60 protein-coding genes and 4 tRNA genes (1 of these 64 only partly in view) are annotated in these 55,335 nt (G+C 70.6%); 28 read left to right on the forward strand and 36 right to left on the reverse strand.

The window, feature by feature from the left end; all coding sequences use genetic code 11:
- Positions 1–727: hypothetical protein (locus ACN6LM_RS16705; RefSeq protein WP_445066151.1), on the forward strand; the 727-nt coding region annotated here is incomplete at its 5' end.
- Complete coding sequence (locus tag ACN6LM_RS16710; protein ID WP_445066152.1) at positions 724–972, forward strand: hypothetical protein; 249 nt, start codon at positions 724–726, stop codon at positions 970–972. The genes ACN6LM_RS16705 and ACN6LM_RS16710, both read left to right, overlap by 4 nt.
- Positions 973–1,253: 281 nt before the next feature.
- On the opposite strand, the gene ACN6LM_RS16715 is transcribed toward ACN6LM_RS16710, so the two are convergent.
- The gene (locus tag ACN6LM_RS16715; RefSeq protein WP_164398862.1) at positions 1,254–1,505 is read right to left on the reverse strand and encodes a hypothetical protein; all 252 of its coding nucleotides are present in this window, start codon (positions 1,503–1,505) and stop codon (positions 1,254–1,256) included.
- Positions 1,506–1,902: 397 nt separating this feature from the next.
- On the opposite strand from ACN6LM_RS16715, the gene ACN6LM_RS16720 reads away from it, so the two are divergent.
- From ACN6LM_RS16720 to ACN6LM_RS16735, 4 genes are all read left to right on the forward strand, one after another.
- Positions 1,903–2,313: a hypothetical protein gene (locus ACN6LM_RS16720; protein ID WP_445066153.1), complete on the forward strand. Its 411-nt coding sequence runs from the start codon at positions 1,903–1,905 to the stop codon at positions 2,311–2,313.
- A 130-nt stretch (positions 2,314–2,443) separates the two neighbouring features.
- On the forward strand, positions 2,444–3,040 hold the full coding sequence (locus ACN6LM_RS16725; protein ID WP_445066154.1) for a phage tail tube protein: 597 nt from the start codon (positions 2,444–2,446) through the stop codon (positions 3,038–3,040).
- Between the two features lie 182 nt (positions 3,041–3,222).
- Positions 3,223–3,513 carry a hypothetical protein gene (locus ACN6LM_RS16730; protein ID WP_445066155.1) on the forward strand — a complete coding sequence of 97 codons (291 nt, stop codon included), beginning with the start codon at positions 3,223–3,225 and terminating at the stop codon, positions 3,511–3,513.
- A 65-nt stretch (positions 3,514–3,578) separates the two neighbouring features.
- Complete coding sequence (locus ACN6LM_RS16735; protein WP_445066156.1) at positions 3,579–3,926, forward strand: hypothetical protein; 348 nt, start codon at positions 3,579–3,581, stop codon at positions 3,924–3,926.
- A gap of 55 nt (positions 3,927–3,981) precedes the next feature.
- On the opposite strand, the gene ACN6LM_RS16740 is transcribed toward ACN6LM_RS16735, so the two are convergent.
- Positions 3,982–4,377 (reverse strand): hypothetical protein, encoded by a 396-nt coding sequence (locus ACN6LM_RS16740; protein WP_445066157.1) that lies wholly within the window; start codon positions 4,375–4,377, stop codon positions 3,982–3,984.
- 186 nt (positions 4,378–4,563) lie between these two features.
- Between ACN6LM_RS16740 and ACN6LM_RS16745 the strand changes: the two genes are divergently transcribed.
- The 13 genes from ACN6LM_RS16745 to ACN6LM_RS16805 all read left to right on the forward strand — a co-directional run bounded on the left by ACN6LM_RS16745 (position 4,564) and on the right by ACN6LM_RS16805 (position 16,033).
- Positions 4,564–5,139: a hypothetical protein gene (locus tag ACN6LM_RS16745; protein WP_445066158.1), complete on the forward strand. Its 576-nt coding sequence runs from the start codon at positions 4,564–4,566 to the stop codon at positions 5,137–5,139.
- A gap of 80 nt (positions 5,140–5,219) precedes the next feature.
- Entirely contained in the window at positions 5,220–6,413 is a 1,194-nt protein-coding gene (locus ACN6LM_RS16750; RefSeq protein ID WP_445066159.1) for a phage tail protein, read from the forward strand.
- A complete protein-coding gene (locus ACN6LM_RS16755; protein WP_445066160.1) occupies positions 6,410–7,096 on the forward strand; it encodes a hypothetical protein in 687 nt (228 codons plus the stop codon). The genes ACN6LM_RS16750 and ACN6LM_RS16755 overlap by 4 nt, the downstream gene beginning before the upstream one ends.
- Positions 6,991–7,692, forward strand: coding sequence for a hypothetical protein (locus ACN6LM_RS16760; RefSeq protein ID WP_445066161.1), 702 nt, complete (start codon positions 6,991–6,993; stop codon positions 7,690–7,692). The genes ACN6LM_RS16755 and ACN6LM_RS16760 overlap by 106 nt, the downstream gene beginning before the upstream one ends.
- Before the next feature lie 94 nt (positions 7,693–7,786).
- Positions 7,787–8,734: a phage distal tail protein gene (locus ACN6LM_RS16765; RefSeq protein WP_445066162.1), complete on the forward strand. Its 948-nt coding sequence runs from the start codon at positions 7,787–7,789 to the stop codon at positions 8,732–8,734.
- A 76-nt stretch (positions 8,735–8,810) separates the two neighbouring features.
- Complete coding sequence (locus ACN6LM_RS16770; protein ID WP_445066163.1) at positions 8,811–10,016, forward strand: hypothetical protein; 1,206 nt, start codon at positions 8,811–8,813, stop codon at positions 10,014–10,016.
- A gap of 10 nt (positions 10,017–10,026) precedes the next feature.
- Positions 10,027–11,151, forward strand: a complete 1,125-nt coding sequence (locus ACN6LM_RS16775) for a hypothetical protein (RefSeq protein ID WP_445066164.1) — start codon at positions 10,027–10,029, stop codon at positions 11,149–11,151.
- Between the two features lie 3 nt (positions 11,152–11,154).
- Positions 11,155–11,901 (forward strand): hypothetical protein, encoded by a 747-nt coding sequence (locus ACN6LM_RS16780; RefSeq protein ID WP_445066165.1) that lies wholly within the window; start codon positions 11,155–11,157, stop codon positions 11,899–11,901.
- A gap of 178 nt (positions 11,902–12,079) precedes the next feature.
- A complete protein-coding gene (locus ACN6LM_RS16785; protein WP_445066166.1) occupies positions 12,080–13,528 on the forward strand; it encodes a phage tail protein in 1,449 nt (482 codons plus the stop codon).
- An 80-nt stretch (positions 13,529–13,608) separates the two neighbouring features.
- Positions 13,609–14,472, forward strand: a complete 864-nt coding sequence (locus ACN6LM_RS16790; protein WP_445066167.1) for a peptidoglycan-binding protein — start codon at positions 13,609–13,611, stop codon at positions 14,470–14,472.
- 131 nt (positions 14,473–14,603) lie between these two features.
- A complete protein-coding gene (locus ACN6LM_RS16795) occupies positions 14,604–15,521 on the forward strand; it encodes a peptidoglycan-binding protein (protein WP_445066168.1) in 918 nt (305 codons plus the stop codon).
- 13 nt (positions 15,522–15,534) lie between these two features.
- Positions 15,535–15,786: a hypothetical protein gene (locus tag ACN6LM_RS16800; protein ID WP_445066169.1), complete on the forward strand. Its 252-nt coding sequence runs from the start codon at positions 15,535–15,537 to the stop codon at positions 15,784–15,786.
- Positions 15,773–16,033, forward strand: coding sequence for a hypothetical protein (locus ACN6LM_RS16805; RefSeq protein ID WP_445066170.1), 261 nt, complete (start codon positions 15,773–15,775; stop codon positions 16,031–16,033). Before ACN6LM_RS16800 ends, ACN6LM_RS16805 begins: the two co-directional genes overlap by 14 nt.
- A gap of 85 nt (positions 16,034–16,118) precedes the next feature.
- On the opposite strand, the gene ACN6LM_RS16810 is transcribed toward ACN6LM_RS16805, so the two are convergent.
- The 10 genes from ACN6LM_RS16810 to ACN6LM_RS16855 all read right to left on the reverse strand — a co-directional run bounded on the left by ACN6LM_RS16810 (position 16,119) and on the right by ACN6LM_RS16855 (position 29,465).
- Positions 16,119–20,018: a DNA-directed RNA polymerase subunit beta' gene (locus tag ACN6LM_RS16810; protein ID WP_164398880.1), complete on the reverse strand. Its 3,900-nt coding sequence runs from the start codon at positions 20,016–20,018 to the stop codon at positions 16,119–16,121.
- Positions 20,019–20,148: 130 nt separating this feature from the next.
- Positions 20,149–23,634 carry a DNA-directed RNA polymerase subunit beta gene (gene rpoB / locus ACN6LM_RS16815; protein ID WP_018101256.1) on the reverse strand — a complete coding sequence of 1,162 codons (3,486 nt, stop codon included), beginning with the start codon at positions 23,632–23,634 and terminating at the stop codon, positions 20,149–20,151.
- 584 nt (positions 23,635–24,218) lie between these two features.
- Positions 24,219–24,602, reverse strand: coding sequence for a 50S ribosomal protein L7/L12 (rplL, locus tag ACN6LM_RS16820; protein WP_164640338.1), 384 nt, complete (start codon positions 24,600–24,602; stop codon positions 24,219–24,221).
- 84 nt (positions 24,603–24,686) lie between these two features.
- Positions 24,687–25,244 (reverse strand): 50S ribosomal protein L10, encoded by a 558-nt coding sequence (rplJ, locus tag ACN6LM_RS16825; protein ID WP_018101258.1) that lies wholly within the window; start codon positions 25,242–25,244, stop codon positions 24,687–24,689.
- Between the two features lie 351 nt (positions 25,245–25,595).
- Complete coding sequence (locus ACN6LM_RS16830) at positions 25,596–26,516, reverse strand: hypothetical protein (RefSeq protein WP_445066171.1); 921 nt, start codon at positions 26,514–26,516, stop codon at positions 25,596–25,598.
- Between the two features lie 158 nt (positions 26,517–26,674).
- Positions 26,675–27,397 (reverse strand): 50S ribosomal protein L1, encoded by a 723-nt coding sequence (gene rplA, locus ACN6LM_RS16835; protein WP_445066172.1) that lies wholly within the window; start codon positions 27,395–27,397, stop codon positions 26,675–26,677.
- A gap of 80 nt (positions 27,398–27,477) precedes the next feature.
- The gene (gene rplK, locus ACN6LM_RS16840; RefSeq protein ID WP_386888069.1) at positions 27,478–27,912 is read right to left on the reverse strand and encodes a 50S ribosomal protein L11; all 435 of its coding nucleotides are present in this window, start codon (positions 27,910–27,912) and stop codon (positions 27,478–27,480) included.
- Between the two features lie 175 nt (positions 27,913–28,087).
- Positions 28,088–28,930, reverse strand: coding sequence for a transcription termination/antitermination protein NusG (nusG, locus tag ACN6LM_RS16845; RefSeq protein ID WP_445066173.1), 843 nt, complete (start codon positions 28,928–28,930; stop codon positions 28,088–28,090).
- A 71-nt stretch (positions 28,931–29,001) separates the two neighbouring features.
- Positions 29,002–29,286, reverse strand: a complete 285-nt coding sequence (secE, locus tag ACN6LM_RS16850; RefSeq protein WP_164398884.1) for a preprotein translocase subunit SecE — start codon at positions 29,284–29,286, stop codon at positions 29,002–29,004.
- 106 nt (positions 29,287–29,392) lie between these two features.
- Positions 29,393–29,465 (reverse strand) — tRNA-Trp (locus ACN6LM_RS16855).
- Positions 29,466–29,690: 225 nt separating this feature from the next.
- On the opposite strand from ACN6LM_RS16855, the gene ACN6LM_RS16860 reads away from it, so the two are divergent.
- Together ACN6LM_RS16860 and ACN6LM_RS16865 are read left to right on the forward strand one after the other, a co-directional pair.
- Positions 29,691–30,917 (forward strand): pyridoxal phosphate-dependent aminotransferase, encoded by a 1,227-nt coding sequence (locus ACN6LM_RS16860; RefSeq protein WP_143621119.1) that lies wholly within the window; start codon positions 29,691–29,693, stop codon positions 30,915–30,917.
- A 126-nt stretch (positions 30,918–31,043) separates the two neighbouring features.
- Positions 31,044–32,066 (forward strand): adenosine deaminase, encoded by a 1,023-nt coding sequence (locus ACN6LM_RS16865; RefSeq protein ID WP_445066174.1) that lies wholly within the window; start codon positions 31,044–31,046, stop codon positions 32,064–32,066.
- Positions 32,067–32,069: 3 nt separating this feature from the next.
- On the opposite strand, the gene ACN6LM_RS16870 is transcribed toward ACN6LM_RS16865, so the two are convergent.
- Positions 32,070–32,669: a TetR/AcrR family transcriptional regulator gene (locus ACN6LM_RS16870; protein ID WP_445066175.1), complete on the reverse strand. Its 600-nt coding sequence runs from the start codon at positions 32,667–32,669 to the stop codon at positions 32,070–32,072.
- 87 nt (positions 32,670–32,756) lie between these two features.
- Here ACN6LM_RS16870 and ACN6LM_RS16875 point away from each other — a divergent pair, with 87 nt between their 5' ends.
- Positions 32,757–33,392, forward strand: coding sequence for an NAD(P)-dependent oxidoreductase (locus ACN6LM_RS16875; protein ID WP_445066176.1), 636 nt, complete (start codon positions 32,757–32,759; stop codon positions 33,390–33,392).
- A gap of 22 nt (positions 33,393–33,414) precedes the next feature.
- Here ACN6LM_RS16875 and ACN6LM_RS16880 read toward each other — a convergent pair whose 3' ends face one another.
- The 8 genes from ACN6LM_RS16880 to ACN6LM_RS16915 form a co-directional block, all read right to left on the reverse strand.
- On the reverse strand, positions 33,415–34,470 hold the full coding sequence (locus tag ACN6LM_RS16880) for a UDP-N-acetylmuramate dehydrogenase (protein WP_445066177.1): 1,056 nt from the start codon (positions 34,468–34,470) through the stop codon (positions 33,415–33,417).
- A 73-nt stretch (positions 34,471–34,543) separates the two neighbouring features.
- Complete coding sequence (locus ACN6LM_RS16885) at positions 34,544–36,004, reverse strand: MFS transporter (RefSeq protein ID WP_445066178.1); 1,461 nt, start codon at positions 36,002–36,004, stop codon at positions 34,544–34,546.
- 77 nt (positions 36,005–36,081) lie between these two features.
- Positions 36,082–36,630 carry a TetR/AcrR family transcriptional regulator gene (locus ACN6LM_RS16890; protein ID WP_445066179.1) on the reverse strand — a complete coding sequence of 183 codons (549 nt, stop codon included), beginning with the start codon at positions 36,628–36,630 and terminating at the stop codon, positions 36,082–36,084.
- A gap of 133 nt (positions 36,631–36,763) precedes the next feature.
- Positions 36,764–37,192, reverse strand: a complete 429-nt coding sequence (locus tag ACN6LM_RS16895; RefSeq protein WP_445066180.1) for a MaoC family dehydratase — start codon at positions 37,190–37,192, stop codon at positions 36,764–36,766.
- A complete protein-coding gene (locus tag ACN6LM_RS16900) occupies positions 37,192–37,644 on the reverse strand; it encodes an FAS1-like dehydratase domain-containing protein (RefSeq protein ID WP_383297943.1) in 453 nt (150 codons plus the stop codon). The genes ACN6LM_RS16895 and ACN6LM_RS16900 overlap by 1 nt, the downstream gene beginning before the upstream one ends.
- 133 nt (positions 37,645–37,777) lie before the next feature.
- On the reverse strand, positions 37,778–37,942 hold the full coding sequence (gene rpmG, locus ACN6LM_RS16905) for a 50S ribosomal protein L33 (RefSeq protein ID WP_003956487.1): 165 nt from the start codon (positions 37,940–37,942) through the stop codon (positions 37,778–37,780).
- An 88-nt stretch (positions 37,943–38,030) separates the two neighbouring features.
- Positions 38,031–38,103 (reverse strand) — tRNA-Met (locus ACN6LM_RS16910).
- Positions 38,104–38,147: 44 nt separating this feature from the next.
- Positions 38,148–38,220, reverse strand: a tRNA-Thr gene (locus ACN6LM_RS16915).
- A 214-nt stretch (positions 38,221–38,434) separates the two neighbouring features.
- On the opposite strand from ACN6LM_RS16915, the gene ACN6LM_RS16920 reads away from it, so the two are divergent.
- Both ACN6LM_RS16920 and ACN6LM_RS16925 read left to right on the forward strand, forming a co-directional pair.
- Positions 38,435–39,670, forward strand: coding sequence for an amidohydrolase family protein (locus ACN6LM_RS16920; RefSeq protein WP_445066181.1), 1,236 nt, complete (start codon positions 38,435–38,437; stop codon positions 39,668–39,670).
- A gap of 34 nt (positions 39,671–39,704) precedes the next feature.
- A complete protein-coding gene (locus tag ACN6LM_RS16925; protein ID WP_445066182.1) occupies positions 39,705–40,361 on the forward strand; it encodes an SDR family oxidoreductase in 657 nt (218 codons plus the stop codon).
- Positions 40,362–40,410: 49 nt separating this feature from the next.
- Here the strand turns inward: ACN6LM_RS16925 and ACN6LM_RS16930 are convergent.
- A tRNA-Tyr gene (locus tag ACN6LM_RS16930) sits at positions 40,411–40,492 on the reverse strand.
- A 192-nt stretch (positions 40,493–40,684) separates the two neighbouring features.
- Between ACN6LM_RS16930 and ACN6LM_RS16935 the strand changes: the two genes are divergently transcribed.
- The 3 genes from ACN6LM_RS16935 to ACN6LM_RS16945 all read left to right on the forward strand — a co-directional run bounded on the left by ACN6LM_RS16935 (position 40,685) and on the right by ACN6LM_RS16945 (position 42,498).
- Positions 40,685–41,173 (forward strand): YajQ family cyclic di-GMP-binding protein, encoded by a 489-nt coding sequence (locus ACN6LM_RS16935; RefSeq protein ID WP_018519335.1) that lies wholly within the window; start codon positions 40,685–40,687, stop codon positions 41,171–41,173.
- 145 nt (positions 41,174–41,318) lie between these two features.
- Positions 41,319–41,825: a methylated-DNA--[protein]-cysteine S-methyltransferase gene (locus ACN6LM_RS16940; protein ID WP_445066183.1), complete on the forward strand. Its 507-nt coding sequence runs from the start codon at positions 41,319–41,321 to the stop codon at positions 41,823–41,825.
- Positions 41,826–41,838: 13 nt separating this feature from the next.
- On the forward strand, positions 41,839–42,498 hold the full coding sequence (locus tag ACN6LM_RS16945) for an alpha-ketoglutarate-dependent dioxygenase AlkB family protein (protein ID WP_445066184.1): 660 nt from the start codon (positions 41,839–41,841) through the stop codon (positions 42,496–42,498).
- A gap of 2 nt (positions 42,499–42,500) precedes the next feature.
- Here ACN6LM_RS16945 and ACN6LM_RS16950 read toward each other — a convergent pair whose 3' ends face one another.
- The 14 genes from ACN6LM_RS16950 to ACN6LM_RS17015 form a co-directional block, all read right to left on the reverse strand.
- Positions 42,501–42,773: a GlsB/YeaQ/YmgE family stress response membrane protein gene (locus tag ACN6LM_RS16950; protein ID WP_143626001.1), complete on the reverse strand. Its 273-nt coding sequence runs from the start codon at positions 42,771–42,773 to the stop codon at positions 42,501–42,503.
- Positions 42,774–42,862: 89 nt separating this feature from the next.
- Positions 42,863–43,255 carry a YccF domain-containing protein gene (locus tag ACN6LM_RS16955; protein ID WP_445066185.1) on the reverse strand — a complete coding sequence of 131 codons (393 nt, stop codon included), beginning with the start codon at positions 43,253–43,255 and terminating at the stop codon, positions 42,863–42,865.
- A complete protein-coding gene (gene htpX / locus ACN6LM_RS16960) occupies positions 43,252–44,115 on the reverse strand; it encodes a zinc metalloprotease HtpX (protein ID WP_445066186.1) in 864 nt (287 codons plus the stop codon). The genes ACN6LM_RS16955 and htpX overlap by 4 nt, the downstream gene beginning before the upstream one ends.
- 198 nt (positions 44,116–44,313) lie before the next feature.
- Positions 44,314–44,778 (reverse strand): large conductance mechanosensitive channel protein MscL, encoded by a 465-nt coding sequence (locus ACN6LM_RS16965; protein ID WP_445066187.1) that lies wholly within the window; start codon positions 44,776–44,778, stop codon positions 44,314–44,316.
- Between the two features lie 117 nt (positions 44,779–44,895).
- Positions 44,896–46,413 carry an NADH-quinone oxidoreductase subunit N gene (locus tag ACN6LM_RS16970; RefSeq protein ID WP_445066188.1) on the reverse strand — a complete coding sequence of 506 codons (1,518 nt, stop codon included), beginning with the start codon at positions 46,411–46,413 and terminating at the stop codon, positions 44,896–44,898.
- Positions 46,410–47,960, reverse strand: coding sequence for a complex I subunit 4 family protein (locus ACN6LM_RS16975; RefSeq protein ID WP_445066200.1), 1,551 nt, complete (start codon positions 47,958–47,960; stop codon positions 46,410–46,412). Before ACN6LM_RS16975 ends, ACN6LM_RS16970 begins: the two co-directional genes overlap by 4 nt.
- A gap of 27 nt (positions 47,961–47,987) precedes the next feature.
- Entirely contained in the window at positions 47,988–49,988 is a 2,001-nt protein-coding gene (locus ACN6LM_RS16980) for an NADH-quinone oxidoreductase subunit 5 family protein (RefSeq protein WP_445066189.1), read from the reverse strand.
- Positions 49,985–50,410, reverse strand: coding sequence for an NADH-quinone oxidoreductase subunit NuoK (gene nuoK, locus ACN6LM_RS16985; protein WP_445066190.1), 426 nt, complete (start codon positions 50,408–50,410; stop codon positions 49,985–49,987). The genes ACN6LM_RS16980 and nuoK overlap by 4 nt, the downstream gene beginning before the upstream one ends.
- A complete protein-coding gene (locus tag ACN6LM_RS16990; protein ID WP_445066191.1) occupies positions 50,410–51,006 on the reverse strand; it encodes an NADH-quinone oxidoreductase subunit J family protein in 597 nt (198 codons plus the stop codon). The genes nuoK and ACN6LM_RS16990 overlap by 1 nt, the downstream gene beginning before the upstream one ends.
- Complete coding sequence (locus tag ACN6LM_RS16995) at positions 51,003–51,683, reverse strand: NuoI/complex I 23 kDa subunit family protein (RefSeq protein WP_445066192.1); 681 nt, start codon at positions 51,681–51,683, stop codon at positions 51,003–51,005. Before ACN6LM_RS16995 ends, ACN6LM_RS16990 begins: the two co-directional genes overlap by 4 nt.
- Positions 51,683–52,651 carry a complex I subunit 1/NuoH family protein gene (locus tag ACN6LM_RS17000; RefSeq protein WP_445066193.1) on the reverse strand — a complete coding sequence of 323 codons (969 nt, stop codon included), beginning with the start codon at positions 52,649–52,651 and terminating at the stop codon, positions 51,683–51,685. The genes ACN6LM_RS16995 and ACN6LM_RS17000 overlap by 1 nt, the downstream gene beginning before the upstream one ends.
- On the reverse strand, positions 52,648–53,463 hold the full coding sequence (locus ACN6LM_RS17005) for an NADH-quinone oxidoreductase subunit C (RefSeq protein ID WP_445066194.1): 816 nt from the start codon (positions 53,461–53,463) through the stop codon (positions 52,648–52,650). Before ACN6LM_RS17005 ends, ACN6LM_RS17000 begins: the two co-directional genes overlap by 4 nt.
- Positions 53,460–54,080, reverse strand: coding sequence for an NADH-quinone oxidoreductase subunit B (locus ACN6LM_RS17010; RefSeq protein ID WP_445066195.1), 621 nt, complete (start codon positions 54,078–54,080; stop codon positions 53,460–53,462). The genes ACN6LM_RS17005 and ACN6LM_RS17010 overlap by 4 nt, the downstream gene beginning before the upstream one ends.
- Complete coding sequence (locus ACN6LM_RS17015; RefSeq protein ID WP_343242290.1) at positions 54,071–54,493, reverse strand: NADH-quinone oxidoreductase subunit A; 423 nt, start codon at positions 54,491–54,493, stop codon at positions 54,071–54,073. Before ACN6LM_RS17015 ends, ACN6LM_RS17010 begins: the two co-directional genes overlap by 10 nt.
- A 202-nt stretch (positions 54,494–54,695) precedes the next feature.
- Here ACN6LM_RS17015 and ACN6LM_RS17020 point away from each other — a divergent pair, with 202 nt between their 5' ends.
- Positions 54,696–55,335: the 5' portion of a sensor histidine kinase gene (locus ACN6LM_RS17020; RefSeq protein WP_445066196.1), read on the forward strand. 560 nt of this gene lie beyond the right edge of the window; the window shows 640 of its 1,200 coding nt (coding positions 1–640); the start codon lies at positions 54,696–54,698; its stop codon lies beyond the right edge, outside the window.

The following is a 55,335-nucleotide window of genomic DNA, read 5'->3' on the forward strand; positions in this document are numbered from 1 at the left end:
GGGCGGCACCGGTGCCCCCCGGGACGCGGCACTCTGGGCCGCGGCCCTGGCCCGCCACTTCCCGGACCTGCTGGAGGAGTTGGCGCCCTCCGCGGGCAGCCGCCCGTCCACCGTCCGGCACGTCCCCGGAGCCGCCGAACGGGCGGCACGCGCCGCCCTCAGCCGTGCGGAACGCGAGGAGGCGCTGCGCAACGAGCAGCGCGGACTCGCCGTTCCCGGCCACTCGGCGGCGCCTGTGCGGCTCCACGTGTCGGACGCGCTGCGCGACATCAGCGACGGCGTCGTGGAACTGGAGGAGGCGCTTCTCGGCAGGATCGGGTCCGGCCGTCCGCGCCGCGCCCCGGTGCCGGAAAGGCTCTCCCGGATCACCGCACTCCTGGCGCACACCGCGGCGGACCCGACGCTCGCCCGGCACGCCCGCGACGAACTGCGCCGGATGGCCCGGCGATGCGCCCGGGCGCTGGGCGAGACGGAGACGATGGTCCGGCTGCCCGGGCGCTGCCCCTGGTGCGACTCCGTCTCCCTGCGCGCCTTCCCCGACCGCGACGCCGTGCTCTGCGTGAACCCGGGGTGCCGCTGCGGCGACGAGGCGTGCGACTGCACGACGGATCCGGCCTTCCGCCACCTCTGGGAGCGGGACGCCTGGCCGGCCCCGACGGCCGGCCGTGCGGCGGTCGCGGGACCGGCCTCCGCCCACCGGGCCGGAAACGGGGTCGAGGCTCAGTGACCTCCGTTCGGCACCCGTACGACACGCTCACCGGTGCCACCCTGCTGACCGGCGCCCTGGCCGCCCAGGAGGCGGGGGTGGTGCCCGCGACGATCAGGAAGTGGGTGCAGCTCGGCCATCTGCGGCCCGCCGGGCGGCAGGGCAGGAGCCACCTGTACCGGCTGGAGGACGTGTTCGCCGCCGAACGCGCCACCCGCCGCCGTACCGCCCCCGCGTCCGGGGCCGTCTCGGCACCGCACGGCTGACCGGGGGCCCGCACACCCGCTCACCGCTGCCGTACGCATCCGCGCCCCCGGTTCCCGCACAGGAAACCGGGGGCGCACGCATGTCCGGAGCCGTGCCGGGCACTCGCCCGCCCGCCGTGCTCGCGTACGGCGCGCGGGGCGCGCCCGTGGGCGCGGCGTGCGGGGCGTACCGAACGGCCGGCGCGGCGGGCGCGGACCCTCACCACTGCCTCGGCGCGGCGGGCACGGGCCGTACACGGCCGTGCGCGGCGGGGTCCGGGCAGCCGGGGCGGGGCCGAGCCTCAGGCGTGGGCCCGGGCGGCCCGGAGAGGCCGCACTCCGGCGGGTCTCACCGCCATCGCCTCCTGCCAGCCGCTGGAGAAACCGCGCAGTTCGGCCTCTCCGACGATCCGGGCTCCCACCTCTCCCACGACCGCGGCCAGGGTTCTGCCCACCTCTCCGGTATAACGGCCGGCTTCCGCCGACTCCACGGCCACCGTGACGGCGGCGGCCATGACGTCGGCAAGCCGCTCTCCCGGCTCCCCGGTCACCACGACTGCTCACCGCCGGAGACCGGCCTCCATCCGCTGTTCGTCGTCACGACTCACACCGTCCTCACGCCTGCGTCGGCCCATGCCATGTTCGATTCGATCGAATCTCTGTTCGAATCGGTTTTTCAGGGTAGCGCAGAACCGGGCACGGATGACTGGCATATGACGCCGCCCCGCACGTCCCCACCCCTCCCCGGCGCCTCGGCGTTCGAACGATCGAACGGGCCGCGGCCGACAAAGTTGGTTGCGCGCACGCAATCCATGGATCACTATGAGTGCAGCGGCGGAGCTGTGCCCACCTCCCTCCGGGGGCACGGCTCCGCCGCCGTCGTGTCCGGCGTGCGTACGGGCCGTACGCACGGACGTCCGTCCTCGGTCCGTACAGAGAAGGAGTGACACCATGCCCTCATCCGCGCCAGGGACGTTCCCGGACGTCCAGGCGATCGTCCGGGACCTGCTCAGGACCCGCCCGGAGCTGACGGACGCGTACGTCGACGACGCGCCACCGGCGGGTTTCGACGGGACGCAGAAGGCCGTACTGATCTCCCGCATGGGCGGCGCCTGGGTCGACGACCTGCACGTGGACCGCCCGCTGATCCAGCTCGAGGTCTACGGGCCGGAGAAGTCGGTGGCCCACACCCTGGCCAACGCGGCCCGCGCCGCCCTGCTGGCCGCGACCGGCACCGTCTTCGGCACCTCGTTCGTCAGCGAGGTGGCCGAGGAGGACGGCCCGCGCTGGCTGCCCGACTACATCTACGCGGGCGCCAACCGGTACATCTGCGTCCTCCGCTTCACCGTCCGCACGGACTGACGGCCCCGCGCCGCGCGACACCCCACGAACCAGGCCCCGCCGAACCGACTCGGCGGGGCCTTCGCCGTACCCGCCCCGGATACGGCGGCCCCCGATCGGGGGCACCACCCCTGGAAAGGAAGCCACCTTCATGGCTGGTAACAACTCGTCCGAGATCCGCATCGCCGGCACGGGCCGCATCCTCGTGGCGGCGGCCGGCACCCCGGCGCCGACCGCCTTCTCCAACGACCCGGCGGCCGACTGGGACAGCGCGGTGTGGCGCGACCTCGGCTACACGTCCACCGACGGCGTGACCTTCTCCAAGAAGGACAAGCTCGACCCGGTCGAGACGTGGCAGGCGGTCAGCCCGGCCCGCTTCATCTACGCGGACCGCGACCTGACGCTGAAGTTCGCCATGCTCCAGTTCAACGAGGACACTCTGCCGTTCTTCATGGGTGGCGACACGGTCTCGGAGGTGAACGCCACCGAGAACCCGGGCGTCTACTCCTACAGCGTGCCGGACGGCCCGCAGTTCGACGAGCGCGCCCTCGGCCTGGAGTTCCACGACGGCCTCGACGTCACCTACCGGTTCGTGATCCCGCGCGGCCAGGTCACCGCGACGGACGACATCAAGCTGGCCCGCAAGGCCGCCGCCTCGCTGGGCGTCACCTTCACGGCACTGTCCTCCGGCGAGACCCAGCCGCTGGCGACCTTCGTCATGAAGGACCCGGCGTACGCCAAGGCGTGACCCCCCGCCCCCGCCTCCGGGGGTGCACCTCCACGGGGCGCCGTGCTCCGGCCCGCCCGGCGTACCGGCGCCCTGTGGCTCCCGTACCGCACGACCCCGCACGTTCGCACGCACCGAAGCCCCGCCGTACCGCGACGCCCGACCGGGCCGTCGGCGCGGCCCCTTCTCGAAACGGAGACCCCATGGCCACCTTCGACGTGTCCGCAGCCCGCGCCCAGCGCATGGAGGCCCTCGGCCGCTCCTGGTCGTTCACCATCGACGGCGACACCTTCGAGCTGCCGACCGAGCTGACCCGTGTCACCGCCCGGGCACTGCGCGGCCTGGACGACAACGACGTCGACGGCCTGCTCGAACTCCTGCTGGGCAAGAAGCAGTTCGCCCGCTTCGAGCAGCTGGACGTCACCATGCAGGACATCGCCGCGATCCTTGAGGCGTACGGCAGGGAGACCGGGCTCGGCCTGGGGGAAGACTGAGCCTCGTCGCGTTCGCCGACGAACACGCCGAGGCTCTCGAAGCCGATCTGCTCCGGCACTACGGGGTGGATCTGCTCGACTGGCACCGGGGGCAGCTCTCCTCCCGCCGGCTCGCGATCCTGATCAAGCACCTTCCGCGGGACAGCGCCACCATCCGCGACACCGACGGCGAAGCCGCCGAATGGTCCGTCACCGACTACCTGCTCGCGGCGGTCGTGGACCATCTCGCCGCGGCCAACTGGATGTTCTCCGTCGTCAACGGCGACGGGGAGTCCGACCCTCCGGAACAGCCGGTACCGGTTCCGCGGCCGGGTGACGCGGACGAGCGTGACGACAAGGACGGCGGCACCGCGTCCGCCGACGCTCCGCGGACCGTCCCGGACCCTTCGGAGCTGGCCCGGTTCTTCGGGTGACCACGCCTCGCCGGCCGTCCCCGCCCCCACAGGGCGGCCGGTGGGACGGACACCCTCAGCTCGTCACCGCACCGATGCACCCCAGAACCAGCGACACGCACGCCACAGCCAGCAGAACGATGAGGAGGTTGCGCCTCCCCTTCACGTTCTCCGGCATACGGGAAACGAATTCGGCGCGCTTCGGATTATCCGGGTCGTAGATGATCTCCTGCGATCCGGAGGGCAGTGTGGTGAGACCGACCATCGGAATGCTGTGCAGCCCGCCGTCCTGTCCGTCGTATCCGTACCGCACGGTTGTCTTGCCGCCCTCGGGAACCGACCTGGACGCCTCCCATGCCCAAGTGCGCACACCCCTCTTTCGCAGCGGGGCCTGCCTGAGGTACGGAACTCCGAAGGAAATAAGAGCAAGAATCGCAACAGCGAAAATCACTCCGAAAACATTGAACACCACAGACCCTCCGGACTCTTTTTTTGTCGATGATGGCATGTTGTCACCGCCGTTGGCAACAGACCCCGGAACCGGGAACAAAGGGTCCGGCAAGCGACCGGACAGCCATCCACAAATGCCACTTACCGGAGCATTCTCGCTCGCATTCCGTACTCGCCCGTATGCCCATGGGCCAGGAAAGGCAGCTCGATGACGACCAACGAAGAACTTCTCACCAAAGACACGGAGATCCTTCAGGCAATCAAGGGCGTCAAGGACTCCATCCCGGGAACAGGTACGAACCGGCTGGCCACGGAGGAGTACATCGGCAAACAGATCGCCGAACTGAAGAAATCCTCCACAGGCGGCGGCGCCGCGGCCCCCGCCGCCGAGAAGAAGAGCGAGCCCGGCGCCTTCCAGACCCTCTTGCAGGGCCTGATACCCAAAGAGATCGTGGACAGCGTCAAGAGCCTCGTCACCGCCTCGTTCTCGATGACCACGGTCGTGACCCTGGGTCTCGCACTCGTGGGCGCCCTCGGAGTGAAGATCATCCAGTTCGATGTCGCGCTGAAAAATTTCCTGGAGAAAAAGGGAAAGAAGATCTCCACGACCAAGAGCGGGCTCCTGCCCAAGCTGGAGAGCACCGAGGTCACCCAGATGTCGGCCCCTGATACCGAATGGACCAATCGTTCGGTCGCCAGGATCGAAGCGGCGACGAAGAAGCTCGGCACCGCGATCGACGGGCTGCACACCAAGGTCGACGGGCTTCTCGCCGAGTTCGCCTGACCGCGCCGGTCCGCATCTCCTCCACATTCCGGCACCGCAAGCCGATCGGCCGGACAGGCCGATGAACGATCGGACATGGAATGGCGTTCACAGCCACACTCAAGAAGGCCGCGACCAGTCTTCGCGGTTTCAAGACCAATCTCGACCAGGCCGGCCGGGCGGCGGCCGGCCTCAAGCAGAGCACCCAGAGCGGCAACAGCGGGATCGCCGGCATCAAGTCCTCCTCCCAGAAGTCCGCCAAGGAGCTGAAGTCGCTCCAGCAGGCAGCGGACAAGGCCGGGAAGTCCCTCACCAAGGCGGGGAAGGCCGGTCAGACCGGCGGCAAGCAGATCGGCACCTTCCAATCCGGCGCGGCCAAGGCCGACAAGGGCATGAAGGGGCTCAACAAGTCGATGAAGGGCAACCTCATCGGCGTCCTGATGGCGTTGCTCGCTCCGCTGATCGCCAAGGTCGTGGACATGGCGATGCAGTCGAAGACGATGCAGAAGGTCCTCAAGACCGCCTTCGGCGTCATCAAGAGCGTGATCACCACGGTGATGAAGGCGGTCGGCCCGGTCATGAAGGCGGCCGGCAAGCTGATGAAGAGCGTGTGGAACGGGATCAAGACGGCGGTCTCGGTGGTCGTCAAGGCCGTCGCCACCGTCATCAAGACCTACTTCACCCTCTGGAAGACGATCATCACCACGGCCATGAACGCCGTGAAGAAGGTCATCAGCACCGTCTGGAACGGCATCAAGTCCGTCATCTCGCCGGTGGTCAACTGGATCAGGGGCGTGGTCCCCGCCGCGTTCACCGCCGTCAAGAACAAGCTGTCCAGCGCGTGGCACGGCCTGAAGTCCATCGCGAGCAACGCGTTCGGCGCCATCAAGAACGCGGTCAGGGGCCCGATCAACGCCGTGATCGGCCTGATCAACTCCGCGATCGGCAAGCTGAACCGCATCAAGGTCTCGGTGCCCGGCTGGGTGCCCGTCGTCGGCGGGAAGTCCTTCGGCATCCACCTGCCGACCATCCCCCGCCTCGCCCAGGGCGGCATCGTCCAGCCGCGCAACGGCGGGGTGCACACCATCGTCGCCGAGGCCGGTGAAGCCGAGGCGGTACTGCCGCTCTCCAAGCTCAGCCGGCTTCTGGGCCACACCACCCGGGCCGGCCAGGTCGGTACCGGCGCCGCGGCCACCGACGGCGGCTTCTACATCGAGCAGTACTACGAGGCGTCGAGCAGCAGCGTCCAGGACACCGCCACCGCGCTGCTGTTCCTCTCGAAGGCCCGGGGATGAAGCGCGTCCGCCGGGACCCGACGTCCGGTGGCGCCCGGCCCGCCGCCGCCCTGGACACCCTCCGCACCGCGGCACTCCGGACGGGCACCTCCGTCCAGGGCCTGCGGCGCGGGCTCGTCGGTGCCCGGGCCCCGCTCGGCAGAATGGCCACGCTGACGGCCACCACCGCACCCGCGCTCCGGCAGTTCCGCACGGCGGCGACACGCGCGGGCGGCTCCGTGCGCCGACTCGGCACCTCCACCGCAACCGCCGCCACCCGCGTCCGCGCCGGCGCCGGCCGGATCCGCGGCCCGGTCGGCGTCCTCGGCGCGCTCGTCGCCGGCGCCGGGGCCTTCGGGTCGATGACCGACCTGTTCGGCACGTACACCCCGGCGGTCACCAAGGCCATGACCGCCTTCGGTGTCGCCATGACCGTCGGCTCCGTCGTCATGACCGGGATCAACACGGCCATGAAGGCGAACCCGCTCGGCTTCGTCCTCGGGATCGTCACCCCGCTGGTCGCCCTGCTCATCGACTACGCGATGAACTCCGCCACCGGCCAGAAGGTGATCCAGCAGGTTTCCGGTCCGCGCTGGACATGTTCCGCGCCGTCCTGGAGTTCATGGTTCCGGTCATCAAGGGCTGGGCGAAGACCGTGTCCAAGGTGTTCGACGGGGTGCGCAGGACCGTCGGCGCCGTCCTGAAGAGCATCGGCTCCGGGCTCAGGTCCGGCTTCGAGGGCGCGCGGAGCACCGTCTCCTCGGCCACCCGTGCGGTCACCTCGATCGTCAGGGGCGCCTGGAACGGTTTCAGGGGCGTCATCCAGCCGACGCTCAACTGGCTGACGAAGACGCTCCCCTCGGCCTTCACCCGGGTGCGCGACGCCCTGTCGAAGTCCCTGCACGGCATGGGCACCTTCATGTCCACCGGCATCCAGACCGTCGCCGGTGTCATCACCGGCCCCGTCAAGGGTCTGATCGCCTTCGCCAACTGGATCATCGACGGGCTCAACCACCTGAGCTTCAGCTTCTTCGGCAAGAAGTTCGGTGTGCACCTGTCGAAGGTCCCGCAGCTCGCCGAGGGCGGTGTCGTGCTGCCGGCCGCCGTGCCCGGAGCCTCCTCCGTACAGCCGCTCTCGCAGCTCGGCCGCTACCTCCCCGCGCCGTCCGGCGCCTCCGCCACCACCGGGCCCGCCTTCTTCGCAGGCCGCCCCGGGGTCCGGGTGTACGAGGAGCGGGAGGGCAGCAGCCCGCTGACCGTCGCGAACGACCTGCTCTTCCTGTACCGCACCGCGGCCTGACCCCGGTCCGTACGTCGCGTCCGCCAGGATCCGACGCCGCCCGCACGGTGCCCCCGCCCGTACGCCAAGCCCCGAAGCGAGGTGACGGCCCGACATGGCCGATACCGTCTCCACCCTCCCGAACCCCCTCTCCGACGACACCGACCCCGGCTCACTGATCACCCGCGACGGCCAGATCCAGTGGGGCGACCTCCTCATGGGCGCCGGGACGCCCTACCCGGTCGACCGCAGCGGTGTCACCGGCTGGGAAGACCTGCCCGAGCTGGACCTCGGTGACGTGCTCCGGCCGGACCAGCACGGCTCCTGGCCCGGCGACCGCTGGGCGCAGCCCCGGCTCGTCGGGGCGACCGTCTGGCTCGCCCCGCCGGCCGGGACCGATCCGCTCGCCACCGCCACCGCGTTCCGCGCCGCCACCGGCCCCGACGGCCGCGAACGCTGGCTCGCCGTCCGGCTGCTGGGCGAGACCCTCGCGGTCCGGGCCAGGGTCAGCCGGCGCGTCGTCCCGCAGGACCGCTCCTACGCCCTCCAGGGATTCGCCAAGGTCAGCATCCAGTGGACGGCCACCGACCCGCGCCGCTACGGCACCGTCCACCACGAGGCGATCACCGGACTGCCGGTCAGCGAGTCCGGGATGACCTGGAACGACGACGCCGGGTCCGGACTGGTGTGGCCGCTGAGCTGGGGGTCGAACGGTGCCGCCGGCTCGATCACGGCGGTCAACCGCGGGGGCGCGGCCGTACGTCCCGTGGTCGAGTTCCGGGGACCGGTGCAGCGCCCCTCGCTGACCCGGCTCTCCGACGGCCGCCAGCTCCAGTACGCCCTGGCCCTGGGCGCCGGGGACATCCTCTCGGTCGACACCGAGGCCGGCACGGTGCTGCTCAACGACACCGCGTCCCGCATCTACACCGCCACCCCGGACTCGACGCCCGAGCAGCTGTTCCAGCTCGAACCGGGAACCACCGACCTGGCCTTCCGCTCGGACGACGTCACCGCGTCCCCGGACGCCTCCGTCACCGTCCGCTGGCGCGACGGGCACTGGTGACCGGCCTCCGGCCCCGCTCCGCAGACCGCAGCCCCGCCAAGAAGAACGACCCCGCAGACCCCTCCAGGAGGACCTCATGCCCGTGCGCAGCGCATGGCTCGTCAACCGCACCGACGCCGAGTCCGGCCAGTCCCGCGCCGACACCCGGCTCGCCCCGACCGGCACCATGGTCCCGACGAGCGGGCTCGCCAGCCGCAGCGGCATCATCCCGGGCTCGCCCGACGGCAAGTCCCTGATGTCGGCGTTCTACGTCTTCAGCTCCACCGCCGGCATGACGGCGACGATCGCCCCCGGCCGTGCCGTCGTCCAGGGCAGCGAGGCCGCCGGGGCCTACCCGGTCGTCCTCACCGACTACACCACCGTGGTCCTCGCCGACGGCGACGCCAACAACCCGCGCGTCGACCTGCTCGTCCTGCGGATCTACGACGCCCAGGTCGACAAGTCCGGCCGCACCGAAGCCGTCCTGGAAGTGGTCCAGGGCGCTCCCGAAGGCAACCCGCAGGTCCCGCAGACCCCGCCCGCCTCCCTCCCGCTGGCGACCGTGCAGGTCCCGGCCGGGGCCTCGGTCGGCACCGGCGGCATCGCCTGGGCGTCCGCCGTCGCCAATCTGCGCACCAGCACCGTCGCGGCCGGCGGCATTCTGCCGCTGTACGGCAACACCAACGAGCCCGGCGCCTACCCGGGCCAGTACCGCGACATCGGCACCCAGCTCCAGCGCTGGGACGGCGGCAACTGGGTCGGATACCCGGACCAGATCGGCGGCATCGCCCCGACCGGCCGGCTCGCCACCGGCGGATACGTCGGCCAGTACCGGGACAACAACGGCCGCCTGGAGCGCTGGAGCGGCACCGCCTGGGTCCTCGCGATGCCGAGCCCGGCGTTCTCGTACAACAACGACGGCGGCTACTGCACGATCACCACCTGGTCGGAGACGCTCACCGGCACCAACGGGCCGACGATCACCACCACGTTCACCGCTCCGGTGTCCGGCAGCGTCCTCGTCCACCTCGGCTTCCAGGGGCAGCCGTCGGTGGAGGGCGGCTGGGGCCGGATGTCCGCCAACATCCGGAAGAACGGCGTCCTGGTCACCGGTCTCGGCGCCGACGAGACCCGGTCGGCCATCGACACCGGCCGGGGCAACCAGTCCGTGAGCACGGTCTTCCCGGTCACCGGCCTCCAGGCCGGCGCCCAGTACACCGCCGTCTCCGCGTACTCCTCCAGCGCCACGACCAACAACCACTGGTTCGACAACCGGTTCATCCGCGTCGACCCGATGCTCTGAGGAGGGCCGCGTGACGAGTTCCCCCCGTACGGCGTACACCCCGCTCACCCCCGTCTACCGGGCGGTCTTCTGCGACCTGCGCACCGATCAGGTGGTGGACGTGCTGCCGCTGACGGAGACCAGGTTCGACGACTACATCGGCAAGTCGGGGTCCCTGTCCGCGACGGTCCCGCTGCCCGACGCCGCCCTGGCCCGCCGCGCCAGGGCGGCACTGGTACCCGGCCGCACCGCGGTGTGGCTGGAGCGCGACGGCGACATCTGGTGGGGCGGGGTGCTGTGGACCTGCACCCCCGCCAGTGACGAACGCGGCCGCCTGCAGGCGCAGTTCCAGGCGGGCACCTTCGACTCGTACCTGGACCACCGCATCCTGGCGGAGGACGTCTCCTACACGGCGCTCGACCAGTTCGAGATCGCGCGGCTGCTCGTCGCGCACGCCCAGGAGCAGCCCGGCGGCGACATCGGAATCCAGCTCGGCAACGAGATGTCCGGCGTGGCGCGGGACTGCGCCTTCGCCTACTCCTCGCTGTCCCGGGTCAGGGAGCTGCTGGACCAGCTGGCGCGGCTGGACAACGGGTTCGAGTGGCGGGTGCACTGCTACCGGGACGCCGAGGGCGGGCGCGCCAAGCGGCTCCAGCTCGGGCACCCGCTGATCGCCGCCGGTGCCTCCGACCTCGTCCTGGACCACCCGGGCCAGGTCGTCACCTACAGCCTGCCGGCCGACTCCACCGTGCAGGCCGACGTGTGGGTGGCGCGCGGCGATTCGCCCAACAGCGATCAGGCGGAGGAGTCGCAGCCGCTCACCGTCTCCGTCGAGTCGCCCGAGGACCTCGCGGCCGGCTGGCCCCGGCTGGAGTCCACCTCGGACCACAGCGGGGTCACCGACGCGACGACGCTGCGGTCCCTGGCCGGTGCCGAGCTGGCCCGCCAGCGCATGCCGGAGGTGATCCCGGAGATCACCGTCCGGCTGGACGGCCGGATCACACCGGCGCTGCTCGGTGCCCACATCCGGCTGCGGCTGCGCGACCTGTGGCATCAGGAGCCGCAGGACGAGCAGTACCGGATCGTCGGCATCGCGGTGGAGCCGCCACAGCGCAGCAAGGCCGAGACGGCGACCCTCTATCTGGAAGGGGTGTAGGGCATGGCCCCCGTTCCCATCGATCTCCTCGACCGCGTCCGGGAGATCGAGCGCCGCATCCGCGGACTGATGGCGAGCGCCAACAGCAGTCCGGCGATGAACCAGGTCGACAGCGGCGACGTCGTCGTCGGCGACCGGGGCCGCATCCGCGCCAGGACCTCGCACGGCGAGGACCTGCTGCTGGTCGGCCGGGTGCAGCCGGACCGCGACAGCGCCGCCAAGGCGTACCAGCAGGGCCTGGAGCTCCGGCGCGACGACGGTTCGCTGGCCCTGTCCCTGATCACGGCGGACCCGGTGAACTCCCCGGTACAGGCGTTGCGCGTCCTCGACCACCGAGGCGACACCGTCCTCGCGACCGACGCGTCCCGCGGCGGCATGGCCCGCCCCTACCTGCCGTTCCCGACCCCCGCACCGGTGAGCAGAGCGACCTGGGAGTCCACCGGCTCGACCGGCTGGACCACGCTCTACGCGGGCCCGGGCTTCGCCCAGCACCCCAAGGTGTACTGCGTGCTGGCGGTCTCCGGGACCGTGGGGGCGGCCGTCCGGCTGCTCGTCAACGGCACCGTGGTCGGTGCGGAGCAGACCCTGACCGGTACCGCGGGGCAGACGGCCGATCTCACCGTGACCCTGGTGGAGGACCTGCCGGCGTCCTTCGGCGACACGGTGGCCTTCGAGATCCAGGCCAAGGTCGCGGCCGCCGGCGACACCGTCGCCTGCCTGCCACGCGGACTGTACGGCGTGCAGTCCTGACCCGGGCGCGCCCGACAGCCGGCCCGCCGGCCCACCGCACAGCCCCCGGGGGGGGTGTACCCCCCCCGGGGGCTGTGTGCGCGCATCACCTCCGCGTCCCCGGGCCCGGCCCCCGCCCCGAGGGCTGTGCGCACCGGCACGCCCCCCTTCCCGACACCTGCCAGAGACCGGAGTTCCCGTGCTGCCCGAATCCATCCCGACCGTCCGGGTCACCGCCCAGTACCTCTCGCTCGACGGCCGCCCTCTCAGCGGCAACGTCCAGTTCCAGCCACCGGCGCTGCTCACCCACTCCGACGCCGACCTCTTCGTCGGCGGCCCCACCTCGGCCTCACTCGACTCCGAGGGCCGGATCACCGTCACGCTCCCGGCCACCGACACCGAGGGCTGGAACCCGTTCGGCTGGACGTACACCGTCACCGAGCGCATTGTCGGCGTCGGCCGCAACCGCACCTACCGCATCGCCCTGCCGGCCTCCGTGACGGAGATCGACCTCGCCGACATCGCCCCCGCCGACCCGGCCGGTACCCAGTACGTGGCCGTGCCCGGCCCCGCGGGGCCGCAGGGCGAGCCGGGGCCGCAGGGCCCCTCGGGCCCGGTGCGCTCGGTCAACGGATACTCCGAGTCGGACATCGTCCTGGCGGCTGCCGACATCGGCGCCGTCGCCACCTCCGCCGCCGGCCGGGCCGGCGGGGTCGCCCAGCTCGACGCCGAGGGCAGGGTGCCCCGCGCACAACTGCCGGACGGCACCGGCGAAGGCGTCACCTCGGTCAACGGACAGACCGGGGCCGTCACCCTGGCCGCGGCCGACCTGGGCGCCCTCACCCCGGCCTCTGCCGACACCCGGTACCTGGCCATCGGTGCCGCGCCCGTCACCTCCGTCAACGGGCAGACCGGCGCCATCACCCTGACGTCGGGCGATCTCGGGGCGGTCTCCGCCGATCAGGCCGTCCTGCTCAGCGGCGACCAGACCATCGCCGGGGCCAAGGCGTTCTCCACCGTTCCCACCGTCGCCGCCGATCCGGTCGACGCCAACCAGCTGGTGCGCCGCTCGTACGTGGACACGGTGGCTTCCTCCGGTACCTGGACGCCGGCCTCGCTCGGGTTCAAGGCGTGGGCGTTCGACCCGGCGGCGTCCTCGGTGACCAACCCGCAGTACTGCATCAACGGCACCGTCTACCTCATCGGCGTACCCCTGACCAGCGAGGCGACCATCAGGAACGTCGTCTTCTACGTGCCCGGTTTCGCGGGGGGCGGTCTCGCCGCCACCTCGTACGCCGGTCTCTACACCAGCGACGGGGCGCAGGTCGGGGTCACCGGCACCCTCGACAAGCTGATCACCAAGACCGAGGGCACCACCTTCGTCCTGAAGCTGACCACGGCCTACGCCGCCGACGCGGGGAACTACTGGGTGGCGCTGCTGATCAACGGCCCCGACCCGAAGAGCAACGGCCCCGCCTTCATGGTGGGCGCGAGCGTCGGCAACAGGCCGGGCGGCAGCGCGCGGATGCCCGGCGCCTTCGTCCGGCACGCCCGGCTCGCCGCCACCGGCCTGACCTCGCTGCCCGGCTCGTTCACCCCGTCGACCATCGTCGCGGACGCCAACGCCATCTGGGCCGCCGTCTCCTGACCCCCCTGGCCGGCCGGTGCGTGTCCCCCGCGCGTCGGCCGGCCCGCCACCCCCTCACCCCACCCTCCGAAGGAGCAACCATGGCAACTCCGCTCACCGCGGACGCCCTCGTCGGCGCGCTGACCGCCGAAGGTGCCGAGGTCGTCGAGTACGGCGACTGGCGCAACCACAACCGCGACACCCAGGGCGCCTGGGGCCCGGTGAACGGCGTGGTCATCCACCACACCGTCACCTCCGGCACCGATGCTTCCGTCGCCCTCTGCTACGACGGCTACGCGGGCCTCCCGGGGCCGCTCTGCCACGGCGTCATCGACAAGGCCGGCACCGTCCACCTCGTCGGCAACGGCCGCGCCAACCACGCCGGTCTCGGCGACGACGACGTGCTGGCCGCAGTCGTCGACGAGACCCCGCTGCCCGCCCCGGACGAGAACAACACCGACGGCAACGCCCGCTTCTACGGCTTCGAATGCGTCAACCTCGGCGACGGCTCCGACCCGTGGCCCGAGGTCCAGCTGGAGGCCGTCGCGCGGGTGTCGGCCGCGATCTGCCGGGCGCACGGATGGAACGCCGCCTCGGTCATCGGCCACCTGGAGTGGACCAACACGAAGATCGACCCCAAGGGCTTCAGCATGGCGTCGATGCGCTCGCGCGTGGCCGCGCTGTTGTCCGCCGCTCCCGGCGGCAACGCCGAGCGCTACCAGCCGTTCCCGGGCGCCGCGTTCTTCACGTCGGCGCCCCGCTCCACGATCGTCGCCGCGATGGGCGGCCGTCTCGTGGACGAGGGCTGCTCCGCGTACACCGACGGCCCCGGCCCGCAGTGGAGCGAGGCCGACCGCGCCTCGTACGCCCTGTGGCAGCGGAAGCTCGGCTACACCGGTGCGGACGCCGACGGCTGGCCGGGCGCGGGCTCCTGGGCCGCGCTGAAGGTCCCCTGCACCGCCTGAACCCGCGCCGGGCGCGGGCTCCTGGGCCGCGCTGAAGGTCCCCTGCACCGCCTGAACCCGCGCCGCCCGGGGCCGGGGGCGCGCCGCCCTCCGCGTCCCCTCCCGGCCCGGACCACCACCGAAGGACTCTCATGGCCACATCCCTGTCCGCGTCGGCCCTGCTCGCCGCGTTGCACGCCGAAGGCGTCGACGTCGTCGAGCACGGGAGCTGGCGCACCCACAACCGCAACCACAAGGGCGCCTGGGGACCGCTGAACGGCGTGATGATCCACCACACCGTCAGCAGCGGCACCGCCGCCTCCGTGGAGCTCTGCTACAACGGCCACGCCGCCCTGCCCGGCCCGCTCTGCCACGGCGTCATCGACAAGGCCGGCACCGTCCACCTCGTCGGCAACGGCCGCGCCAACCACGCGGGCGGCGGCGACCCGGCCGTGCTCCGGCGGGTCATCGCGGAGGACTACGGCGACCGCCCGCCCGCCCCGCGGGAACACGAGGGCAGCGCCGGGTCCGTCGACGGCAACGCCCGCTTCTACGGATTCGAGTGCGTCAACCTCGGCGACGGCGAGGACACCTGGCCGGCCGCCCAGCTCGACGCGATCGAGCGGGTCTCGGCGGCCGTCTGCCGGGCCCACGGCTGGAGCGCGCGCAGCGTCATCGGCCACCTGGAGTGGTCCGACCGGAAGGTCGACCCGCGCGGCTTCACCATGCCGTCACTGCGGGAGCGCGTCGCCGCCCGGCTGCGCGGCCCGGCAAGCGGCGGGTCCCCGAGCCGCCCGGCCGGCGGGACGTCCACCCCCCGCTACCAGTCGTTCCCCGGCACCTCGTTCTTCACCAGCCGCACCAGCTCGCCGGTCATCACCGCCATGGGCCGCCGGCTCGTCGCCGAGGGCTGCTCGTCCTACGCCGTCGGGCCGGGCCCCCGCTGGACCGACGCCGACCGCCGCTCGTACGCCGCCTGGCAGCGCAGGATCGGCTTCCGGGGCGGCGACGCGGACGGCGTGCCGGGCCGCACCTCCTGGAACGCCCTCAAGGTCCCGCACACGAAATGAGGAGTCCGCAACCATGTCCGATGCCGCCCGCCGCACCGCCCGCACCGTGGTCCAGACCGCCCTCTCCCTTGCCGTGCTTCTGCCCGCGCTTGTCGACGCGTCCGGCCTCCCGGCGGCCCTGCCCTGGGTCGCCGGGGCCCTGGCCGTCGCGGGGGCGCTGACCCGCGCGATGGCCGTACCGGGGGTACAGGCACTTCTTCCGGCGTGGCTCCGCACCGAGCCGCCCGGCAACGAGACCGCGGGAGCCGCCCATGACCGAGACTGATCCGAACAATCCGGTCGCCGTCGCCCTGGAGCTGGAACGCCTGCGCGGCTCGCTGGAGGCCGGCTTCGCCCGCGCCGACGGCCAGCTCGCGCTGCTGGTGCAGCGGAGCGACCAGACCGACAAGCAACTGGCGGACCATGAGGCCCGTCTCGACACGCTGGAACGTTCCCGCTGGCCACTGGCGAGCATCGGCGCGCTCACCGCGACCGCAGCCGTCGCCGTCGCCGTGTGGGAAACGATGCGCTGACCCGCACCGGGACCGCGCGCCGCCCGGCACGCAGAAGGGCGCCCACCCCGTACGCGACGGGATGGGCGCCCTTCTCACTCACTGCTTACTGGTTGTACGGACCGTAGTCGTAGTCCTCCAGCGGAACGGCCTGGCCGGAGCCCGTGCCGAACGGCGAGTAGTCGATGTCGTCGTAGCCGACGGCCGAGTACATCGCGGCCTTGGCCTCCTCGGTCGGCTCGACCCGGATGTTGCGGTAGCGGGACAGGCCCGTACCGGCCGGGATGAGCTTACCGATGATGACGTTCTCCTTGAGGCCGATCAGGGAGTCGGACTTGGCGTTGATCGCCGCGTCCGTCAGGACCCTGGTCGTCTCCTGGAAGGAGGCCGCGGACAGCCACGACTCCGTCGCCAGCGACGCCTTGGTGATACCCATCAGCTGCGGACGGCCGGAGGCGGGGTGACCGCCCTCGGTGACCACACGACGGTTCTCGGTCTCGAACTTCGAGCGCTCGACGAGCTCGCCCGGCAGCAGCTCCGCGTCGCCGGACTCGATGATCGTCACGCGGCGGAGCATCTGCCGGATGATGATCTCGATGTGCTTGTCGTGGATCGACACGCCCTGCGAGTTGTAGACCTTCTGGACTTCGCCGACCAGGTGGACCTGGACCGCGCGCTGACCGAGGATCCGGAGCACGTCGTGCGGGTTGGTGGCACCCACGGTGAGCTTCTGGCCCACCTCGACGTGGTCGCCCTCGCCGACCAGGAGACGGGCGCGCTTCGAGATCGGGAAGGCGATCTCGTCGCTGCCGTCGTCCGGGGTGACGACGATCTTCTTGGTCTTCTCGGTCTCCTCGATGCGGACACGGCCCGCGGACTCGGAGATCGGGGCGACACCCTTGGGCGTACGCGCCTCGAAGAGCTCGACGACACGCGGCAGACCCTGGGTGATGTCGTCACCGGCCACACCACCGGTGTGGAAGGTACGCATCGTCAGCTGGGTACCGGGCTCACCGATGGACTGGGCGGCGATGATGCCGACCGCCTCACCGATGTCGACCAGCTTGCCGGTGGCGAGCGAGCGCCCGTAGCAGAAGGCACACGTGCCGACCGCGGACTCACAGGTCAGGACCGAGCGGGTCTTGACCTCCTCGACGCCGGCGCCCACCAGGGCGTCGATCAGGACGTCACCGAGGTCGACGTTGGCAGGCGCGATGACCTTGCCGTCCACCACGACGTCCTCGGCGAGCATGCGGGCGTAGACCGAGGTCTCGACGTCGTCCGTCTTGCGGAGGACACCGTCGGCACCCTTGACGGCGATCTTCAGCTTGAGGCCGCGGTCGGTGCCGCAGTCCTCCTCGCGAATGATCACGTCCTGCGAGACGTCCACCAGACGACGGGTCAGGTAACCCGAGTCGGCGGTACGCAGGGCGGTGTCCGCCAGACCCTTACGGGCACCGTGCGTGGAGATGAAGTACTCCAGAACGGTGAGGCCCTCACGGAAGGACGCCTTGATGGGACGCGGGATCGTCTCGTTCTTGGCGTTGGACACCAGACCACGCATACCGGCGATCTGACGCATCTGCATCATGTTTCCTCGGGCACCCGAGTCAACCATCATGAAGATGGGGTTCGTCTTGGGGAAGTTCTCGTTCATGGCCTCGGCAACCTCGTTGGTCGCCTTGGTCCAGATCGCGATGAGCTCCTGCGTGCGCTCGTCCTTGGTGATCAGACCGCGCTCGTACTGCTTCTGGACCTTCTCGTCCTGCTCCTCGTAGCCCTTGACGATGGCCTTCTTGGCCTCGGGCACGACGACGTCGGAGATGGCCACGGTGACGCCCGAACGGGTCGCCCAGTGGAAGCCGGCCGCCTTCAGGTTGTCGAGCGTCGCCGCCACGATGACCTTGGGGTAGCGCTCGGCGAGGTCGTTGACGATCTCGGAGAGCTGCTTCTTGCCCACCGAGTAGTCCACGAACGGGTAGTCCTCGGGCAGCAGCTCGTTGAAGAGCGCGCGGCCCAGGCTCGTCCGCAGCCGGAAGGTGTCACCCGGCTGGTACTCGGGCTCGCCCTCCTCGGCGACCGGCGGCACCCAGCCACGCGGCGGGATGGTGCCCACCGGGAAGCGGATGTCGACGGACGACTGGAGCGCCAGCTCGCCGGCGTCGAACGCCATGATCGCCTCGGCCGTGGAGCCGAACGCGCGGCCCTCGCCCTTGGTGTCACGGAGCTCGCCGTCGGTGGTCAGGAAGAACAGACCCAGCACCATGTCCTGGGTCGGCATCGTGACCGGGCGGCCGTCGGCCGGCTTGAGGATGTTGTTCGAGGACAGCATCAGGATGCGGGCCTCGGCCTGCGCCTCCGCGGAGAGCGGCAGGTGCACGGCCATCTGGTCACCGTCGAAGTCCGCGTTGAACGCGGTGCAGACGAGCGGGTGGATCTGGATGGCCTTGCCCTCGACCAGCTGCGGCTCGAACGCCTGGATGCCGAGGCGGTGCAGCGTGGGCGCACGGTTCAGCAGCACCGGGTGCTCGGCGATGACCTCTTCGAGGACGTCGTACACCACGGTGCGGCCGCGCTCGACCATGCGCTTGGCCGACTTGATGTTCTGCGCGTGGTTCAGGTCGACCAGGCGCTTCATCACGAACGGCTTGAACAGCTCCAGCGCCATCGCCTTCGGCAGACCGCACTGGTGCAGCTTCAGCTGCGGACCGACGACGATCACGGAACGCGCGGAGTAGTCCACACGCTTGCCGAGCAGGTTCTGACGGAAGCGGCCCTGCTTGCCCTTCAGCATGTCGCTGAGGGACTTCAGGGGACGGTTACCGGGGCCGGTGACCGGGCGACCGCGACGACCGTTGTCGAAGAGGGCGTCCACGGCCTCCTGGAGCATGCGCTTCTCGTTGTTCACGATGATCTCGGGCGCGCCGAGGTCGAGAAGCCGCTTCAGGCGGTTGTTGCGGTTGATCACGCGGCGGTACAGGTCGTTCAGGTCGGAGGTCGCGAAGCGGCCACCGTCCAGCTGCACCATCGGACGCAGGTCCGGCGGGATGACCGGCACGCAGTCGAGCACCATGCCCTTGGGCTTGTTGCTGGTCTGCAGGAACGCGGAGACGACCTTGAGGCGCTTGAGCGCACGGGTCTTCTTCTGGCCCTTGCCGGTACGGATGATCTCGCGGAGGCGCTCGGCCTCCTCGTCGAGGTCGAAGGACTCCAGGCGCTTCTGCAGGGCGGCGGCACCCATGCAGCCGTCGAAGTACGTGCCGAAGCGGTCACGCAGCTCGCGGTAGAGCAGCTCGTCGCCCTCCAGGTCCTGGACCTTGAGGTTCTTGAAGCGGCTCCACACCTCGTCGAGGCGGTCGATCTCGCGCTGCGCACGGTCGCGCAGCTGCTTCATCTCGCGCTCGGCACCTTCGCGCACCTTGCGGCGCACGTCGGCCTTGGCGCCCTCGGCCTCCAGCTCGGCCAGGTCGGTCTCGAGCTTCTTGGCGCGGTTCTCCAGGTCGGAGTCGCGGCGGTTCTCGATCTGCTGGCGCTCGACGGAGACGTGGGCCTCCAGGGAGGGGAGGTCGCGGGTGCGGCGCTCCTCGTCCACGAACGTGATCATGTACGCGGCGAAGTAGATGACCTTCTCGAGGTCCTTCGGCGCGAGGTCCAGCAGGTAGCCGAGGCGCGACGGGACGCCCTTGAAGTACCAGATGTGGGTGACGGGAGCGGCGAGCTCGATGTGGCCCATGCGCTCACGGCGCACCTTGGCACGCGTGACCTCGACGCCGCAGCGCTCACAGATGATGCCCTTGAAGCGGACACGCTTGTACTTGCCGCAGTAGCACTCCCAGTCCCGGGTCGGACCGAAGATCTTCTCGCAGAAGAGTCCGTCCTTTTCGGGCTTGAGGGTGCGGTAGTTGATGGTCTCCGGCTTCTTGACCTCGCCGTGGGACCAGGTACGGATGTCGTCCGCGGTGGCAAGGCCGATCCGCAGCTCGTCGAAGAAGTTGACGTCGAGCACTTGTCGTCAATCCCTCTTTCGGGGGTTCGAGCCCCCTCGCGTCACGCGAGAAAATCGGGGCACTTCAGCAATGGTCTGAACGGGTCCGGGGAGAGCCGGCCGGATCACGGGGATCCGGCCGGCCAACCCGTCAGACCTCTTCGACGCTGCTCGGCTCGCGCCGGGACAGGTCGATACCGAGCTCCTCCGCCGCGCGGAAGACGTCCTCGTCCGTGTCGCGCATCTCGATGGACATGCCGTCCGAGGACAGCACCTCCACGTTGAGGCAGAGCGACTGCATTTCCTTGATGAGCACCTTGAAGGACTCGGGAATGCCCGGCTCGGGGATGTTCTCGCCCTTGACGATCGCCTCGTAGACCTTCACGCGGCCGGTGACGTCGTCGGACTTGATCGTCAGGAGTTCCTGGAGGGCGTAAGCGGCGCCGTAAGCCTCAAGGGCCCACACCTCCATCTCACCGAATCGCTGCCCACCGAACTGCGCCTTACCACCCAGCGGCTGCTGCGTGATCATCGAGTACGGGCCGGTCGAGCGGGCGTGGAGCTTGTCGTCGACCAGGTGGTGCAGCTTGAGGATGTACATGTAGCCGACCGAGACCGGGTCCGGGAACGGCTCGCCGGAGCGGCCGTCGAACAGCTTGGCCTTGCCGGAGGGCTGCACCAGACGCATGCCGTCGCGGTTCGGGATCGTGGCCTCGAAGAGACCGGAGATCTCGTCCTCGCGCGCACCGTCGAAGACGGGCGTGGCGACGTTGGTGCCGGGGGCGACCTGGTCGGCACCGATGGCCTGCAGGCGCTTGGCCCACTCGTCACCGAGGCCGGAGACGTCCCAGCCGCGGCTGGCGAGCCAGCCGAGGTGGATCTCCAGGACCTGTCCCGGGTTCATTCGGGACGGGACACCCAGCGGGTTGAGGATGATGTCGACCGGGGTGCCGTCCTCCAGGAACGGCATGTCCTCGATCGGCAGGATCTTCGAGATGACGCCCTTGTTGCCGTGACGGCCGGCGAGCTTGTCACCGTCGGTGATCTTGCGCTTCTGCGCGACGTAGACGCGGACCAGCTGGTTCACGCCCGGCGGCAGCTCGTCGCCCTCTTCGCGGTCGAAGACGCGGACGCCGATGACCTTGCCGATCTCGCCGTGCGGCACCTTCAGCGAGGTGTCGCGGACCTCGCGCGCCTTCTCACCGAAGATCGCGCGGAGCAGGCGCTCCTCGGGGGTCAGCTCGGTCTCGCCCTTGGGCGTGACCTTGCCGACGAGGATGTCGCCGGCGACGACCTCGGCACCGATACGGATGATGCCGCGCTCGTCCAGGTCGGCGAGGACCTCCTCGGAGACGTTCGGGATGTCCCGGGTGATCTCCTCGGGGCCGAGCTTGGTGTCACGGGCGTCGACCTCGTGCTCCTCGATGTGGATCGAGGAGAGGACGTCGTCCTGCACGAGGCGCTGCGACAGGATGATCGCGTCCTCGTAGTTGTGACCCTCCCACGGCATGAACGCCACGAGCAGGTTCTTGCCGAGCGCCATCTCACCGAACTCGGTGGCCGGGCCGTCGGCGAGGACCTGGCCCTCGATGACGCGGTCGCCCTCGGAGACGACGACCTTCTGGTTGACCGAGGTGCCCTGGTTGGAGCGCATGAACTTGGCGATGCGGTACGTGGTGTACGTGCCGTCGTCGTTCGTGACGGTGATGTAGTCCGCGGAGACCTCCTGGACCACACCGTCCTTCTCGGCCTTCAGGACGTCACCGGCGTCGGTGGCGCAGCGGTACTCCATGCCGGTGCCGACGAGCGGCGCCTCGCTCTTGATGAGCGGAACGGCCTGGCGCATCATGTTCGCGCCCATGAGGGCACGGTTGGCGTCGTCGTGCTCCAGGAAGGGGATCATCGCGGTCGCGACGGACACCATCTGGCGCGGCGAGACGTCCATGTAGTCGACCTCGCCACCGGGGACGTAGTCGACCTCGCCGCCACGACGGCGGACCAGGACGCGGGGCTCGGTGAAGCGCAGGTCGTCGGACAGCGTCGCGTTCGCCTGGGCGATGACGAAACGGTCTTCCTCGTCGGCGGTGACGTAGTCGACCTCGTCGGTGACCTGGCCGTCGACGACCTTGCGGTACGGCGTCTCGATGAAGCCGAACGCGTTGACGCGGCCGTACGAGGCGAGCGAACCGATCAGACCGATGTTCGGGCCTTCGGGGGTCTCGATCGGGCACATGCGTCCGTAGTGGGACGGGTGCACGTCTCGGACCTCGAAGCCGGCCCGCTCACGGGAGAGACCACCCGGGCCGAGCGCCGACAGACGGCGCTTGTGGGTGAGCCCCGACAGCGGGTTGTTCTGGTCCATGAACTGCGACAGCTGGCTGGTGCCGAAGAACTCCTTGATGGAGGCGACGACCGGCCGGATGTTGATCAGGGTCTGCGGCGTGATCGCCTCGACGTCCTGGGTCGTCATGCGCTCGCGCACGACGCGCTCCATACGGGCGAGACCCGTACGGACCTGGTTCTGGATGAGCTCGCCGACGTTGCGCAGGCGGCGGTTGCCGAAGTGGTCGATGTCGTCGGTCTCGACGACGATCGTCCGACCGGACTCGCCGACCGTCTCGGTCTCACCGGCGTGCAGCTTGACCAGGTACTTGATGGTCGCGATGACGTCGTCGGTGGTGAGCACGCCGGCGTCCAGCGGCTCGTCCGCGCCGAGCTTCTTGTTCACCTTGTAGCGGCCGACCTTCGCGAGGTCGTAGCGCTTCGGGTTGAAGTAGAGGTTCTCGAGCAGCGTCTGAGCGGCCTCGCGGGTGGGCGGCTCGCCCGGGCGGAGCTTGCGGTAGATGTCGAGCAGCGCGTCGTCCTGGCCCTGGGTGTGGTCCTTCTCCAGGGTGGCGCGCATGGACTCGTACTCGCCGAACTCCTCGAGGATCTGCTCGGTGCTCCAGCCGAGCGCCTTCAGGAGGACGGTGACCGACTGCTTGCGCTTGCGGTCGATGCGGACACCGACCATGTCGCGCTTGTCGATCTCCATCTCCAGCCAGGCACCCCGGGACGGGATGATCTTGGCGGAGAAGATGTCCTTGTCGGACGTCTTGTCGATCGACGAGTCGAAGTAGACACCCGGCGAGCGGACCAGCTGCGACACCACGACACGCTCGGTGCCGTTGATGACGAAGGTGCCCTTGTTGGTCATGAGCGGGAAGTCGCCCATGAAGACCGTCTGGGACTTGATCTCGCCGGTCTCGTTGTTGGTGAACTCGGCCGTGACGAAGAGCGGGGCGGCGAACGTGAAGTCGCGCTCCTTGCACTCGTCGATCGAGTTCTTCGGGGGCTCGAAGCGGTGGTCGCGGAACGTGAGCGACATCGACCCGGAGAAGTCCTCGATCGGGGAGATCTCCTCGAAGATCTCCTCCAGGCCGGACTTGGTGGGGACGTCTTGTCCACTGTCCAGAGCAGCCTCGACGCGAGCCTTCCAGGCGGCGTTGCCGAGGAGCCAGTCAAAGCTCTCGGTCTGCAGCGCGAGGAGGTTCGGAACCTCGAGGGGCTCCTTGATCTTTGCAAAAGAGATGCGCAGCGGGGCGGTGCTGGCGCCGTTGTTCGTATTCGCGGTCGAGGCGTTGCGCGAGGCGGCCAAGAGGGGGTCCTTCCGAGGGCTCGGACTCACTACGCGCGTACCGGTCCCAAACTGGACATGAGGGCAGAAAATCCCAGATCAGGGATGCTCGGACCACGATGCTCAAGATGGGTATGCCCCTGGTGACGGGCAGGAGGCAGCTAACAGGCAGCGCAAAGGGTCAGTGTAGCCAAGTGCCACACTGATGTCCAGTCGGGGTTCTCAGAGACCCACGTTGCTCTCAACAGCTCTTCTCAACACCTATGTCCAGCCCTGCGCGAGGTGCGCTCTTCTTTACTGCCCGCTCCGCCATCGATCCATGCCTCGGATTCGGATCGATTCGGCGACGCGCCTTGAGAATTGCGCGCCGCGTGCGGTTCGTCAAGGGCCCTCTCGGTCTCGCTCGCCCTCGGGCCCGCGGACCACCGCCCGCACGCCCCACGAGAGGCGCACGGCGAAGATCACCATACTCGTCAACGCGGGAAGGGCAAGGCACCCGCCTCCGGTACGCCGAAAGGCGACCACCCGAACGGGTGATCGCCTTTCGCGATGTGACTCCGCGCCTCGCGGCACGGGGGTCCTGAGGAGTCAGAGGACTCCTCGGGTCACTTGACCTCGACGGAGGCGCCGGCGCCCTTGAGGGACTCGGCAGCCTTGTCCGCGGCGTCCTTCGCGACCTTCTCGAGGACGGGCTTCGGGGCGCCGTCGACGAGGTCCTTGGCCTCCTTCAGGCCGAGGGAGGTCAGCTCGCGCACGACCTTGATGACCTGGATCTTCTTGTCACCGGCGGCGGTGAGAATGACGTCGAACTCGTCCTTCTCGTCCTCGACCGGGGCGGCCGGGCCGGCCTGGCCCGGGCCCGCGACGGCGACGGCCGCGGCGGCGGTGACGTCGAACTTCTCCTCGAAGGCCTTCACGAACTCGGCGAGCTCGATGAGGGTGAGCTCCTCGAACTGAGCGAGCAGGTCTTCCTGGGACAGCTTCGCCATGACAGGCGTCCTTCCACTATTCGGCAGGTGCCGGATGTATGTGTCGGCGGGCGTACACGGTGCCCGCTGGACCGCTGAGCGTGATTACTCGGCGGCCTCGGCGGGAGCCGGCGTACCGGCACCGCCCTGCTCCTCCAGCTTGACGCGAAGCGCTTCCGCGGTGCGGACGAACTTCGACGGCAGCGCCTGGAAGAGCTGCGCAGCCTGAGTCTGCTTGCCCTTCATGGCACCGGCCAGCTTGGCGAGCAGAACCTCGCGGGACTCGAGGTCCGCGAGCTGCTTGATGTCATCGGCGGACAGCGCCTTGCCGTCAAGGACACCGCCCTTGATGATCAGGTTCGGGTTGTCCTTGGCGAAGTCACGAAGACCCTTCGCCGACTCCACCGGGTCACCGGTGACGAAGGCAACCGCCGTCGGACCTGCGAACAGGTCGTCCAGCGTGTCGATCCCGGCCTCGTTGGCCGCAATCTTGGTCAGCGTGTTCTTCACCACGGCGTACTGGGCGTTCTCACCGAGCGAACGGCGCAGCTGCTTGAGCTGTGCCACGGTGAGACCCCGGTACTCGGTCAGCACGGCGGCGTTCGAGCTGCGGAACTGGTCCGCGAGCTCGGCTACCGCAGCAGCCTTGTCGGGCCTAGCCATAGCGTCGGCCTCCTTCCGGGTGATGAGGACCGCTCGAAAGGGACCGGAAAGACGAAACGCCCCGGCGCAGGCGCCAGGGCGTAGCTCGACCGAAACGAAGTCCGGGAGCTATCCACAGTCACCTGCGCAGGTCGTCCGCATCAACGGAGCCTTCGGTTGCCCGAACCCCTGAGGGATTCAGAACAACGACCAGCGGTCTTTGGCTTCTGCAGAAGACTACGCGACTCGGGTCGCGCAACACAAATCCGTCCCGCTTCGGGTGGTCCCGGGAGGTTTGAACCCCCCGGAACCGGGCTGAGGACCGCCCCGCAATCGCCGCGCGCCGATCCGCCAGGAATTGCGGGACAGCCCTTAGGAAGCCGCTCCCGCGGTGGCTCCCTGCTGCTGCTTCATCATCTCGGCGAAGTCGACGGTCTGGGCGGCCGGCGGGCGCTCGACCGACACCTTCGTTCCGTAGTCGCTGTAGAACACCGTGGAGTTCAGCTCGCCGGTCGCCATCTCGCCGCGCTCGGTCTTCTTCACCAGCAGGTCGTTCTTGTCGACCCAGATGTCGATGGTCTCCGTGGTGATCCCGGCGTCGGCCAGCTGCTTCTTGAGGGCGGCGACCTCGTCGGCGTCGAGGTTGCTGGTCCTGGCGGTCAGATCGGCGACGTCGACCGTGCCCGAGTAGTGCGTGGCGCTGACGCCGCGCACGTCCTCCTGGCCGACCTTCTTGACGTCGCCGGAGGCCAGCAGCGACTTCACCCCCTGCTCGGGGGTGCTGTTCTGCATCTGGTCCTTCATCACCTCGCCCGAGGCTCCGGCCACCTTGGCGAGGTCGTCGTAGCTGTAGTTGATCCAGCGCTTGCCGCCGGTCTGCTGGGCCAGGACCTCGCCCATGTCCGCCGCGTACCCGTCCTTGAAGTAACGGGCCTCCATCGTGCCGCTGCCGCCGGCCTGCTTCAGGGTGTCGGCCATGGTGCCGGCGGTGTACGTGATCTTCATGGTGCCGGTGATCCCGTCGGACCAGTCCATGACGCCCGTCTGCTTCATGGACATCACGCTGCCCATGGTGGTGTCGCCCTCGACCCGCGCCGAGTGCGCCTGGCCGGTCTTCTTCTGCACGGCGACCAGTGCGGCGATCGGGTCGACCTTCACCACGGAACTGCCGCGGCTCTCCTTCTCGGTCCCGCCCTTGCCGCCGTCGTCCGATCCGCCACAGGCCGCGACCGAGGTCAGCGCCGCCACCACAGCGACGGACAGGCCCAGGCGCCTTACGGTATGGGTCAACATCTGCTATTCCACCCCTCGTTCGACTCCCGGTCACCCACGCTGACGCAGGGCTCCGACAGTCATGTCCACGTACGAATGAGGACGAGCCCCGCACCTGAAAAGGTTGCGGGGCCCGTCCCATGTCACACGTGACGCGGCGGTCGTACGAGCGCGGAGGCTCAGACGGCGGCCGGGTCCTCCTCGGTGAGGAGGTTACGGGTGCGGTTGGAGTCCAGCGGGATGCCGGGGCCCATCGTGGTCGCCAGGGCGGCCTTCTTGATGTAGCGGCCCTTCGCCGCGGACGGCTTCAGGCGGAGGACCTCTTCCAGCGCCGCTGCGTAGTTCTCCACCAGCTTGGTGTCGTCGAAGGACACCTTGCCGATGATGAAGTGCAGGTTCGAGTGCTTGTCGACGCGGAACTCGATCTTGCCGCCCTTGATGTCGTTGACAGCCTTCACGACATCGGGGGTGACCGTACCGGTCTTCGGGTTCGGCATCAGACCACGCGGACCGAGCACGCGGCCGAGGCGGCCGACCTTGCCCATGAGGTCCGGGGTCGCGACGACGGCGTCGAAGTCCAGACGGCCCTTCGCCACCTCGTCGATGAGCTCGTCGGAGCCGACGATGTCGGCGCCGGCGGCTTCCGCGGCCGCAGCACGGTCACCGGTCGCGAAGACCAGGACCCGGGCGGTCTTGCCGGTGCCGTGCGGGAGGTTCACGGTGCCGCGGACCATCTGGTCGGCCTTGCGAGGGTCAACACCCAGGCGGAAGGCGACCTCGACGGTGCCGTCGAACTTCGTGGTGGCGGTCTCCTTGGCGAGACGGACGGCCTCGAGCGGGGCGTACAGGCGCTCCCGGTCGATCTTGGCGTCCGCAGCGCGGAGGTTCTTGCTGCGCTTCACTTCTACTCCTGATGGTTTTCAGAGTGTGGAGTCGTGGTGCGGACCAGCGCCGGTCCTACCACTGAGGGCGTGGGGCTGAATCAGCCTTCGACCGTGATGCCCATGGAACGGGCGGTGCCAGCGATGATCTTCGACGCGGCGTCGAGGTCGTTGGCGTTCAGGTCGGGGAGCTTCGTCGTGGCGATCTCGCGGACCTGGGCGGCCGTCAGCTTGGCGACCTTGGTCTTGTGCGGCTCGCCGGAGCCCTTCTCCACACCCGCGGCCTTGAGGATCAGCTTGGCGGCCGGCGGAGTCTTGGTGATGAAGGTGAAGGAGCGGTCCTCGTAGACCGTGATCTCCACCGGCACGACCATGCCACGCTGCGACTCGGTCGCGGCGTTGTAGGCCTTGCAGAACTCCATGATGTTGACGCCGTGCTGACCCAGCGCGGGGCCGACCGGCGGGGCCGGGTTGGCCGCACCGGCGTTGATCTGGAGCTTGATAAGCCCCGTGATCTTCTTCTTCTTGGGAGGCATGTGCTCTCTCCGGGTCCTAGTGAGAGTTTTCGCCGTCATCCGATCATCCGGATGCAGGCATACCGCACAACGATAACGGGTATAGCTGCGCGACCAAAAACCAAGCAGGTCAGACCGGCTGCGAGAGCCTGTCTGACCTGCTCGGTAGGCATGTGTCCAGAAGCGGGCGGAAAGCTCAGTTCTTCTGGATCTGGTCGAAGCTCAGCTCGACCGGGGTCTCGCGACCGAAGATCTCGACCAGGCCCTTGACCTTCTTCGAGTCGGCGTTGATCTCGTTGATCGTCGCCTGCAGCGTCGCGAACGGGCCGTCGGTGACGGTGACCGAGTCGCCCACCTCGAAGTCGAGCACCTGGACCTCGACCTTGCGGGCCGGAGCCGGCTTGCCCTCGGCCTCGGCGGCCTCGCGAGCGGCCTTCTCCTCGGCCTCCGGGGCGAGCATCTTGACGATCTCGTCCAGCGTCAGCGGGTACGGGTCGTAGGCGTTGCCCACGAAGCCGGTGACACCGGGGGTGTTGCGGACGACGCCCCAGGACTCGTTCGTCAGGTCCATGCGCACCAGGACGTAGCCCGGGAGCTTGTTCTGGCGGACGTTCTTGCGCTCGCCGTTCTTGATCTGGACGATTTCCTCCTCAGGCACCTCGGCCTGATAGATGAACTCCTCCACGTTCAGCGAGACGGCGCGCTGCTCCAGGTTGGCCTTCACACGCTTCTCGTAACCGGCGTACGTGTGGATGACGTACCACTCGCCCGGCAGCCCGCGGAGCTCCTCACGCAGGGCCGTGACGGGGTCGACGGGCTCGGCCGGCTCGGCCTCCTCCTCGTCGGCCGCGTCCGCGGTCTCCTCGGCGGTGTCCTCGGACGCCTCGTCGCCGGCCTCGGGGGCCTCGTCGGCGTCGGCGGCTTCGGCCTGGTCCGACTCCTCGGCGTCCGCCGCCTCGACGATGTCGAGCTCGTCCTCGGCGGACTCGAAGGCGCCCGCCGTCGGCTCGACGGCGTCGTTCAGGTTCGGGTCAGACACGGTGGCTTCTTCCTGGATACATATGGGTGGAACATGCGAAAGGGGCGCCCATCAGGCGCCCTTCGCGTGGATCAGCCGAAGACGTACTTGACGACCCGCGCGAAACCGAAGTCAATCACGGTTACGAGGCCGATCATGACGACGACGAACGCAATCACCACACTGGTGTACGTCGTCAGCTGGTTGCGCGTCGGCCAGACGACCTTGCGAAGCTCCGCGACGATCTGGCGGTAGAAAAGCGCGAGACGGCCCAGAGGGCCCTTCTTCCCGCGCTTGCCGCCCTTCCGGGTCTTCTTCGACTCGGGGGCCTCGTCCTCGGCATCAGGCTTGTCGATGGAGCCCACGGCGTCCGTCACGCTTCTCACCTGATTCCGGGTCGTGGCCGTGCCGCGCCCGGTGGAGCCGCACGGCGGTGCATTGAAGTACGTACATGCGCACACATCCTGGCGAAGGAGTGTGTAGCAGGGCCGGAGGGACTTGAACCCCCAACCGCTGGTTTTGGAGACCAGTGCTCTACCAATTGAGCTACGACCCTTTGTGGATTCCACCAACCTACCGCATGTTCCCGGATGACCCGAGTGCAGGAACGGTGCGGCTGGTGAAGGCCAACGACAGGAGAGTGTACGTGCTCAGCGGCCCGGCGTCGAACAGAAAGCTGCTGATCGCTCCTGGTCGCTTCGTGTCCGCATGCTGTCCGAGTGCTGTCCGGTCCCTGAAACCCCCGTGCCGACGCGGAAAACGGTCTGCGAGCATGGGGGTCATGAGCGCTGCTACTTCTCCGTCCGAGAGCCGGGTCTCCGCCCGCATCGGTGCCATCTCCGAGTCCGCCACCCTCGCCGTCGACGCCAAGGCCAAGGCCCTCAAGGCCGCCGGCCGTCCGGTGATCGGCTTCGGTGCCGGCGAGCCCGACTTCCCGACGCCCGGCTACATCGTCGACGCCGCCGTCGAGGCGTGCCGCACCCCGAAGTACCACCGCTACACCCCGGCGGGCGGGCTCCCCGAGCTCAAGGCCGCCATCGCGGAGAAGACGCTGCGCGACTCCGGTTACGAGGTCGACGCCTCCCAGATCCTGGTGACCAACGGCGGCAAGCAGGCGATCTACGAGGCGTTCGCCGCGATCCTCGACCCGGGCGACGAGGTCATCGTCCCGGCCCCGTACTGGACCACCTACCCCGAGTCGATCCGGCTGGCCGGCGGTGTCCCGGTGGAGGTCGTGGCCGACGAGACCACCGGTTACCGGGTCTCCGTGGAGCAGCTGGAGGCGGCCCGTACCGAGCGTACGAAGGTCGTCCTGTTCGTCTCCCCGTCCAACCCGACCGGCGCGGTGTACAGCGAGGCGGACACCGAGGCGATCGGCCGCTGGGCCGTCGAGCACGGCCTGTGGGTGCTGACCGACGAGATCTACGAGCACCTGGTCTACGGGGACGCGAAGTTCACCTCGATGCCGGCCGTCGTGCCGGAGCTGCGCGACAAGTGCATCGTGGTCAACGGCGTCGCCAAGACGTACGCGATGACCGGCTGGCGCGTCGGGTGGATCGTCGGCCCCAAGGACGTCGTGAAGGCCGCGACCAACCTCCAGTCGCACGCCACGTCCAACGTCGCCAACGTCTCGCAGGCCGCCGCGCTGGCCGCCGTCTCCGGGGACCTGGACGCGGTCGCCGAGATGCGCACCGCCTTCGACCGGCGCCGGAAGACCATCGTGCGGATGCTCAACGACATCGACGGCGTGTTCTGCCCGGAGCCCGAGGGCGCCTTCTACGCGTACCCGTCGGTCAAGGAGCTGCTCGGCAGGGAGATCCGCGGCAAGCGTCCGCAGACCTCGGTGGAGCTGGCCGCGCTGATCCTGGACGAGGCCGAGGTGGCGGTCGTCCCGGGCGAGGCGTTCGGCACACCGGGCTACCTGCGCCTCTCGTACGCGCTGGGCGACGACGACCTGGTCGAGGGCGTCTCGCGGCTCCAGAAGCTGCTGGGCGAGGCGAAGGCGTAACCACCGCCCTCTTTTCGCGGAAAGCGACCCCCGGTTCCCGGACCGGGGGTCGCTTTCGCGTTCGAGGGGGCACCCGATGGGGAAAGCGGCTACCGCGCCGCCCCCTCCGTGCGGCAGGATCTTGCAATGGAACGTGATGTACGGCTGCTGCCCAAGGCCCACCTGCACCTGCACTTCACCGGGTCGATGCGGCCCACGACGCTGCTGGAGCTCGCCGACAAGTACGGGGTGCGGCTGCCCGAGGCCCTGACCGGCGGCGAGCCGCCCGAACTTCGCGCCACGGACGAACGGGGCTGGTTCCGCTTCCAGCGGCTGTACGACATCGCCCGGTCCTGCCTGCGGGCCCCCGAGGACATCCAGCGCCTGGTGCGCGAGGCCGCCCAGGAGGACGTGGCGGACGGCTCGGGCTGGCTGGAGATCCAGGTCGACCCCACCTCGTACGCGCCCCTGCTCGGCGGGATGATCCCGGCGATCGAGATCATCCTGGACGCGGTGGACGCCGCCTCGCGCGAGACCGGGCTGCCGATCCGGGTGGTCATCGCGGCGAACCGGATGAAGCACCCGCTGGACGCCCGGACCCTCGCGCGCCTCGCCGTGCGGTACGCGGACCGGGGCGTCGTCGGCTTCGGCCTCTCCAACGACGAACGGCGCGGCATGGCCCGTGACTTCGACCGGGCGTTCGCCATCGCCCGGGAGGGCGGTCTGCTGGCCGCCCCGCACGGCGGTGAGCTGTCGGGCCCGTCCAGCGTGCGGGACTGCCTGGACGACCTCGACGCGGGCCGCGTGGGGCACGGTGTGCGCGCCGCCGAGGACCCCCGGCTGCTGCGCCGGCTCGCGGAGGCGGGGGTGACCTGCGAGGTGTGCCCCGCGTCCAATGTGGCGCTCGGCGTCTACGAGAAGCCCGCCGATGTCCCCCTGCGCACGCTGTTCGACGCCGGGGTGCCGATGGCCCTCGGCGCGGACGACCCGCTGCTGTTCGGCTCCCGGCTGGCCGCGCAGTACGACCTGGTGCGCCGCCACCACGCGTTCACCGACGAGGAGCTGGCCGAGCTGGCCCGCCAGTCGGTGCGCGGTTCCACGGCGCCGGAGCCGGTGCGGACGGAGTTGCTGGCGGGGGTCGACGCGTGGCTGGCGGGGCCGGTGGGCTGAGCCTCAGCCGGCGAGGCCGTTGAGCAGGGTGCGGGCCAGGGACGCCGCGAAGTCGTCCAGCGGCTGGGGCGGTTCGCCGGTGTCCGTGGCGTCGTAGGCGAACGCGCGCTGGGCGCAGGCGCCGAGGAGCAGTGAGGCGGCCGCGTAGGTGTCGGCGTCGGGCCGGACGCGGCCGGCGGCCTGTTCGGCCCGCAGATAGGTGTCGACGCCGCGTAGGGGCAGGTGGGGGCCGGTGCCCAGCTCGCGCATGGCCGCGTCGTGGCGCTCCTTGAGCCTCGGTTCGGCGTACAGGGAGGCGGCGATCGGGAAGCTCTGCTCGTAGAACAGGGCGGCCTGGCGGGCGATGCCGGTGAGGTTCTCCTCGACCGACCGCTCCCCCGCTCCCGGGTCGGCGATGAGGTCGCGCAGGTCGACCTTGGGCAGCCGTTCCTGGAGGACCACCACGAACAGCTCCTCCTTGCTGAGGAAGTGCTTGTAGAGCGCGGCCTCCGAGCAGCCGGCGGCCTTGGCGATCTCCTTGGTGGTGGTCCGGGCCAGGCCCTTGGTGAGCATGAGCTGATAGGCGGCGTCGATGAGGCGGACGCGGGCCGGCTTCTGCTCCATGAGCACTCCGATAAGGCTTGACGGGTGAGTGATTACCCACCCACTCTAGAGGTGAGTGAACACTTACCCACCTCGAAGGGGTGTGCCATGAAGCTCACGGTTTTCGGTGCGACCGGCGGAATCGGGCAGGAGATCGTCCGCCAGGCGGTGGCGGCGGGGCACGAGGTGACGGCGGTGGTGCGCGACCCCGCCCGGCTCGCGGTCCCGCTCTCGGACGTCACGGTGCACAGCGCCGACCGGGTGGACGACCCGGAGGCGCTGCGGGAGGCGGTGGCGGGCCGGGACGCGGTCCTCTCCGGCCTCGGGTCCAGGGGCCGCAAGGCCGACGGCGTCGCCGAGCGGCTGACCCGCGCCGTGCTGACGGCCATGGAGGCGGAGGGCACCCGGCGGCTGCTGGTGGTCAGTGCCGCCCCGGTCGCCCCCGCACCCGCCGGCGAGCCGCTGCTCGACCGGATGATGCTCTCGCTGATCGGCGCGGTCCTCAAGGAGGTGTACGCGGATCTCACCGCGATGGAGGCGGCACTGGCGGCCTCGGCCACGGACTGGACGTCCGTGCGGCCACCCAAGCTGACGAACGGGCCCCTGACGGGCACCTACCGGACGGTGGTCGGCGGCAACCCGCGCAGCGGCCGGTCCATCTCCCGGGCCGACGTGGCCCACGCGATGCTGGCGCTCACCGGCGACCCGGCGTCGGTGAAGCAGGGCGTGGGCGTGGCGTACTGAGGGCCCGGCGACCCGGGACGCGCTACAGGCTGACGCCCACCGTCACCGGTTCGTTGACCAGGGTGACGCCGAAGGCCGCGTGCACCCCGGCCACGACCTCACGCGCCAGGGCCAGCAGGTCCTCGGTGGTCGCCGCGCCCCGGTTGGTGAGGGCGAGCGTGTGCTTGGTGGAGATGCGGGCGGGCCCGGTGCCGTAGCCCTTGGTGAAGCCGGCCCGGTCGATGAGCCAGGCGGCGGAGGTCTTGGTGCGCCCCTCACCGCCGGGGAAGGCGGGGGGCGTCACGCCGGGGCCGAGCCGGTCGGCGACCCGGGCCAGGAAGGCGTCGAACTCGGCCTGTTCCAGGATCGGGTTGGTGAAGAAGGACCCGGCCGACCAGGTGTCGTGGTCCTCGGGGTCCAGCACCATGCCCTTGCCGGCGCGCAGCCGGAGCACGGTTTCGCGGGCCTCGGCGGCGGGAACGCGGTCCCCCTCCTGGACGCCCATGGTCCGCGCGGTCTCCGGGTACTTCAGGGGCGCCGAGAGCCCGCCGGCCTCCTCCAGGCCGAAGCGGACGCGCAGCACCACGTACCGGTCGGGCTCGGTCTTGAAACGGCTGTGCCGGTAGGAGAACGCGCACTCGGAGTTGGGCAGGACGACGGTTTCCCGGGTGCGCCGGTCGTAGGCGACGACCTCCGTGATGGTGGAGGACACCTCCTGTCCGTACGCCCCGACGTTCTGGATCGGCGTCGCACCGGCCGAACCGGGGATGCCGGCCAGGCATTCGAGGCCCGCGAGTCCGGCCTCCACGGTGCGGGTGACGGCGTCGGTCCAGACCTCGCCGGCGGCCAGCTCCAGGGAGCCCCCGTCGAGGACGAAGCCCTTGGTGGCGATGCGCAGCGCGATGCCCTCGAAGCCCTTGTCTCCGATGACCAGGTTGCTGCCGCCGCCGATGATCAGGAGTGGGGTGCCGCTGTCGTCGGCCTCGCGCACGGCGTCGATCACCTCGGTGTCCGTGGTGGCCGTGAGGAGCCGGGTGGCGGGGCCGCCGAGCCGGAAGGTGGTCAGGGGGGCGAGGGGGGCGTCGTGGAGTTCCTGCACGGGGACAAGGGTACGGTCCGTGGCCCCGCCGTCTGGGGGGGGCCCACGGACCGCGTGGCGTGTGCGGGGTGCGTCAGGCGGGTACGGAGACCGGTTCCTCGACGGGGGTGTCGGCGTGGGCCTCGGCCGTCCCGGCGGCCGGCTCCCGCGTACCGGTGGCACGGCGGCCGGGGATCACCAGGGCGACGAGCGCGGCCAGGGCGACGACCCCGGAGCCGATCCAGACGGCGGGGACGGTCCCGTCGGTGAAGGACTGCGCGGATTCGAGGCCGCCCTGCGAGGCGAAGACGGTGGTGAGCACGGCGATCCCGAGGGCGCCGCCGACCTCGCGGAGGGCGTTGTTGGCGCCGGACGCGATGCCCTGGTCACCGGGGCGGACGCTGGACATCACCAGGCTGGCGGCCGGCGCGAAGTACAGGGCCATCCCGACGCCGCCGACGATCAGGCCGGGCAGCTGCGAGACGTAGGAGGCGTCCGGGGCGATGACCAGGGCGAAGAGGGCGAGGCCGAGCGCCTGGAGGGCGAGTCCGGTCACGACCACCGGACGGCCGCCGAACCGGTCGGAGAGAATCCCGGCGATGGGGGCGACGAGCATCGGCATGCCGGTCCAGGGCAGCATCCGCAGCCCGGCCTCGGCGGGCGAGTAGCCCAGGACGCCCTGGAAGTACTGGCTCAGCAGGAAGATCGCGCCGAACATCCCGAGGTACATCAGCAGGCTGGCGATGTTGATCCCGAAGAAGCCGCGGTCCCGGAAGAGGCGCATGGGGAGCATGGGCCGGCGGCCCCGGAGGCCGTGGCGGACGAAGGCGCCGATGAGCACGGTGCCGGCGATGAGGGAGGTCAGGACGGTCGGGCTGGTCCAGCCGTCGGCGTTGGCGTTGACGAGTCCGTAGACGATGCCGAAGAGGCCGCCGCTGACGAGGAGGGTGCCGGGGACGTCGAGCCGGGCGCCGGGGGCGTACGACTCCGCGAGCCGGAAGCGGGCGAGCGGCAGCAGGAGCAGACCGATCGGGACGTTGAGCCAGAAGATCCACTGCCAGGAGATGTGCTCGGTGAGGCTGCCGCCGATCAGGGGCCCGCTGGCCACGGCGAGGCCGGTCACGGCGCTGAAGATGCCGAGCGCCATGCCCCGGCGGGCGGGTTCCACGGCGGCCGTGAGCAGGGTCAGCGTGAGCGGCATCATGATCGCGGCGCCGACGCCCTGGACGGCGCGGAAGGCGATGAGTTCGCTGATGCCCGGCGAGAGGGCGGCCGCGGCGGACGCGCCGGTGAAGACGGTGAGGCCGGCGAGGAAGAGCCGGCGGCGGCCGAAGCGGTCACCGAGGGCGGCGCCGAACATCAGCAGGACGGCGAAGGTGAGCGTGTAGGCGTTGACCGTCCACTCCAGCTCCTCCATCTCTCCGCCGAGGCTTTCGCGGATGGACGGCAGGGCGGTGGTGACGACGAGGTTGTCGAGTGCCGCCATGAAGCCGGCGACGCTGGTGATGACGAGGGCCCAGGCCGCTCCCGCGCGGCCTTTCGATTGCTGGTTCACTGCTCCCCCTGAGGGTTAGTTATTGATTACTAACTTTTCCGGGCAGAAAACCGGGCGGAACCCGGGGTCGGACACGTTCAGGAGACCGGCTGGGCGGAGGCGTAGAAACCGGACCAGATCCGGTGTCCGGCCGGAAAGCCGAGCGAGGTCAGCGTGTTGGCGAGCATGCCGTACGCGAGGAACGTGGTGGTGTCGTTCACCTCGGCACCGAGCGCGAGGTGGACGGAGTCGAAGAGCTCCAGCCAGCCGGCCCGCACCGATTCGCCGAACTCGTGGTCACCGGCGGCTTCCGCGGCGGCGACGGCGGCGTACGTCTGCATCTGCATGAGCAGCTTGTCGGGGTCGTCGGCGACCAGCACCTGATAGGCCCTGGCCATGGCGTGCAGCGCCTCCTCGCCCTCCAGCCCTTCGGCCGCCTCCGCGAAGACCTGCCGGGTCTCCGCGAAGCAGCGATCGGAGGCCGCGAGGAACATCGCCTGCTTGTTGGGGAAGAGGCGGAAGAGGTAGGGCTGCGAGACGCCGACCCGCTTGGCGATCGCCTCCGTGGAGGTGGCGCTGTACCCGCCGCGGGCGAACTCGGTGATCGCCGCACGGATGACGCTCTCGCGTCGCTCATCTGCACTCATCCTTGCCATGCCAGTAAGTTAGTACTCAATCACTAACTTCGTCAAGCGGGGCACCGGACGGAGTTGCCGGCGGGGTACGCGTAAGGGGCACGGCCCCGTGGGACCGTGCCCCTTGCATCACGTCGCGTCGCCCCTAGGCGAGCTGCACCACGGCCCGGGACATGCCCAGGACCTTCTTGCCGTCGCTCATGACCGTCAGGTCGACCCGCACCCGCCGGTCGTCCAGCAGCGCGCCCACCTTGCCGCTGACCTCGATCTGCGCACCCTTGTCGTCGTCCGGGACCACGACGGGCTTGGTGAAGCGCACCCCGTACTCGACCACCGCGCCCGGGTCGCCCGCCCAGTCCGTGACCACGCGGATCGCCTCGGCCATGGTGAACATGCCGTGCGCGATCACATCGGGCAGCCCGACCTCGCGCGCGAAGCGCTCGTTCCAGTGGATCGGGTTGAAGTCGCCCGAGGCGCCCGCGTACTGCACGAGCGTCGCCCGGGTGACGGGGAACGACCGCGCCGGCAGCTCCGTACCGACCTCGACCGACTCGTAACTCACCGTCGCCGTCATCACGCCTCCTCGGCGGCGCGCGCCACCAGCTTCGTCCAGGCGGTCACGACCAGCTCACCGGACTCGTCGTGCACGTCACCGCGGACGTCCAGGATGTCGTTGCCCGCCATCGACTTCACAGCCTCGATGGTCGAGACGACCGACAGCCGGTCCCCCGCACGCACGGGGCGCACGTAGACGAACTTCTGGTCGCCGTGCACGACCCGGCTGTAGTCCAGACCGAGCTGGGGGTCCTCGATGACCTGGCCGGCGGCCTTGAAGGTGATCGAGAACACGAAGGTCGGCGGCGCGATCACATCGGCGTGGCCGAGCGCCGCGGCGGCCTCGGGATCGGTGTACGCGGGGTGGGCGTCGCCCACGGCCTCGGCGAACTCGCGGATCTTCTCCCGTCCGACCTCGTACGGCGCGGTGGGCGGATAGGTCCGTCCCACGAAGGACTGGTCGAGCGCCATGAACTCGCAACCTCCTGATGAAAGAACGTCTGGGCCGGCCTGTGGCGGCGTCCGGCACCATTGAACGCCACACCCGCCGCACAACGACACGAGGCCGCCCCCCGAAGGGGACGGCCTCGTGTACGAGCCTGATTCAGCGCGTTTCGCGGTGCGCGGTGTGCGAGTTGCAGCGCGGGCAGTGCTTCTTCATCTCAAGACGGTCCGGGTTGTTACGCCGGTTCTTCTTGGTGATGTAGTTCCGCTCCTTGCACTCCACGCAGGCCAGCGTGATCTTCGGGCGGACGTCGGTGGCAGCCACGTGAGTGCTCCTTGGACGGACGATGGACGGATGAACGCAAAAAAGAGTAGCCGATCGAAGGACCGACCCCACAATCGGCTACTTTTAGTAGCGGTGACCGGACTTGAACCGGTGACACAGCGATTATGAGCCGCTTGCTCTACCGACTGAGCTACACCGCTTTGATGACTGGTCCCCCCGCCGAAGCGGGGTTTCCGATCACCAGAGCCCCAATGCGGAATCGAACCGCAGACCTTCTCCTTACCATGGAGACGCTCTACCGACTGAGCTATTGGGGCGAGCGATGAAGACATTACACGCTCGGTCGCCGATCGCCCAAATCCGTTTCCCGGCGCCCGGCCAACCCGGGCCCGTACCCCGCTCCGGGCGTCCTCACACCGCTGATCAGCAAGGCGGCACCGGTACGACTATTGCGCTCCTCCTCCGGCCGGGCCGCGCCCACTCCTAGGCTTTACTCACTCTGCGTGATCTTGACCCCCTCCCAGGAGCGCGATGCCCGACGACCACGCGGCCCACACCACCGGCGGCCCGGAGTCCTCCGCCCTGACGCTCTGCGGCGCCCGCCTCAGCGACGGCCGCGTCGTGGACGTCCGGGTCTGCGGCGGCCGCATCGAGGCCGTCGGTACCGCGGGCAGCCTCACCGCCCCCGGCGCCCGCCTCGACCTGCGCGGCCACCTCCTGCTCCCCGCGCCCGCCGAGCCGCACGCCCACAGCGACACCGCCCTCACCGCGGACGGCGCCGGGCCCGCGTCCGAACGGCCCGAGGACATCCGGCGGCGCGCCACGGAGGCCGCGCTGATCCAGCTCGGCCACGGCGCGACGGCCCTGCGCTCGCACGTGCGGATCGGCGGCCCGCGGGGCCTCGCGGCGCTCGAAGCCGTCCTCCAGGCCCGGCGCTCGCTGCGCGGCCTGGCCGACCTGGCCCCGGTCGCCGTCCCCCGGCTGCTCACCGGCGTCGCCGGGGCGGGCAACCTGGCGATGCTCCGCGACGCGGTGAAGATGGGCGCCGCGGCGGTCGGCGGCCGCCCCGACCTCGACCCGGACCCGTCCGGATACGTCGAGGCCGTCCTGGAGGTCGCCGCCGAGCACGGCTGCCCCGTGGACCTGCACACGGACGGCGGCAACCCCGCCCGGCTGGCCCGGTTCGCCGCGCTGGCGGGCGGAATGCGCCAGGCGGTCACCATCGGCCCCTGCGCCGGTCTCGCCCTCCTCCCCGCCGACGTCGCCGCCCGGGCGGCCGGGCAGCTGGCGAACGCCGGGGTGAGCGTCACCTGCCTCCCCCAGGGCGGCTGCTGCGGTACGGAACACCGGGGCGCCGCCCCCGTACGGCTGCTGCGCGAGGCCGGGGTGCGGGTCGCCGCGGGCGGCGGGGCCTTGCGCGACCCGGCGAATCCGGTGGGGCGCGGCGACCCGCTGGAGGCGGCGTTCCTGCTGTCCTCGCAGGGGGGCCTGAGCCCCGAGCACGCCTACGCGGCGGTGTCCGCCGAGGCCCGGCACGTCATGGGGCTCCCCGGGCTCCGCGTCGAGGCGGGCTTCCCGGCCGAGCTGCTCGCCGTACGCGGGGAAGGGCTGGCCGGGGCGCTGTCGCTGGCGTACAGCCGGGTCGTGGTGCACCGGGGGCGGGTGGTGGCCCGGACCAGCGCGGTGCGCGAGTACGGCGACCCGGAGGCCGGCGGCGGGCCCGGTCTTCCCCGCCAGGGACGGCCGGAATCCACCGGCGGGCCGTGAGCGCCGCGGCGCGCTCCGGCGTACCGTCGGTCGTATGCGCATTGTCATCGCAGGTGGACATGGTCAGATCGCGCTGCGGCTGGAGCGCTTGCTCGCCGCGCGCGGGGACGAGGCGGCCGGCATCATCCGCAACCCCGGACAGAGCGACGACCTCAGAGCGGCGGGCGCCGAGCCCGTGGTGCTGGACCTGGAATCGGCCACGGTCGACGAGGTCGCCGAGGTGCTGCGCGGCGCCGACGCGGCGGTCTTCGCGGCCGGCGCGGGCCCGGCCAGCGGCACGGCCCGCAAGGACACCGTGGACCGGGGCGCGGCCGTGCTCTTCGCGGACGCGGCGGAGCGGGCGGGGGTGCGGCGTTACGTCGTGGTCTCGTCCATGGGCGCCGACCCGGACCACGCCGGGGACGAGGTGTTCGACGTGTACCTGCGGGCCAAGGGCGCGGCGGACGCGGACGTACGCTCCCGCTCCGCCCTGGACTGGACGATCCTGCGCCCCGGGATGCTCACCAACGACGCCGGCACCGGCCAGGTCCTCCTCGCCGCGTCCACGGGCCGCGGCCCGGTCCCCCGCGACGACGTGGCGGCGGCCCTGGTCGAACTCCTGGACACCCCGGCCACGGCGGGCCTGACCCTGGAGCTGATCTCGGGCAACGTGCCGTTGGCGGTCGCGGTGAAGGACATCGCGGGCAACTGACCGACACGCACGAAGAAGGCCCCCGTTCGAAGAACGGGGGCCTTGCTCGTGGCGGCGCCAGGGTTCGAACCTGGGTAGGCTGAGCCGGCAGATTTACAGTCTGCTCCCTTTGGCCACTCGGGCACACCGCCAAGGGATGCCGCCTTCGAGTGCCGGGTTTCCCGCGGTGCTCTCTGGCAACGACGTAAACAATACCTGATGACCGAGGGTGCTACGCCACCGGATTGTTCGGAGGCCCGTGCGGTCTCGGGTGGCTAGGCTTTACGCGGCCGCCGCGCCAGGTACGCACTTTCCAGCACCCCCGATCCAAGGAGCCACACGTCATGGCCGACTCCAGTTTCGACATCGTCTCGAAGGTCGAGCGGCAGGAGGTCGACAACGCCCTCAACCAGGCCGCCAAGGAGATCTCCACCCGTTACGACTTCAAGGGCACGGACGCGTCGATCGCGTGGTCCGGCGAGAAGATCCTGATGCAGGCGAACGGCGAGGAGCGGGTCAAGGCCATCCTCGACATCTTCCAGTCCAAGCTGATCAAGCGCGGGATCTCGCTGAAGTCGCTGGACGCCGGTGAGCCGCAGCTGTCCGGCAAGGAGTACAAGCTGTTCGCCTCGATCCAGGAGGGCATCTCCCAGGAGAACGCCAAGAAGGTCGCGAAGATCATCCGCGACGAGGGTCCCAAGGGCGTCAAGGCCCAGGTCCAGGGCGAGGAGCTGCGGGTCACCTCGAAGAGCCGGGACGACCTTCAGGCCGTGCAGGCGCTGCTGAAGGCCCAGGACTTCGACTTCGACGTGCAGTTCGCGAACTACCGCTAGAGCATCGTGGTCCGGGAGCGGAACTTCTCGTTCCGCGCCCGGACTGCATGTCCGAATACCGCCGGTCCCGGCGGTTCGGGCGCAGCAGACTGGTCCGTGACGGCCGGCGTTCCGGCCGGCGTACGGATGAGGAGAGGGACCGGTCATGACCATGTACACGACGGTCGACAGCCCGCTGGGCGAACTGCTGCTGGTCGGGGAAGAGGCCCCCGGAGCGGCGGGTACCGCGCTCGTCTCGCTCTCCGTACCGGGCCAGAAGGGCGGCACCGTCGTCCAGGACGGCTGGGTGTACGCGCCCGAGGCGTTCGCGGGGGCCGCCGCCCAGCTGCGCGAGTACTTCGAGGGGCGCAGGACGCGCTTCGACCTGGTGTACGCGGAGGGGCGGGGCACCGGGTTCCAGCGGCGGGTCTGGGCGGCGCTGGACGCCGTTCCGTACGGCGAGACGGTCTCGTACGGGCAGATCGCCGCGCGCGTCGGCGCGAGCGGCGCCGGGGTGCGGGCGGTGGGTACGGCGATCGGGCGCAATCCGCTGCTGGTCGTGCGGCCGTGCCACCGGGTGATCGGTGCGGACGGCGCGCTGCGCGGGTACGCGGGCGGGCTGGAGCGCAAGGAACGGCTGCTGGGGCTCGAAGGGGCCCTGGCGGGGCGTTGACGGGCCACCGCTGATGGACGGACTCTTCCCCAGGTCGCGTGCCGTCGTCGCGCCGGGGGCCGTGCACGTGCCCGACTGGCTGTCGCCCGAGCGGCAGCGGGAGTTGGTGGTGGCGTGCCGGGAATGGGCGCGGGGGCCCGTGCCGTTGCGGCACACGGCGTTGCCGGGGGGCGGGGTGATGTCGGTGCGGACGGTGTGCCTCGGGTGGCACTGGCAGCCGTACCGCTACTCGCGTACGGCGGACGACGTGAACGGCGCTCCGGTGGCTCCGTTCCCCTCCTGGCTGGCGGAGTTGGGGCGGGCGGCGGTGGCGGAGGCTTACGGGCCGGGAGGCGGCTCGGAGGCGTACGCGCCGGATGCCGCGCTGGTCAACTTCTACGACGGTACGGCCCGGATGGGCATGCACCGGGATGCCGAGGAGCGGTCCGGGGCGCCCGTGGTGTCGCTCAGCATCGGGGACACGTGTGTCTTCCGGTTCGGCAACACGGAGGGCCGGGGCAGGCCGTGGACCGATGTGGAGCTGGCGTCCGGCGACCTGTTCGTGTTCGGCGGCCCGGCGCGCCGGGCGTTCCACGGGGTGCCGGTGGTCCGGCCCGGCACCGCTCCTCCGGGCACGGGAATGAGCGGTGGCCGGCTCAATGTGACGTTGCGTGAAACAGGGTTGGGCGGCTGACCTCAGCGGCGTTCGCGGGAGTTGCCGAAGAGCAGCCGGTAGGCGATCAGCAGGACCAGGGAGCCGCCGATGGCCGCGACCCAGGTCGCCGGGTCGAAGAAGTCCTTGGTGATCTCGCGGTCCAGGAACCGCGACGATATCCAGCCACCGAGGAACGCGCCGACGATCCCTATGAGCGTCGTGCCCACCAGGCCGCCGGGATCGCGCCCCGGCAGCAGGATCTTGGCGATGACGCCCGCGACGAGCCCGAGAATGATCCAGCCGATAATGGTCATGCGTGCGAACCTACCCGTCCCTCTGTCCTGGAAGCCAAGACGCCGGGGACGGGCGGGTGGTTGCCTGCGGCGGGCTGTGGGGCCGGGGCCTACCAGCCCGCGAACTGCTCGTCGGTGCGCACGATCTCCTTGCCGAAGGGCATCAGGGACACCGGGATGAGCTTGAAGTTGGCGATGCCCAGCGGGATCCCGATGATCGTGATGCACAGGGCGATGCCCGTGGTGATGTGACCGAGCGCCAGCCACCAGCCGGCGAGGATCAGCCAGAGCACGTTGCCCACGCAGGACGGGCTGCCCGCGTCCCGGCGGTCGACGACCCGGTGCCCGAAGGGCCACAGGGCGTAGACGCCGATCCGGAAGGCGGCCAGCCCGAAGGGGATGCCGATGATCGTGATGCAGAGCAGGAGTCCCGCGAGCAGGTAGCCGAGGAACATCCAGAATCCGCAGAGGACCAGCCAAATGACGTTCAGAATTGTTTTCACGGGCGAGGACCTGCCATCTGCTCGAGTCGGGCGATGCGCTCCGCCATCGGCGGGTGGGTCGAGAACATCCTGGACATCCCCCGCCCCGCGCGGAAGGGGTTGGCGATCATCATGTGGCTCGCGGTCTCGATCCGGGGCTCCGGGGGCAGCGGGAGCTGCTGCGTCCCGGCCTCCAGCTTCCGCAGGGCGCCGGCGAGGGCCAGCGGGTCGCCGGTGAGCCGGGCGCCCGAGGCGTCCGCCTCGTACTCCCGGGAACGGCTGACGGCCAGCTGGATGACGGACGCGGCGAGCGGACCCAGGATCATGATCAGCAGCATGCCCAGGAGGCCCGGGCCCTCGTCATCGTTGGAGCGGCCGACCGGTATCAGCCAGGCGAAGTTGACCAGGAACATCACGACGGAGGCCAGCGCTCCGGCGACGGACGAGATGAGGATGTCCCGGTTGTAGACGTGGCTCAGTTCGTGCCCGAGGACGCCGCGCAGTTCGCGCTCGTCCAGGAGGCTCAGGATGCCCTCGGTGCAGCAGACCGCCGCGTTGCGCGGGTTGCGGCCGGTCGCGAAGGCGTTGGGGGCCTGGGTCGGGGAGATGTAGAGCCGGGGCATGGGCTGGCGCGCCGATGTGGAGAGCTCACGGACCATGCGGTAGAGCTGGGGCGCCTCGAATTCGCTCACGGGGCGGGCGCGCATGGCCCGCAGCGCCAGCTTGTCGCTGTTCCAGTACGCGTACGCGTTGGTGCCGATCGCCACCAGGAGGGCGACGATCAGGCCCGTACGACCGAAGAAGCTGCCGATGACGATGATGAGTGCGGACAGGCCCCCGAGGAGTACGGCGGTTTTCAGCCCGTTGTGCCGGCGGTGCACGGTACGCCCTCCAGATCGTGCGGCAGGGGAGCCCTTGGCGAGTGGGGCCCCACCGCTCAGTGGAGCCTCCTGTACTGGTCAACGCCAGGCGGCGGGAGCGAGTTCCCTGGTGCGGACGGCCCGACGGCCCAGGCGGGCCCCGCTGTACGCGCGGGGTCCGGCTCTGGGCCGTCCGGGTGGAGGTGTGCGGTGCCTCGCTCAGCGCGGGGCGGGGAGCTTCGCGAGTTCCAGGGCCTCGGGGTCGGGCTCGACCTCGCTGGTGCAGTGGGCGCAGCGGGAGGCGATGGCCGGGATCGGGGTGTAGCAGCGGGGGCAGTCGCGCAGGGCGGCCTTGATGTCGACGGGCTCGTCGCCCTTCTTGGCGGTGAAGCGGTCCTGGACCTTGGCCATCGGCATGACGACACCGAAGTAGAGGACCGCGGCGGTGATGATGAAGGCGATCGCGGCGGCGATGAAGAGGCCGTAGGGGAACTTCACGCCGTCGACCGTGAAGTGGGCGTGGCTGAAGTCGCCCGTGCCCCGCGTGATGATGCCGATCAGCGGCACGATGAAGCCGTTGCTGAATCCGGTGACGACCGCGGTGAAGGCGGCTCCGACGGCGAGTCCGACCGCCATGGAGATGACGTTCCCGCGCAGGATGAAGTCCTTGAACCCGCTCAGCACTGCTCTGACTCCTTGTGGTGATGTGAACGTCGTACGCGTCCCGAAGGCACCGACCCTGCCCTGTGCGGGTGCCCGGGGGCAAACCGATCTTGTCACCTGTAGAACAGGTGAACGACGTCAGAAGAGATTGACGGCGGCGAATCTCAGAACGGTCTGCGGGGCGCCCGACAGGGCGACTCCGGCGGCCGCGGTGAGGACGATCGCGGCGGTCAGGGGCGCCGGGACGCGGTGCCGTACGGCGGGCGCGGCCTCTTCCCCGTCCGCGGGAGCGCGGAACAGGGCGGCGGTCCACCGGAGGTAGTAGTACAGGGCGACGACGACGTTGACGGCCATCACGACGGCGAGCCAGCCCAGGCCCGCGTCGACGGCGGCGGAGAACACCGTGACCTTGGCGAAGAGCCCGATGATGCCCGGGGGCAGCCCGGCCAGGCAGAGCAGGAAGAACGCCAGCGCGAGGGCGGCCAGGGGCCGGGTGGCGTACAGGCCGCGGTAGTCGTCGAGACGGTTGCCGGGGCGGGTACGGGCGACCAGGGCGGCCACCGCGAACGCGCCGAAGTTCACGACGGCGTACATCAGGGCGTACGCGACGGTGGAACCGATCCTGCGCTCCCCGGCGTACGCGGCGGCGGCGATCGGAACGAGCAGGTACCCGGCCTGGGCGACGGAGGACCAGGCGAGCAGGCGTACGGCGCTGCGCGCGCGGGAAGCGTTCTGGCGCAGCGCGGCGACGTTGCCGACGGTCATCGTGAGCGCGGCGAGGACCGCGAGGGCGGGGCCCCACACGTCCGCGTACGCCGGGAAGGCGATCACGGTGACGAGGATGAGGCCGGTGAAGCCGACCGCCTTGCCGACGACCGAGAGGTAGGCGGCGATGGGCAGGGGCGCGCCGACGTAGGTGTCGGGCACCCAGAAGTGGAAGGGCGCGGCGGCCGTCTTGAAGGCGAAGCCGACGAGGGTCAGCGCGACGCCCGCCCCGGCGAGAGTGGAGAGCCCCGGGTCGACGTGGCCGAGGCGGCCGGCCAGGTCGGTGAGGTGGAGCGTGCCGGTGGCCGCGTACACGAAGCTGACGCCGAGGAGCATCACGGCGGTGGCGGTCACGGACGACAGGAAGAACTTCAGCGCGGCCTCGGAGGAGCGCCGGTCGCCGCGCTTGATGCCGACGAGCGCGAACGCGGGCAGCGAGGCGACTTCGAGGGCGACGACCAGCGTGGCGAGGTCCCGGGACGCGGGCAGGAGCGCGGCCCCGGCGGCGGACGACAGCAGCAGGAACCAGAACTCGCCGGCCGGCAGCTTGCGGGTGTCGCCGAGGGAGAGCAGCGCGGTGAGCAGCGCGCCGCCGAGCACGAGGGCCTGGATGACCAGCGTGAAGTGGTCGGCGGTGTAGCTGCACGCGTGGCTGCCCGTGGTGAGGCAGAAGGTGGAGCGGTCGCCGTCGTGGAGCGGGATGATCAGGGCGAGCGCGGCGACGAGGCCGGCGACGGCCCCGTGGCCGAGGAGCGGTTTGCGGGCCTCGGTGACGAAGAGGTCGGCGACCAGGACGACGAGGGCGACGGCCGCGGCGGTGAGCGGGGGCGCGATGGCGAGCCAGTCGACGGACTGGACGAGGCTGGTGGCGCTCTCGGCCGCTGTGGTCACGACTTGCCTCCTGCGAGGAGCTTCTGCACGGCCGGGTCGGTGAGGCCGAGGAGGACGGCGGGCCACAGGCCGGCGAGGACGGTGAGGGCCGCGAGGGGGGTCCAGGCGGCGAATTCGTAGCTCTGGACGTCGGCGATCGCCCGCGGTTCGTCGCGGTTCGCGCCCATGCAGACGCGGCGGACCACGATCAGGAGGTACGCGGCGGTGAGCAGGGTGCCGAACGCGGCGATCGACATGAACGTCAGGAAGGCGGGCCGGCTCAGCCCCTCGGCCGGGTCGAACGCGCCGAACAGGGCGAGCATCTCGCCCCAGAAACCGGCGAGCCCCGGCAGCCCGAGGGAGGCGACCGCGGCGAACGCGAGGAGGCCGCCGAGGCGGGGCGCGCGGCCGTAGAGGGCGGCGCCGGTGGCCCCGGCGAGGGTGTCCAGGTCGGCGGTGCCGTACCGGTCCTTGACGGCGCCGACCAGGAAGAACAGCAGGCCGGTGATGAGCCCGTGGGCGATGTTGGCGAAGAGCGCGCCGTTGACGCCGGTGGGGGTCATGCTCGCGATGCCGAGGAGCACGAAGCCCATGTGGCCGACGGAGGAGTACGCGATGAGCCGCTTCAGGTCGCCCTTGGCGCCGGGCCGGGCGAGGGCCAGGCAGGCGAGCGACCCGTAGACGATCCCGGCGACGGCGAAGGCCGCGAGGTACGGGGCGAAGGTGTGCATCCCGTCCGGGGCGACCGGGAGCAGGATGCGGACGAACCCGTACGTGCCCATCTTCAGCAGGACGCCCGCGAGGAGCACGGAGCCGACGGTCGGGGCGGCGGTGTGGGCGTCGGGCAGCCAGCTGTGCAGCGGCCACATCGGGGTCTTCACGGCGAGCCCGACCCCGATCGCCAGAACGGCGGTGACCTGCACGGACGAGGTGAGCCCGCGGCCGTTGTCAGTGGCGAGTGCCACCATGTCGAAGGTGCCGCTCTTCAGTCCGATGAGGAGCAGGCCCAGCAGCATGACGACCGAGCCGAGCAGTGTGTAGAGGATGAATTTCCAGGCCGCCGCCTGCCTCCCCGCACCGCCCCATCGGGCGATCAGGAAGTACATCGGGATGAGCACCATCTCGAACGCCAGGAAGAACAGGATCAGGTCGAGGACGGCGAAGGTGGCGAGGGTGCCGGACTCCAGGAGGAGGACGAGCGCGACGAACGCCTTCGGGGAGGGGCCTTCGGGCAGCTTGAAGTAGCTGTAGAGCGCGCAGAGGAAGGTCAGCAGCGCGGTCAGTACGAGCAGGGGGAGCGAGATGCCGTCGATGCCGAGGTGGATGCGCACGTCCAGCGCCGGGATCCAGCTGATGTCGGTGGTGGCCTGCATCTTCGACGGGTGGTCGTGGTCGAAGCCGGCGGCCAGCACCAGGGTCGCCAGGAGGATGACCCCGGTGACGGTCACGCCGTGGCGGAGCACGGCCTGGTCGGGGCTGCGGCCCTTCAGTCCGGGCGGGGCCGGGAGCAGGGCGGCGACGGCGCCGATGAGCGGGCCGACGACGACGAACGCCAGAAGGAACTGCATCACGGATGCGCTGATATCGATCACGGCTCAGGACCCCGCGTTGACGTTGGCGAAGACGACGGCGGCGACCGCCAGGACCAGGGAACCGGCCAGCAGTGCGCTGAGGTAGGTCTGCACGTTGCCGGTCTGGGCGCGGCGGACGGCCGTGCCGAGCCAGCGTGCGCCGGTGGCGGAGCCGCGTACGTAGGTCTCGACGACCTCGCGGTCCAGGAAGCGGACGAGGCGGGCCGCGGCCTGGACGGGGCGGACGAACAGCGCCGCGTACAGGGCGTCGAGGTGGAAGCCGGTGGCCGCGTGGCGGTGGAGCGGGCCGAGCAGCAGGCGTCCGGGGTCGGCGGGGTCCGGGGCGTCCCCGGCCGGGCCGTAGGCGGCGGTGCGGGCCTCGATGGCCTCGATCTCCACGAGGGCCGGTTCCGCGTCCGGGTGCGCGACGACCGAGCCCATGGGGACACGGGCGGCGAGCGCGGTGGTGTGGCGCCAGGCCCCGTAGGTGACCAGTCCGCCGACGAGGCCGACGCCGGTGGACAGGACGGCGGTGGTCAGCGAGGGGACGAGGCGGTGGCCGTCGAACCAGTCGCCGATGACGCCGGCGCTCAGCCCGAGGGCGATGGTCGGGACGGCCAGCACCCAGAGGACGGCCGTCATGGCGGCGGGCTGCCTGCCGTGGTCGGGGGCCTCGGCGCCCCGGCCCCGGAAGGCGAGGAGCCAGAGCCGGGTGGCGTAGGCGGCGGTGAGCACGGCGGCCAGCAGCCCGGCGACGAGGACCGTCCAGCCCGCGGCGGCCGGGGCGACGTGCCGGTCGCCGAGCGCGGTGTGCTCGGCGGCGACGAGGACGGCTTCCTTGGAGAAGAAGCCGGCGAACGGGGGGATCGCGGCGAGCGCGAGCAGCGCGACGGTCATCGTCCAGTAGGCGTCCGGGATGCGGCGGGCGAGGCCGCTCATCCGGGACATGGCGGCCAGTGAATTGGTGCCGGCGGCGTGGATGACGACGCCGGCCGCGAGGAAGAGGACCGCTTTGAAGGCACCGTGCGAGACGAGGTGGAAGACGGCGGCCCCCCGGTCGCCGACGGCCAGGGCGCCCGACATGTAGCCGAGCTGCCCGATGGTCGAGTAGGCGAGGACGCGCTTGATGTCGTCCTGGGCGAGCGCGGCGAGCCCGGACCCGATCATCGTGACGGCCGCCATCACCGCGAGGACCACCAGGGCCGCGCCGGACGCGGCGAAGACGGGGAGGAGGCGGGCGACGAAGTAGATCCCGGCGGCGACCATCGTCGCCGCGTGGATCAGCGCCGAGACGGGGGTGGGGCCGGCCATGGCGTCGGGCAGCCAGGTGTGCAGGGGGAACTGCGCGGACTTGCCCGCCACTCCGGCCAGGAGGAGGAGCGCGATGAGCGTCGGGTGATCGAGGCCGCCGTGGGCGACGGCGCCCAGGATGCGGGTGATGCGGAAGGAGCCGGTGTCGGCGGCGAGCGCGAACAGGCCGATGAGGAAGGGGACGTCGCCCAGCTTGGTGACCAGGAACGCCTTCAGGGACGCGGCGCGCGCCTCGGGCGTCTCCCAGTAGTGGCCGACCAGGAAGTACGAGCAGATGCCCATGACCTCCCAGCCGACCAGCAGCACCATCAGGTCCCCGGAGTAGACGACGAGCAGCATCGCGGAGGTGAAGAGGGAGACCAGCGCCGCGTACGAGGGGTAGCGGGGGTCGTCGCGGAGGTACGCGGTCGAGTAGATCTGCACGCAGCTCGCGACGAGGGCGACCAGCACGGCGACGAGGACGGCGAAGCCGTCGAGGTGCAGCGCGAGGTCGATGGGGACGGAGCCGGTGGGGGTGAGCTGGGTCGCCGCGTCGATGGCCCGGCCGCCGCCCTGGCGGGCGGCGACGGTGGCGGCGAGGACGAGCGAGACGAGGGAGGGCAGTACGGCGAGCGGGCGCACGTAGGCGGGCGCGGTGCGGCCGAGGAGCAGACCGGCGGCGGCGCCCAGGAACGGGAGGAGGGGGACGAGGACGGCGAGGGTCGTGGTGGTCACGGGGTGGCCTCTGCCTTCTTTGCCTTCCCTGCCGCAGCAGTGGCCTGGTCTTCGGGGTCGGTGAGGGCGGGGGCGTCGTCCTCGTCGTCGCCGGCCGGGACGGTCTCGGCCTCGTCGGTCTCGGCGGTGTCGCGGAGGCGGTCGACCTCGGAGCTGCCCCGGTTGCGGTACACGGCGAGGACGATCGCCAGGCCGATGCCGATCTCCGCCGCCGCGATGGCGATGGTGAACAGGGTGAGGGCCTGGCCGGAGTGGAGGCGGTCGCGGAGCCAGACGTCGAACGCGACGAGGTTGAGGTTGACGGCGTTGAGCATCAGCTCGACGGACATCAGGACGAGGATCGCGTTGCGGCGGGCGAGGACTCCGTACAGCCCGGTACAGAAGAGGAGGGCGGCGAGCACCGCGGGATAGGCGAGGTGCATCAGCGCGCGTCCTCTCGGGGCGGGGTGGTGCCGGCCCGGTCCGCTGCCGTGCCGCCCTTGCGGGAGAGGACGATCGCGCCGACCAGGGCGGCGAGCAGCAGGACGGAGAGCGCTTCGAAGGGGAGCACCCAGTTGCGGAAGAGGAAGGAGCCGGTGACCTTCGTGGAGCCCTGGGCGGGCCCGTCCAGCTCGATCCACGTCGTACGGAAGGCGTCCACGACGACCCAGACCAGGGCGGCGGCGGAGGCGGCGGCCACCGCGAGGGCGGCCCAGCGGTTCTCCGAGTCGGCGTCCGGGGAGCGGCCGATGGGGGCCCTGGTGAGCATCAGGCCGAACAGGAGGAGGACGACGACGGAACCCACGTAGATCAGTACCTGCACCCAGGCGATGAACTCCGCCGTGAGCAGGAGGTACTCGACGGCGAGGCCGCCGAGCGCCACGATCAGCCAGAGGGCGGCGTGCACCAGCTGCCTGGTCGTGACGGTCACCAGGGCGGCGCCGAGGGTGGCGATGCCGACGAGGACGAAGGCGATCTCCACGCCGGTCGGGGAGAGGAAGCCGGGGGCCGCCGAGGCGGCCGCGAGGTCGGTGATCACTCGTTGCCCTCCCGCGCCGTGTTGCCCTGCGCCGTGTTGCCCTGCGCCGCGTCGTTCCGCGCCGCGTCGTCCCGCGCCGCGTCGTCCCGCGCCGCGTTGCCCCGCGCCGCGTCGTCCCGCGCCGCGTCGTCCTGCGCCGCGTCGTCCTGCGCCTGCTGGGCGCGGAGCTTGTCGGCCGTCTTGCGGGCCGCGGCGAGCTCCTTCGGTTCCTCGGCGCGCGGGTCGAGCGCGGGCGGCTCCGGGACCGTCCACATCCAGTCGCGCAGCTTGTCGCGCTCATGGGTGAGGTCCAGGATGTCCGTCTCCGCGTACTCGAACTCCGGCGACCAGAACAGCGCGTCGAACGGGCAGACCTCGATGCAGATGCCGCAGTACATGCAGAGCGAGAAGTCGATCGCGAAGCGGTCGAGCACGTTGCGGCTGCGTTCGCGGCCGCCCGGGGCCGCGGCCGGCACCGTCTCCTTGTGGGAGTCGATGTAGATGCACCAGTCGGGGCACTCGCGGGCGCACAGCATGCAGACCGTGCAGTTCTCCTCGAACAGCGCGATCACGCCGCGCGAGCGGGGCGGCAGTTCGGGCTGCACGTCCGGGTACTGGGCGGTGACGGTCTTCTTCGTCATCGTCCGCAGGGTGACGGCGAGGCCCTTGGCCAGACCTGAGCCGGGGATCGGGGGCACTAGTTGATCGCCACCTTCACGATGCCGGTGAGCGCGATCTGCGCGAGAGCGAGCGGGATGAGGGTCGTCCAGGCGAGCTTCTGCAGCTGGTCCTCGCGCAGCCGCGGGTAGCTCACGCGCAGCCAGATCACGACGAACGCGAGGATGCCGGTCTTCAGCAGGGTCCAGACCCAGCCGAGTCCGTCGGCGCCCAGCGGGCCGTGCCAGCCGCCGAGGAACAGGACTGTGGTCAGCCCGCACAGCACGACGATGCCGGCGTACTCGGCGAGCAGGAACAGCGCGAAGCGGAGGCCGGTGTACTCGGTGTACGCGCCGAAGATGATCTCCGAGTCGGCGACCGGCATGTCGAACGGCGGGCGCTGGAGTTCGGCGAGTCCGGCCACGAAGAAGACCAGGGCGCCGATGATCTGCCAGGGCAGCCACCACCACTCGAACGCGTCGAGGATGCCGGGCAGCGAGACCGTGCCCGCCGCCATCGCCACCGAGGCGGCGGCGAGCAGCATCGGCAGCTCGTACGCGAGGAGTTGCGCGGCGGTGCGGAGGCCGCCGAGCAGGGAGAACTTGTTGGCCGACGCCCATCCGGCCATCAACGAGCCGAGTACGCCCACGCCCATGACGGCGAGCACGAAGAAGATGCCCGCGTCGACGGCCTGGCCGACCGCGCCCTCTCCGGGGCCGATCGGGATCGCGACCAGGACGAGCAGGTACGGGAGGAGGGCCACGGCCGGCGCCAGGCGGAAGACCTTGCGGTCGGCGCCGGCGGGGACGATGTCCTCCTTCTGGGCGAACTTGACGCCGTCGGCGACGAGCTGGGCCCAGCCGTGGAAGCCGCCCGCGTACATGGGGCCGAGGCGGCCCTGCATGTGGGCCATGACCTTGTGTTCGGTCTGGCCGACGACGAGGGGGAGGACCATGAAGACGGCGAAGACGATGACGATGCGGAGGGCGACGTCCAGGGCGTCGGTCACTCGGGATCGCCTCCGTTGTCGGGGGTGGGGTGGTCGGGCCGGGCCGGGGGCCGGGCCTCCGGCGCGTTGTGCCACGGGGCGTCCGGCGTCTCCGGCGCGCCCGGCGCCTGCTGGCTCGCCGAGCCCTGGGAGGCGCTGCGGCTGCGGCGCGGGCGGGGTTCCGCCGGGGCCCCCGGGGTCGCGTCGCCCGCCGTACGGGCACGCCGTGCCGGGCGGGACGGGGCCGGCGGGAGCTGGCCCTTCAACGGGCCCCACTCGTTCGGGTCCGGGACGCCCGGCGGGAGCATCGTGCGGCGCTTCGGGCCGCCGTGGTCCGACTCGCCCGGTTCCTTCGCGCCCGGCCATGCCTTCGCGACGCGGGCGGCCAGGACGAAGTCCTTGCGGAGGGGGTGGCCCTCGAAGTTCTCGGGGAGGAGGAGGGGGACCAGGTGGGGGTGGTCCTCGAAGGCGACGCCGAACATCTCGTGCGTCTCGCGTTCGTGCCAGGCGGCCCCCGCGTACACGCCGATCGCCGTCGGCAGGGACGGGGCCTCGTGCGGCACCGTGGTCCTGAGCAGCAACCGCCGTACACCGCACCCGGCGGACGGCAGCGCCGCCACGTGCGCGCACACCCGGAAGCCGGTGCCCGGTTCGTCCACCGCGCTCAGCCAGTCGAAATACGTGCAGCCCAAGGTGTCGCGGGCCGTTTCGAGGGCGGCGGTCCACGCGGTGGGCAGGACGTCGACCGTCAGCAGGTCGTACGCCTGTTCCGCCCTCGCGTCCTCGCCGAAGACCTCGGTCACCGCGTCCGGGAGGCGGTCGAAGAGGGTCACTTCCCGTCCCCCTTCACCAGTCCGCTGCGCAGCGCCTCCGTCGGCGGGCGGCCGCCCGCCGCCTCGGCGTAACGCTCCCCCAGCGACTCGCGCGCGATCTTCTCCTGGAGCTTCAGGATGCCCTGGAGCAGCGCCTCGGGCCGGGGCGGGCAGCCGGGGACGTAGACGTCGACGGGAATGATCTGGTCGACGCCCTTGGTCACGGAGTACGAGTCCCAGTACGGGCCGCCGCAGTTGGAGCAGGCGCCGAAGGAGATGACGTACTTGGGCTCGGGCATCTGCTCGTACAGGCGCTTGACCGCCGGGGCCATCTTGTCCGTCACCGTGCCGGAGACGATCATGAGGTCGGCCTGGCGCGGGCCCGGCGCGAAGGGGATCACGCCGAGCCGGATGAAGTCGTGACGCGCCATGGAGGCGGCGATGAATTCGATGGCGCAGCAGGCGAGTCCGAAGTTGAAGACCCAGAGGCTGTAGCGGCGGCCCCAGTTGAGGACCACCTTCATCGGTTCCGGTGCGAGCCTGGACAGGACGCCCAGGCGCTTCGGTTCCGGGAGGAACGTGGGTACGGCGGCGGGTTCGTCCCCCGCCCCGGCCGACGACGGGCTCGTCACGTCCATTCGAGGACGCCCTTCTTCCATGCGTAGAGCAGTCCCACGGCCAGGAAACCGAGGAAGATGAACATTTCGACCAGCGTGGTCGCGCCGTAGCCCGGCGCCGCGAAGACCGTCGCCCAGGGGAAGAGGAAGATCGAGTCGACGGCGAAGATCACGTACAGGAAGGCGTACACGTAGTAGCGGACCTGGGTGTGCGCCCAGCCCTCCCCCACCGGGTCCACGCCGCACTCGTAGGTGAGCAGCTTCTCCGGCGTCGGGACCACCGGCCGCAGCAGCCGGCCCGCGCCGAACGCGACGGCGACGAACAGGACGCCGACCACGGCGAGCAGTCCGACCACCGAGTACGCGTGGAAGTAGTCCGACGACGCGAGCACCGTCCGCGCCGGTGTCGATGCCGCACCGGGAAGACCCGTCACGTCCGCCCCTCGCTCCCTAGCCCCGTCCCACGATCTGTACGCACGGGAGTCTAGGCCCTGTAAAGGACGGGTAAGCAGTTGCGTCGGGCAACGGACGGGGAACGGGAGAGGCACGGGTGGGGCGCACAGGTAGGGATATCCCTACTTCACCTCACCCACGAGCCCCATGGCATCCGCCTCGCGCGCCCGGCAGGCTGGGCGTATGACCATGAGCCCCCAGGTGCCCGCCCACGACGGGCCGCCTCCTGTCCGCTTCGCCTTCGGCCGGTGGACGTGGAAGGAGGTCGCGCACCTCCTCGCCAACCTGCCGATGGCGATCGTCGGATTTGTCTACACGGTGTTGATGATCGCGATCGGTGTGGGCCTCGCGGTCACCGTCATCGGTCTGCCGCTGCTGGCCGCCGGGCTCCAGGGTTCCCGGCTGATCGGACGCGCCGAGCGCGCCCGGGCCCGGAAGCTCCTGGGAGTCAGGGTCGAGGAGCCGAGCCCACTGGCCCGGGGCCGCGAGGACGACGGGTTCTTCGCGTGGCTGTGGACCGGTCTGCGCGACCCGGTCGCCTGGCGGGCGGCGCTGTACTCGTTCATCCGGCTCCCGTGGGGCATCCTCACCTTCGTCGTGACCCTCGTCTGCCTCGTCGTGTGGCCGGCGCTCCCCTTCGCGGCGCGGCTGATGGGCAACGCGGACCGGGCCATGGTGCGCGGGCTGCTCTCCCCCTCCGACGACCTGGAGCGCCGCATCGCGGAACTGGAGTCGGACCGGGGCGTGGTGGTCGACACGGCCGCCGCGGACCTGCGCCGCATCGAGCGCGACCTGCACGACGGGGCGCAGGCCAGGCTCGTCG

Source organism: Streptomyces sp. SAS_281 (assembly GCF_052542855.1).

Bases quoted from the DNA above. Each gene is read 5' to 3' on its own strand.
- ACN6LM_RS16745 (WP_445066158.1), top strand. From the start codon at position 4,564: ATGACGACCAACGAAGAACTTCTCACCAAAGACACGGAGATCCTTCAG.
- ACN6LM_RS16780 (WP_445066165.1), top strand. From the start codon at position 11,155: ATGGCCCCCGTTCCCATCGATCTCCTCGACCGCGTCCGGGAGATCGAG.
- ACN6LM_RS16770 (WP_445066163.1), top strand. From the start codon at position 8,811: ATGCCCGTGCGCAGCGCATGGCTCGTCAACCGCACCGACGCCGAGTCC.
- ACN6LM_RS16875 (WP_445066176.1), top strand. From the start codon at position 32,757: ATGAAGCTCACGGTTTTCGGTGCGACCGGCGGAATCGGGCAGGAGATC.
- ACN6LM_RS16750 (WP_445066159.1), top strand. From the start codon at position 5,220: ATGGCGTTCACAGCCACACTCAAGAAGGCCGCGACCAGTCTTCGCGGT.
- ACN6LM_RS16760 (WP_445066161.1), top strand. From the start codon at position 6,991: ATGTTCCGCGCCGTCCTGGAGTTCATGGTTCCGGTCATCAAGGGCTGG.
- ACN6LM_RS16945 (WP_445066184.1), top strand. From the start codon at position 41,839: ATGGACGGACTCTTCCCCAGGTCGCGTGCCGTCGTCGCGCCGGGGGCC.
- ACN6LM_RS16925 (WP_445066182.1), top strand. From the start codon at position 39,705: ATGCGCATTGTCATCGCAGGTGGACATGGTCAGATCGCGCTGCGGCTG.
- nuoK (WP_445066190.1), bottom strand. From the start codon at position 50,410: ATGCACCTCGCCTATCCCGCGGTGCTCGCCGCCCTCCTCTTCTGTACC.
- ACN6LM_RS16720 (WP_445066153.1), top strand. From the start codon at position 1,903: ATGCCCTCATCCGCGCCAGGGACGTTCCCGGACGTCCAGGCGATCGTC.
- ACN6LM_RS16725 (WP_445066154.1), top strand. From the start codon at position 2,444: ATGGCTGGTAACAACTCGTCCGAGATCCGCATCGCCGGCACGGGCCGC.
- ACN6LM_RS16900 (WP_383297943.1), bottom strand. From the start codon at position 37,644: ATGGCGCTCGACCAGTCCTTCGTGGGACGGACCTATCCGCCCACCGCG.
- ACN6LM_RS16755 (WP_445066160.1), top strand. From the start codon at position 6,410: ATGAAGCGCGTCCGCCGGGACCCGACGTCCGGTGGCGCCCGGCCCGCC.
- rplL (WP_164640338.1), bottom strand. From the start codon at position 24,602: ATGGCGAAGCTGTCCCAGGAAGACCTGCTCGCTCAGTTCGAGGAGCTC.
- ACN6LM_RS16795 (WP_445066168.1), top strand. From the start codon at position 14,604: ATGGCCACATCCCTGTCCGCGTCGGCCCTGCTCGCCGCGTTGCACGCC.
- ACN6LM_RS16805 (WP_445066170.1), top strand. From the start codon at position 15,773: ATGACCGAGACTGATCCGAACAATCCGGTCGCCGTCGCCCTGGAGCTG.
- ACN6LM_RS16870 (WP_445066175.1), bottom strand. From the start codon at position 32,669: ATGGAGCAGAAGCCGGCCCGCGTCCGCCTCATCGACGCCGCCTATCAG.
- ACN6LM_RS16765 (WP_445066162.1), top strand. From the start codon at position 7,787: ATGGCCGATACCGTCTCCACCCTCCCGAACCCCCTCTCCGACGACACC.
- ACN6LM_RS16920 (WP_445066181.1), top strand. From the start codon at position 38,435: ATGCCCGACGACCACGCGGCCCACACCACCGGCGGCCCGGAGTCCTCC.
- rplK (WP_386888069.1), bottom strand. From the start codon at position 27,912: ATGCCTCCCAAGAAGAAGAAGATCACGGGGCTTATCAAGCTCCAGATC.
- rplJ (WP_018101258.1), bottom strand. From the start codon at position 25,244: ATGGCTAGGCCCGACAAGGCTGCTGCGGTAGCCGAGCTCGCGGACCAG.
- ACN6LM_RS16800 (WP_445066169.1), top strand. From the start codon at position 15,535: ATGTCCGATGCCGCCCGCCGCACCGCCCGCACCGTGGTCCAGACCGCC.
- ACN6LM_RS16895 (WP_445066180.1), bottom strand. From the start codon at position 37,192: ATGACGGCGACGGTGAGTTACGAGTCGGTCGAGGTCGGTACGGAGCTG.
- ACN6LM_RS16860 (WP_143621119.1), top strand. From the start codon at position 29,691: ATGAGCGCTGCTACTTCTCCGTCCGAGAGCCGGGTCTCCGCCCGCATC.
- ACN6LM_RS16890 (WP_445066179.1), bottom strand. From the start codon at position 36,630: ATGAGTGCAGATGAGCGACGCGAGAGCGTCATCCGTGCGGCGATCACC.
- ACN6LM_RS16730 (WP_445066155.1), top strand. From the start codon at position 3,223: ATGGCCACCTTCGACGTGTCCGCAGCCCGCGCCCAGCGCATGGAGGCC.
- ACN6LM_RS16950 (WP_143626001.1), bottom strand. From the start codon at position 42,773: ATGACCATTATCGGCTGGATCATTCTCGGGCTCGTCGCGGGCGTCATC.
- ACN6LM_RS16790 (WP_445066167.1), top strand. From the start codon at position 13,609: ATGGCAACTCCGCTCACCGCGGACGCCCTCGTCGGCGCGCTGACCGCC.
- ACN6LM_RS16830 (WP_445066171.1), bottom strand. From the start codon at position 26,516: ATGTTGACCCATACCGTAAGGCGCCTGGGCCTGTCCGTCGCTGTGGTG.
- ACN6LM_RS17010 (WP_445066195.1), bottom strand. From the start codon at position 54,080: ATGGACGTGACGAGCCCGTCGTCGGCCGGGGCGGGGGACGAACCCGCC.
- ACN6LM_RS16865 (WP_445066174.1), top strand. From the start codon at position 31,044: ATGGAACGTGATGTACGGCTGCTGCCCAAGGCCCACCTGCACCTGCAC.
- ACN6LM_RS16940 (WP_445066183.1), top strand. From the start codon at position 41,319: ATGACCATGTACACGACGGTCGACAGCCCGCTGGGCGAACTGCTGCTG.
- ACN6LM_RS16975 (WP_445066200.1), bottom strand. From the start codon at position 47,960: ATGCAGTTCCTTCTGGCGTTCGTCGTCGTCGGCCCGCTCATCGGCGCC.
- ACN6LM_RS16935 (WP_018519335.1), top strand. From the start codon at position 40,685: ATGGCCGACTCCAGTTTCGACATCGTCTCGAAGGTCGAGCGGCAGGAG.